Below are 54,870 nucleotides of genomic sequence, written 5' to 3' on the forward strand. Positions count from 1 at the left end.
CTGAGCGACGGCGCCTCGCCGCCCACGTAGCGGCTCAGCAGGTCGAGCTGGTCGGTGGGCACGAACAACCGGTCGCCCGCGTGGCCGCGCTTCGACGGCGCGTACTCGAGCACGAGGTACTCGCGCACCGCCGTCGGCTGCTGCTGGATGCCCGCGGTGCGGCTCGGCCCCGTCGGCCGGCTGCCGGTGGCGACCTCACGCTGCACCATCTCGACGAAACGGCCGATGCCGTGCGTCTGGTGCACGACGTGGTCGCCCTGTTTCAGCTGCAGCGGGTCGACGACGTTGCGGCGGCGGCTCGCGAGCTTCTTGCCCTGACGGGCGTCGTAGCCGGCGGCGCGGCCGTAGAACTCGGACTCGGCGATGAGCCCCAGTTTCACCTCGGGGACCTCGAACCCTCGAGCCGCGTCGGCCTGCACGAGGTAGGCGACGCCCGGTTCGAGTTCTGCAGGAACCTCGTCGACGAGGCGCGCCGCGAGGCCCGCTTCGGCGAGCACGTCGCGTGCGCGCTCGACGAGTCCGTGACCGGCGGATGCCACGACCAGGCTCCACCCGTCGCGCAGGCGTTCGGCGGCGTGGTCGACGGCGCCGGACACGTTGCCCTGGAAGCTCGGCATGGCGCCTGCCGCGAGCCGCACAGCGGCGCCCGCAGGCGCGGCCTGGTCGGTTGCGCCGACGGGTGTCTCGCCGCCCGCTGCGGTTGCGTCTGCCTCGCCGCCCGCGGCGGCCACGACCGCGGCGGCGTCGCCCATGTCGAACGATGAGAGGTTCCACCACACCCGGCGCGGGTCGGGCTCGCCTGGGGCGCTGAACAACGTGGCATCGCGAAACTCGCGCACGGTGAGGAAGTCTCCGGCGGCCAGGTCGATGGGCGCCTCGGCACCCGCGGTGGCTGCGCTCCACGCAGCACTGAGGAACTCGCGATTCGTCTCGCCGAGGCTCACCGCGCGCCCCGCGACCCGCTCGGGCGCGAGCACCGCGACTGCGGCGCCCTCGGGCAGGTAGTGGCTGAGCGGCACGAGCCGCTCGAGCAGGGCGGGCGCGAGAGACTCCATGCCCTCGACCGGAATGCCCTCGGCGACCTTCTCGAGCAGGCCCGCGAGGCTCGGGAACTCGTGCACCATCTCGCGAGCACGCTGGCGCACTGGCGCAGTGAGCAGCAGTTCGCGACTCGGCGAGAGCGACACCCGCTCGACGGGTTCGGGCAGTGAGCGCTGGTCTGCCACCGAGAACGAACGCAGCTCTTCGACCTCGTCGCCGAAGAACTCGACGCGCACCGGGTGATCGGCCGTGGGTGGGAACACATCGAGGATGCCGCCGCGCACCGCGAACTCACCGCGCCTGGCGACCATGTCGACTCGGGCATATGCGAGGTCGACGAGCTGCATCGCGATGGCCGAGAGGTCGTGCCCACGCGCGCCTGTGACGAGCTCGATGGGCGCGAGCATCGCCAGGTTGTCGGCGAGCGGCTGCAATGCGGCACGAACCGACGCGACGACGACGAGCGGATGCCTCGCACCCGCCTTCGACCATTCGTGCATGCGGCGCAGGGCATGCAGCCTTCGGCCGACGGTCTCTGCGCTCGGCGAGAGTCGCTCGTGCGGCAGGGTCTCCCACGCGGGGAACTCGAGGATCTCGGCGTCGGCCGGGAGATACGGCGCGAGCGAGGCGGCAAGCGACTCGCCCTCACGGCTGGTCGCGGTGATCACGAGCAGCGCGGGCGGAAGCCCCGCCTCGGCTCGCCGGCCGAGCAGCCCCGCGAGCAGCGGCGCGTCGAGCCCCGCCGGTGCCGAGAAGTCGGTGCTGCGAAGGGCCTCGCGAAGCGCGACATCGACCGTGGAGGCGCGCGAAAGCGCCGTGAGCAAGCCCTGGAGGTTCACCCGTCGAGTCTACGCGCGGCCTCGGACAGCCCCGCCCGGCAGGGCGTCGCGACTCCCCACGGCGCCGGCTGCGACATCCGTCGGCGCCTGCCGATACGATGGGCGCCGCACGTCAACCCCAGGAGGCTCCCCGCATGATCATCGCCGCCGCCGACGGTTCGGCCCTCGGCAACCCCGGCCCAGCCGGCTGGGCCTGGTACGTCGACGACGACTGCTGGGACGCCGGCGGGTGGAAGCACGCCACGAACAACCAGGGTGAGCTCAAGGCGGTGCTCGAGCTGCTCCGCGCCACCGCGCACATCGACGACGACCTGCTGGTGCTGTGCGACAGCCAGTACGTGATCAACGCGGTCACCAAGTGGATGCCCGGCTGGAAGCGCAAGGGCTGGCGCAAGGCCGACGGCAAGCCCGTCATGAACCTCGACCTGCTGCAAGAGCTCGACGAGGCGCTCGCCGGCCGCCGGTTCCAGTTCGAGTGGGTGAAGGGGCATGTGGGGCACCCGCTCAACGAGGCCGCCGACGAGCGCGCCCGCGCCGTCGCCGAGGCGTTCCAGCGAGGCGCGGCGGTGCCGTCAGGCCCCGGGTGGACGCGCAACGGCGGCGCGGCGACCGAGTCGGCGAGCTTCGACGCGGCCGATGTCGACGCGATTCTCGACGCCGGGCCCGACGATGCCCTCTTCGCGATCGACGACCTGTCCGCAGCGTGGCACACGCTCACGGTCGAGCTCTCGACCGAAGAGCACAACCGACTCGTGCAGCGCGCCCGCGCCGAAGGGGTCTCGCCCGAGGAGTTCCTTCGCGGGCTCATCTGAGCCGCCCGCACGACCGGCTCAGGCCGGCGAGTGGAAGCGCTGCTGCGCGGCCACGATGCCCTCGCTCGCGACGGCCTCGACGGCGTCGGCGGCATCCGACAGCAGATTCGGCAGGGCGGCACGCTCGGTCGATGAGAAGTCCTTGAGCACGAAATCTGCGGCGTCCTGCCGACCCGGCGGGCGCCCGATGCCGACGCGCACGCGGGTGAACGCCCCGCCGTCGGTCGCCTTCGAGACGTCGCGGATGCCGTTGTGCCCGCCGTGCCCGCCACCCTGTTTCAGCCGCACGGTGTCGAACGGGATGTCGAGTTCGTCGTGGATGACGATGAGCCGCTCGACGGGGATCGAGTAGAACTTCACGAGCGCGGCGACCGGCCCGCCCGACGTGTTCATGTAGCCGTTGGGCTTCGCGATCACGAGCTTGGGCCCGCCGGGGCGCAGGAACCCCTCGGCGACGCGCGAGGGCGTCTTGTGGCTCTTGAAGGTCGCGCCGAGGCGCGCCGCCAGCTCGTCGGCGACCATCTGGCCGACGTTGTGCCGGTTGCCCGCGTACTGCGCACCGGGGTTGCCGAGGCCGACCACGAGCCAGGTGTTGTCGGCCACGGCGTCATCTTTCTGCTGGCGGGGGCGGAGGAAGTCGAAGAGCCCCATGGTCCTCCGTTCTGTGGGCGTCGCGCCGCAGCGCGGTCGGCGGTCGGCGGGCGGTGGGCGACGCGAAAGGGCCTGCGGCCCGCACTCCGAGCGTACCCGGATGCGGCGCCGCAGGCCCCGTCGGTGCAGCTACTCTGCCGACTCGGCTGCCTCTTCGGCGGCCTCGCCCTCGGCGGCCTCGCCCTCGACGGCCTCGCCCTCGGCGGCCTCGGCCTCTTCACCGAGGTCGACCTTCTGCGGCGTGTGCACGTTCACGACGAGGGTGTCGGGCTCGTTGATGAGCGACGCGCCCTTGGGCAGTTCGACGTCGCCCGCGTGGATCTGGGCGCCCTCTTCGAGCCCCTCGACCGAGACGACGACGCGCTCGGGGATGTGGGTGGCCTCGACCTCGAGCAGGAGGGTGTGCGCATCGAGGTCGGCGATGGTGCCGGCGAACGGCTCACCCTCGACGTGCACGGGAACCTCGACCTGGACCTTCTCGCCCTTCTTGATGACGATGAGGTCGAGGTGCTCGATGATCTGGCGCACCGGGTCTTTCTGCACGTCCTTGACGAGGGCGAGCTGGCTCTTGCCGTCGATCTGCAGGTCGAGCAGGGCGTTCGCCTTGCGGATGATCAGGCCGACCTGGTGCGCGGGCAGCGCGACGTGCTTCGGGTCGGTGCCGTGCCCGTAGAGCACGGCGGGGATCTGGCCGGTGGCGCGCAGCTTGCGCGCCGCACCCTTGCCGAACGAGTCGCGTGCGACTGCCTCGACCTTGTTGTCGTCATCCATGGTGGTTCTCCTTGCGGGCTCGCGGCCCAGATCGTCTGTCTGTTGTTTCGACTCGAACGCGCGCACGTCGCGTGCGCAATGCGTGAGGAAAAGCCGTGAAGCCTGCTTCCACCGCGTCGATCACGGATGTCGCGACGCCGGGCGAACCCGGAACCGGCAGCATCCCTCGCCGAAGTCCAATGGACGAGTCTACAACGCTTTGGGCGGGCGCGCTGACATGACGTCTGCACCCTCGCCCGGGGGGCCGTCAGGTGGACTGGCCCGTCGTGAGTCGCGACACGGCATCTGCGAGGATCTCGCCCACTGGCCGGTCGATGTCGACGACGATGCCCGGCTCGTCGGGCTCGAGCTCCTCGAGCGTGGCGAGCTGCGAATCGAGCAGGCTCGTCGGCATGAAATGACCGGTGCGCCCCTCGGTGCGGGCGGCGAGCACCTCGCGGGTTCCGTGCAGGTGCACGAACCGGGTCTGTGGCGCCTGCCCGAGGATCGTCTCGCGATACGCGCGCTTCAGCGCCGAGCAGGCGATGACGAGTCCGGTGCCCGCACGTTCGGCTTCGGCCAGCGTGGCCCCGACGGTCTCGAGCCACGGCCGGCGGTCGTCGTCGTCGAGCGGCACGCCCGATGCCATCTTCTCGATGTTGGCGATCGGGTGCAGGTCGTCGGCGTCGGTGAACGACACCCCGAGGTCGCGCGCCAGGAGGACACCGATCGTGGACTTGCCCGAACCCGAGACGCCCATCACGATCACGACGGGCGCCTCGGGCTGCGAGGGAGCGGTCACCAGTCGTGCACCGTGCCGTCGGCGAGGCGGTTGTACGGCAGGTAGGCCTGCTCATAGGGGTACTTGCCCGCCTCGTCCTGATTCAACTCGACACCGAGCCCGGGCTTGTCGCCCGGGTGGAGCATGCCGTTCTCCCAGGTGAACGACTGCTCGAAGACCTGGTCGGTCTTCTGTCCGTGCTTCATGTACTCCTGGATTCCGAAGTTGTGGATCGAGAGGCCGAGGTGCATCGCCGCCGCCATGCCCACCGGGGAGATGTCGGTCGGTCCGTGCATGCCCGACTTGATCTGGTACTGGGCAGCGTACTCGAGTGTCTTCTTCAGGGGCGAGATGCCGCCCATGTGCGTGACCGCGCCGCGCACGTAGTCGATGAGCTGGTCGCGGATGAGGTCCTTGAAGTCCCACACGGTGTTGAAGATCTCGCCGATGGCGAGCGGGGTCGTGGTGTGCTGGCGCACAAGACGCAGCGCCTCTTGATTCTCGGCCGGGGTGCAGTCCTCGAGCCAGAACAGGTCGTACGGCTCGAGCGACTTGCCGAGCTTGGCGGCCTGGATCGGCGTCATGCGATGGTGCCCGTCGTGCAGCAGCGGCAGGTCGGGCCCGAACTCGTTGCGCACGGCCTCGAAGACGCCCGGCAGGTGCTTCAGGTATGCCCGCGTGTCCCAGTCCTCCTCTGTGGGCTTCGCGCCGCGGCGGGCCGGCTCGTGGTCGTAGCGCAGGTCGGCGTCCCCGGTGTCGGCCGCCTGCGAGGCGATGCCGTAGATGGCCTTCAATCCGGGCACTCCGGTCTGCACGCGAATGGAACGGTAGCCCTGCTCGAGGTGAGCGCGGATGGAGTCGAAGATCTCGGGCAACTCCTTGCCCGAGGCGTGACCGTAGGCCATCAGGCCCGAGCGGCTGGCGCCGCCCAGGAGCTGGTAGACCGGCATGCCCGCCGCCTTGCCCTTGATGTCCCACAGCGACATGTCGACGGCCGCGATCGACGCCATCGTCACCGGCCCGCGGCGCCAGTACGCACTGCGGTAGAGGAACTGCCAGGTGTCTTCGATGCGGCTCGCGTCGCTGCCGATGAGGAGGGGCGCGACGTGGTCCTTGAGGTAGCTCACGACGGCGAGTTCGCGACCGTTGAGCGTGGCGTCGCCGAGGCCGGTGAGGCCGTCCTCGGTCGTCAGCTTCAGTGTCACGAAGTTGCGGTCGGGGCTCGTGACGATGACCTCGGCCTTGGCGATCTTCATGGGTCAGGGCTCCTTGGTGTCGGGGTTGCCGGGGTTGCCGGTGTTGTCGGGGTTGACGGTGGTGTCGGTGATGTCGGTACGGTCGGCCGATGGCGCGTCGTCGGTCGCGAGTACGTCGAGGTCGGGAGCGTGACGGCCGGCGGCGAACGCGGCGGTCGAGAGGCCCGGCTCGACGACGTGCCGGCTGCGACGGCGCTCCTCGATCTCGGCGACGATCTCGCGGTGGCGCTTGTCGGTGAGCGGGTAGAAGAACATGATGAGCACGGCGAGCCCCGCGGCCACGGCCGGCAGCAGGCCCGCGGCCGCGCGGATGCCCCACTCGGCCTCTACCGATTGGGACTCGACACCGGCGACGTAGCCGCCGATCGCGAGGGCGTAGGCGGCGAGGGCGCCGCCGACCGCCTGGCCGGTCTTGCGGGTGAACGAGAAGAGGGCGTAGATGATGCCCTCGGCGCGAACGCCGGTCTTCCATTCGCCGTACTCGACCGTGTCGGCCTCGAGCGCCCACACGAGCATGTTGACGAGGACGAGCCCGACGTAGCAGAGCACGAGACCAGCGAACGCGAGCCACACGGCGCTGGGCGGTGAGAGGAAGACGACGAGTCCGCCGACCACCATGATCAGTCCCCCGCCGATATAGCCGGTGCGCTTGCCGAATCGCCGCACGATCGTCGGGACGACGACCGCAAGACCGAAGGTGAGCGCGATCTGGATGATCGAGAGCACGGCGTACAGCGGCAGGGCGTGCAGCACATCGCGCAGGTAGTACAGCTGCACGGTGCTGAGCGCGAGCATTCCGGTGAGGAACACGAACGAGCTGAGGCAGAGCAGCAGCAACGGGGTGTTGCTCTTCAGGATCGCGAAGCTCTGTTTCATCGACACCCGAGCCACGTCGCGCTTCACGGTCTCTTTCGCGGTGAAGAAGGTGAACATGTAGAGCGCGAAGCCGACGACCACGAACCCGACGGTCATCCAGGTGAACACCGACTGTAGGTCGCGGTCGGGCGTGATCAGTGGGGCGATGAAGATGCCGAGGCCGGCGCCGACGATCATCGCACCGATCGTTCGGGCGCTCGCCAGCTTTGCGCGCTCGCTCGAGTCGCGGGTCATCGCGCCGGCGAGCGAGCCGTAGGGGATGTTGACGAGGCTGTAGGCCAGGCCGAGCGCCGCATACGTGAGGTAGGCGTAGAGCAGCATGCCGCTCTCACCGATCTGCGGGATCGAGAAGGTCGCGACGCTGAGCAGCAGCAGGGGCAGCGAGCCGAAGAGGATGAACGGCCGGAACTTGCCGAGTCGCTTGCTGTAGGTGCGGTCGACGATGCGGCCCGCGAGCACGTCGGCGAACGCGTCGAAGACGCGCACGACGAGCAGCAGCGTGCCGGCCGCCGCCGCCGCGATTCCCGCGACGTCGGTGTAGTAGATGAGCAGGAACATCGTCGCGGTGGTGAAGGCGAGGTTGTTCGCCGCGTCGCCCGCGCCGTAACCGACGATGCTCAGCTTGCTGAGCTTGCTCTCGGTGCCGGTGCCGTTCTCGCTGGTGGCGGTGGTGCTTTGTGACATGATCTGGGCTCCTTTACCCGGTGCCGACTCGCGGCTACTTCTTCAGTCCGGTCCAGCGAGCACGCAGGGCGTGCGCGGCGGCCTTCGGCTTGCGGTCGCGAGTGAACACGCCCTTCTTGTTGCCGTCGACGCGGGCGAATCCGTTCTTCGTTTGGAAGTCGGCGAAGTTCCACACCTGCTCGCCGATCATCGCCTCGACGCGGTCGTGGACGCGGTGGTACATGTCGAGGAAGCTGGTCTGGTACTCCTCGGTGAACGGGGTGTCGTAGATCGAGTGGTAGCCGGCCACCGTGTCGGCGCCGTACTCGGTCATGATCAGCGGGCGGGCGAACTTCTGCTGCCAGCCGAGGAGTTCGGCTTCGAGCTTCTGCTCGGCGGCGGCGAGGTCGCCCGAGTCGACGTACCAGCCGTAGTAGCGGTTCAGGCAGATGACGTCGAACAGGTCGGCGATGAGGTCGTTCTCGTAGGTCGAGAACATGACGTTCACGAAGGTGACCGGCCGGGTCGGGTCGAGTTCGCGCGTCAGGTTCACGAGCGGCTCGAAGTACTCGCGCGCGCCCGGCTCGTTCGAGGCCGGCTCGTTGGTGATCGACCACATGACCACGCTCGCGTGGTTCTTGTCGCGGTCGACGAGCTCGCGGATCGCCTGGGCGTGCGTGGCCTGCGTGTCGTCGTTGATGTTCTCGGGGGCGAACGTCAGCTTGGTCTGCCCACCGAAGATTCCGCCGCCCATCGCGAGATTGAGCCCGACGGCGCCGACCTCGTCGATGACGACGATGCCGTGGCGGTCGGCGAACTCCATGACCTCTTCGGCGTACGGGTAGTGCGACGTGCGGAACGAGTTCGCGCCGATCCAGTCCATGAGCTGGAAGTCATGCACGAGGTAGGCGTTGTCGTGGCCCTTGCCGCGCACGGCACTGTCTTCGTGCTTGCCGAACCCGGTGAAGTAGAACGGCTCGCCGTTGATGAGGAACTGCATGCCGCGAACCTCGATGGTGCGCACGCCCACCGGCAGCGAGTACTCGTCGACGACCTCGCCACCCACGACAGCCTGCGCCGTGAGCGTGTAGAGGTAGGCCGCGCCCGGCTGCCAGAGCTTCACGTCGTCGACGCGCACGACGCCCGCGATGCCCTCGGCCGAGCCGACGACGGTGCCCTCGGCGTCACGCACGGTGACCTGCACGCCGTCGGCGCCGGTGGTCTCGACATCGAAGCCGATGACGCCGGTCGAGCCGTCGACATCGGTCGTGACCGTGAGGTCGGTCACTCGCACGGCCGGTGCGCTGTAGAGCCACACCGACCGGGCGAGGCCGGCGTAGTTGTAGAAGTCGTGCAGGTACTCCTGCTTGCGGCCGCCGCCGTCGGTGACGCTGATGCTGCCCGGCGGGATCGTGATATTGGTGAGTTCGTTGTTGACGCCCACCGTGAGTCGGAATTCCTGGCCGGCGGTCACGAGGCCGGTGATGTCGGCCTCGAACGGGGTGTAGCCGCCGACGTGTTCGGCGACCTCGGTGTCGTCCACGTAGACGATGCCCTCATGAGTGGCCGCGTCGAGACGCACGAACACGCGCTCGCCCGCCCACCCGCGCGGCACCCGCACGTTGCGCTGGTACCAGACCCAGCCGACGTGGTCGCGAATCGCGGCGTCGGCGAAGAGGTCGTTGTAGCTCGCGGGAACGGCGGCCTCGAGCGTCGTGTCGAGCGGTGCCCGCCACAGCGTGTGCGGGGTGCCGGGGTCGACGGCGAACTTCCACAGTCCGTCGAGGTTGACGAGCTCACGGGTGGGGCTGGTCTGGGGCTTCAGCATGATGGCCTTTCTGTCGCGCCGTTGCGAATGTCGCTTCACTGCGCTCTGCATTCGTGCCGATCGACGGATGCGCCGGGGACCGGATATGACACCCAGTGAACCACGTTTCGGCGAATCTGGCAACCGATTGCCAAAATGGGACCGATCTGGTCCAGGGTGACCGCGCGGCGCGGTGTCGAGATCGACGCCCGTCAGACCGAGGCGAACGCGCCGGCCGCGCGCGAGACTGCGGCGACGATGGCCGGATCCTCGAGCAACTCGGGGTCGACGAGGCGCAGCAGGTCGACGACCGATCGCTCCCCCGACGCCGCGGCGGCGGCGGCGAGTGCGTCGCCGGCACGGTCGGCCGGGAGCCGCCCGTCGCGAGCAGCCGCGACCCAGGCGCCGAGCACCCGCACCGACGCCTCGCCGCCGCGGCCGGCCGCACGCTCGGCACGCAGCACCGGGGCGATGCGCACGCGCAGCTTCGTCGTGCCGTCCTGGCCGATCTGACCGAGCAGGTGCTGGATGCGGGCGTTGTCGAAACGCTCGAGCAGTGCCGCGCGGTAGGCGTCGAGATCGAGGCCCTCGGCGGGCAGGTGCCGCACGGCCTCGGCCCAGAACTGCTCGACCCACGAGCGCACCTCGGGGTCGCCGACGGCCTCGGCGACCGTGCGGTGGCCGCGGGCGGCGCCTGCGTAGGCGAGCAGCGTGTGCGATCCGTTGAGCAGCCACAACTTGCGGCGTTCGAAGGGGTCGATGTCGTCGACGAAGCGCGCCCCCGCCTTCTCCCAGGCGGGTCGCCCGGCACCGAACTCACCGCTCAGCACCCAGTCGTGGAACGGCTCGGTGACCACCGGGGAGCGATCGCGCCAGCCGGTCGCCGCGGCCACGGCAGCGACATCCGCCGGCGTGGTCTTCGGCGTGATGCGGTCGATCGAGGTCGACACGAACGTCACGTGCTCGGCGAGGTGCTCACGGGTCGCGGTCGCCCCCGCGAGCTCGGCAAGCTCGAAGATGCCCGCGCGGGTGAGCTCGCCGTTCTCGGGCAGGTTGTCGCACGAGACGATCGCGAGGGCTCCGGCGCCCGAGCGGCGGCGGGCCTCGACTCCGGCGAGGAGCCGGGCGAGCGCGGTGCGCGGCGCACCGGAGAGGTCGAACTCGGCTGCGCCGAGGTTGTGCCGCAGCCACTCGACATCGGCGGCGACCGACGGGTTCGCGAGGTCGGGACGGCCGTCGGCGCCGAGCGCGTACCCGTCCTCGGTGACCGTGAGGGTCACGAGAGCCGTGTCGGGCGCGGCGACATGCTCGACGAGCCGGTCGACGCGAGCGCCGTCGACCGCCTCGGAGATCGAGTCGATCACCGTGATGGAATCGCCGTCGACCGAGCGCTCGATCAGCGAGTAGAGGCCGTCTTGGGCGGCGAGCTCTTCGGCGGCCTGCGGGCTGCGACCGGTGAACGCGGCGATGCCCCACTCGTTCGCCTCGTCGGCGACATCGGTGTACCAGGCCTGGTGCGCGCGATGGAACGCGCCCAGCCCGAGGTGTGCGATGCGCACGGGCGCCGGCTCGGACGCCGCTCCGGTGCGCGCCGAGAGGTTGCGGCGGTTCAGGCCGAGGCCGCCGGCGGGGATCTCGGCGCTCCCGCCCGCGGATTCGGTACCGGTCGCGTCGCTCACAGCTTGAACGTCTTACGGGGAATCGCGTCGACCAGGTCGACCGAGATGCGCTCGGCGGCGGCGAGCGAGACCCGGCCCTCGCGCACGAGCCGCGCGAGGAACGCCGAGTCGACCCGGCGTGCCATGTCGTGGCGCGCAGGAATGGAGAGGAACGCTCGCGTGTCGTCGATGAACCCCGAGCCGCGGTAGAAGCCCGCGGTTTCGGTGACGGCCGCGCGGAACCGCAGGATGGCGTCGGGGGCGTCGATGAACCACCACGGCGCGCCGATGAACACGCTCGGGTAGAACCCCGCGAGCGGCGCGACCTCGCGCGAGTAGATGGTCTCGTCGATGCCGAACAGCACGAGGTGCAGGCGGGGCTCGAGCCCGTGCTTCTCGAGCAGGGGGCGGATGTTCTCGGTGTAGGTCGTCGCGACCGGGATGTCGTGGCCCGTGTCGGGACCGAGCCGGTCGTACGTCGAGCTCGAGTGATTGCGGAAGACGCCGGGATGCACCGTCATGACGAGACCGTCGCGCGCGCTCATGCCGGCCATGCGCAGCAGCATGTTGCCGCTGAACTCGCGGGCGCCTGCCGCGTCGAGGTCGCCGGCGACGGCGCGCCGGAAGAGCACGGATGCCTCGTCGTCGGTCAGGTCGACGGTGTACGGCTCGAGTACCCCGTGGTCGGCCGAGACGGCGCCGTGCGCGATGAAGTGCGCCCGGCGGGCCTCGAGTGCGGCGAGGTAGCCGGCGAAGTCGTCGGGTGCGGTGCCGTTGGACTCGGCCAGCCGTTCGATGCGCTCGGTGAAGCCGGGGGCGGTCGGGTCGAGGTAGCCGTCGGGCCGGAACGTCGGGAGCACGCGGCCCGTGAACGACGCGTCGGCGGCGAGCGCGGCGTGCGCTGCCAGGTCGTCCATGGGGTCGTCGGTGGTGGCGAGCACCGCGATGCCGAACCGTTCGAAGAGCGCTCGCGGGCGGTAGGCCGGATCACCCAGGCGAGCGGCGATCTGGTCGTACACGGCGTCGGCCGTCTCTGCAGAGGGCTCGACCTCGATGTCGAAGAGCGTCGAGAGCTCGTGCGTCAGCCAATAGCCCGATGCGGTGCCGGCGTAGAGATGCCAGTGGCTCGCGAACGTGCGCCAAGCCTCGCGGGGGTCGACTGCCCCGCTGCGGCCGACGCCGAGCGTCGAGAGGTCGACGCCCGCCGCGTGCAGCAGGCGCGTGACGTAGTGGTCGTACGTGATGAACAGGTCGGCCGGATCGGCGAACGGCTCGTCATCGAGCAGCAGCGACGGCGCGACGTGGCCGTGCGGGGAGATGATCGGCAGCTGTGCCACCGTTTCGTAGAGCCCGCGGGCGATGTCGCGGGTGGCCGGATCTGTCGGGAACAGCCGGTCGGGATCGAGAAGCAGCTTCATTGACACAAGCTCCATGATGGTCTGGGGCAGCATCGTTGTCAACCGGTTGCCAAAAGGTGCAGCCGGTGGCTGAGAGCGTGCCGCCGGTGGCTGCGGGCGCTCAATGCGGTGTCAGTTCACCGTGCGAGTGTCAGCGTTCGCCGCCGGCCACATGGTGCCCGGTCGAGCCACGTACAACGAGATCGGTCGGCAGCAGAGACTCGACGTTCACTCGAGCAGCGTCGGCGTGCGGTGAGACCCGACTGAGCAGGTATCGCACCGCCCGCTCGCCCGCCTCGGTGAGCGGCGCGCGCACGGTCGTGAGCGCGGGCGCAGTGAAGTCGCTGCCGAAGATGTCGTCGAACCCGGCGATGCTCAGTTTCGACGGCACGGCGATGCCGCGTTCCTGCGCTGCTCTGAGCAGCCCGATCGCCATGAGGTCGTTGAACGCGACGACGGCGGTCACCCCCGAGGCGACGACGCGAGAGATCGCGGCGGCTCCGCCGTCGAGCGTCGGCACCCCCGGCCCGATCTCGACGATCGTCATGCCGCGCCTCGGCGCGGCGGCGAGCAGGGCCTCCCAGCGCCGCCGGCTGACCCACGACGTCTCGGGACCCGAGACGTACGCGATTGAACGGTGCCCGAGCTCGGCAAGATGGACGACGAGCTGGTCGACACCGCGTTCGACGTCGGGAAGTATGCCGGTCACGCCTTCGAGAGCGCGATTGATCACGACCACCGGCTTGCGCGAGGCGATCTGCCGGATCTGGGCGTCGGCGAGGCGGCTCGTCGCGAGCACGAGGCCGTCGACCGACGGCATCACGCGTTCGATCGCGGTGGCCTCGCGCTCACCCGACTCCTGCGACTCGGCGACGACGAGGGTGTACCCGGCGTCAGCCGCGGCCCGCTCGGCCCCGCGCACGATGCCGAAGATCACCGGGTTGGTGATGTCGGCCACGAAGAGCCCCAGCGTGCTCGTTCGACCCGTCGGGAGAGCCCGGGCGATGGGGTTCACCCGGTAGTTCAGCTCCTTGGCCGCCGCCTGGATGCGCTCCTCTGTCTTCACGTTGATGCGGCCCGGCTGGCTGAGCGCCCGTGACACCGTTGACGGATTGACTCCGGCGAGCTTCGCGATGTCGTAGATCGTGGGCGCCGAGCCGCCGCGGGAGCGCTTGGATTCACGGGCCACCCGCTCGGGCTGTTGGTCACTCATCTCGGCTCACCTCCTCGGCGCTCTCGGTCCGTCAATGGTCTCGGCCGCCGATATCACCGTCCACGCTAGCGTGCACGCGGCTCTGAACAACGGAGTGCCACGATGTTGTCGGAACGGCTCTGCAACCGGTTGGTCCTGCTGGGCCGACTCACGCTGTTCCGGCGACTCTCGCCTCGTCGGCGTCGGAGCCGACGACGGGTTCGACGTGGTCGTGTCGACCGGCGAGAACGTCGGCGAATGCGACCGGGCGACCGAGCGTCTGCGAGAGGTACACGGCCCGTACGAGCGCGAGCGCCTCGGTTGCCTGCGCCGCGGTCACACGGGGCTCGCGGCCGGAGTCGATCGCCTCGATGAGATCCTCGTATTGACGCAGGTGGCCGTTGAAGAAGTCGGTGACCGCCGGGGCGCCCGGCAGGTCGTGCTCGGGGACCTCGCGCGCGGCCTGGTTGCCGAGTCGGCCATACCCGCGCGGCATGCCGGCGGGGTGGGCGTCGTCGGCGTGGAAGTACTCGAGCAGGCCGTTCTGCAGGAACGCGGATCCGGCCGAGCCATGCACCTGCAGCCGGGTGGAGTTCTCGGGGAACGCGTCGGTGGTCGCGAGCAGCGTCGCCACCGCGCCGCTCTCGAAGCGGATGACGGATGCCGCGACATCTTCGACCTCGATGCGCTCGTGCACGAGGGCCGAGGCGTACCCGAACACTTCCACGGGGCGGCCGAGAAGGTGGAGGAGCAGGTCGACGGTGTGCACGCCCTGGTTCATGAGCGCACCGCCGCCGTCGTACGCCCATGTGCCGCGCCAATCGCCGGAGTCGTAGTACTCCTGGCTGCGCCACCAGGCCACCGTGGCGGTGGCAGAGGTGACGCGACCGAAGCGACCCGATTCGATCGCGTGCTTGACCGCGACGACGGCAGGGGCAAACCGGTTCTGGCTGATGACGGTGACGACGATGCCCGACGCGGCAGCACGCTCGGCGAGTGCGACCATACGACGTGCGCGGTGGAGGCTCACGTCGATGGGCTTCTCGATCACGACGTGCTTGCCGGCGTCGACTGCGGCCTCGGCGATCTCGACGTGCGAGCCGCTCGGAGTGGTGATGACGACGACATCGATGGCCGAGTCGACGAGCACCGCGTCGAGCGAGTCGGCGACGGCGGGCGCGTCTCCCTCGAGTTCGACGTGCACGTACCGGGCGAGCGAGCGCGCGGAATCGAGGGTCCGGCTGACGATCGAGACGAGTCGCAGCCCAGGGTGCGCGACGGCGACCCGGGCGTGCGCACGTCCGATGACGCCCGCTCCCACGATGGCGACGCCGAGTCGCGCGGTCAAACCGCGCTCGACTCTCGTTCGTCGAACGCGCCCTCGAGGTGCGGCTCGAGCGCGGCCGAGCGTGAATGATCCGGGGCATCCGGGTGCGATGGCGTCACGGCGGTTCACTCCAGCTTCTCGGGATTCACTTCATCGGGAACCCCGAGTCAGTCGATGAGGGGGACCTCGAGGTCAAGGACACCACAGGTTCACGAATTGTGCAACCGATTGCCAACCTCCAGTCGAGCCTAGGCGGCTTGGAACGGTCGACGGGAAGCGTGGAACGGCAACCGATTGACAAAACCATGGAGAACAGTTGCAATGGAGCACGCACGCACGACTCGCCGCGGCTTGTCGCACGACGACGCACGACGCATGACGGAGTCGGGCGTTTGCTAGCGTGGATCCGGTGGGCGCGCCTCGTCGCCGCCCCTCCGATCGCCCGCTCGCGATGCGTGCACCCCAACGTTCTCGAGAACAACTCATCAGAGGAGCCCCCCATGGCGGATTCACCGCTCGCAGCAGCCAACATCGGCGTCGTCGGACTCGCGGTCATGGGGTCCAACCTCGCCCGCAACCTCGCGAGCCGTGAAGGCAACACCGTCGCCGTGTTCAACCGCTCGGCCGAGCGCACGCGCACCCTGGTCGACGAGCACCCCGAGGCCGGGTTCGTCGCCTCCGAGAGCTACGACGACTTCGTCGCCTCGCTCGCGAAGCCCCGCACCGCGATCATCATGGTGCAGGCCGGCAAGGGCACCGACGCGGTCATCTCCGAGCTGGCGAGCCGCTTCGAGCCGGGCGACATCATCGTCGACGGCGGCAACGCGAACTTCCACGACACCATCCGCCGCGAGAAAGACATCTCGCCCACCGGCATCCACTTCGTGGGCGCCGGCATCTCGGGCGGCGAAGAGGGCGCCCTCAACGGCCCGTCGATCATGCCGGGCGGCTCGAAGCAGTCCTACGAGACCCTCGGCCCCATCCTCTCCTCGATCGCTGCGATCGCCGAGGGCGAGCCGTGCGTCACCCACGTCGGCACCGACGGCGCCGGCCACTTCGTGAAGATGGTGCACAACGGCATCGAGTACGCCGACATGCAGCTCATCGCCGAGGCCTACGACCTCATCCGCCAGGGCACGGGCAAGAGCCCCGCCGAGATCGCCGACATCTTCGCCGAGTGGAACACCGGCGAGCTCGAGAGCTACCTCATCGAGATCACCGCCGAGGTGCTGCGCCAGACAGATGCCGCGACCGGAAAGCCGCTCGTCGACGTCATCCTCGACGAGGCCGGCGCCAAGGGCACCGGCGCGTGGACCGTGCAGAACGCCCTCGACCTCGGCGTTCCGACCTCGGGCATCGCCGAGGCCGTGTTCGCGCGAAGCCTGTCGTCGAAGCGGGCCCAGCGCGAGGCATCGGTCGACCTTCCGGGCCCCTCGACCGCCTGGACCGTCGACGACGCCGACACTGACGCGTTCATCGAAGACGTGCGCCAAGCCCTCTACGCGTCGAAGATCATCGCCTACTCGCAGGGTTTCGACGAGATCATCGCGGGCGCCGAGCAGTTCGGCTGGGATGTCAAGAAGGGCGACATCGCCAAGATCTGGCGGGCCGGTTGTATCATCCGCGCCCGGTTCCTGAATCGCATCGCCGAGGCGTACGCCGACGACCCCGGCCTGGTCGCCCTCGTCGTCGCACCGTACTTCCGCGACGCCGTCGCGGGTGCGCAAGAGAGCTGGCGCCGGGTGGTGGCGGCGTCGGCCGCGTCGGGCATTCCGACGCCGGCGTTCTCGTCGTCGCTCGCATACTACGACGGCCTCCGCGCGCCGCGCCTGCCCGCCGCCCTCGTGCAGGGCCAGCGCGACTTCTTCGGCGCCCACACGTACAAGCGCGTCGACAGGCCGGGTGTCTTCCACACGCTGTGGTCGGGCGACCACAGCGAGATCGAGACCACGCCCTCGTCGCACTGAGCCAGGTCCGCGCGCGTCGCGGTCGTGCGTCGGTCATGATTGAGTCATGAGCGAACCGGCGCGCGGCCTCGACGACGAGCCTCACGACGACCGCCCCGTCTACGGCGAGCGGCGTCGGCGGGCGCTGCGCATCACGGTGCTCGTCGCACTGGGTGCGCTGGTGCTGCCGCTGATGCTCTCGGCATACGGCGTCGCCCGCTCGGCGGCCGATCGCGCCTGCGCGGTCTACGTCGAACGGTTCGACACCGACGCCGCCGCGTTCCGGGTGTCGTTCGAGCTGTTCGGCGAGGGCGGTCCCGGCTGGGAGTGCTCGGCCGTGTCTGCAAGCGGAGTGGCGACTCCGCTCGCCAACCTCGGCGTGCTGCCGTCGGCCCCCCGTCCGATCACCCCAGACGAACGCGGTACCTGAGCGCGGGTCATCCGTCACCGCGTCGCCGGCCGCGCACCAGCGGCGCCACTCACGCCTCGGGCAGGAACACCCGCTTGTACGTGCGCCCGTCGGGCAGCTCGACGGTGCGCGCCTCGAGCAGTCCACGGGTGACGCGCTGGTAGATCGCCTGCGGGGTGACGCCGAGCTGCCGCGCCGCATCGGCGACCGAGAGCCCGGGCAGGTCGGTCGGCACGCTCGACGGCCGTTCGCGCTTGCGCTTGCGACTGGCCTCCTGCCGCGCCGCAATGGTCTCGTCGTCGCCCGACCACCGGTACTTCGCCGCCGACGGGCTGAGCCCGGCGGCGTCGGCGACGTCGTCCCAGCTCGCGCCCGCGTCGAGGGCTTCGCGAACCGCCGCGAGCGACGCCGGGTCGGCTTCGAGGGCGGCGATCAGCGAGCGGATGCCGCGGAGTCGGTCGAGCGCCGTCGTGCCGGTCGGCCCCCGCGTGCCGTCGGCGCCGTGCGCATCGAGCGCGTCGAGCGCCATCAGCTCGGCGAGCGCCCGGGCCGACTCGGTCGAGAGGAAACCCATGCTCAACCGTTCAGCAGGCTGTTGCGCACCTCGCGACGCAGCACCTTGCCGATGAGCGAGCGCGGCAGGTCGTCTGCCTGCACCACGCGCTTGGGCACCTTGTAGGCGGTGAGACTGTCGCGGGCGAACCCGCGGATCGCATCCGCGTCGAACGTCGCGCCGTCGCGCAGCACGACGACGGCGACGACCTGCTCGCCCGAGTGCTCGTCGGGCAGGCCGACCACCGCGCAGTCATCGACGTCGGGGTGGGCGCGAAGCGCCTCTTCGACCTCGCTCGGCGCCACATTGAAACCGCCCGTGATGATGAGCTCTTTGATGCGATCGACGATGCGCACGAAGCCGTCGGCATCGATCGACACGATGTCGCCGGTGCGGAACCACGGCGCGCCGCCGTCGGGGTCGGCGACGAACACCGCTTCGGTCTCTTCGGGCTTCTTCCAGTACCCCGAGAACACCTGCGGGCCGCGCACGACGAGTTCGCCCTCGGCGCCCGGTGCGACGTCGGTCATGGGGTCGTCGGGGTCGACGACGCGCGCCTCGGTAGAGGGCAACGGCATGCCGACGGTGCCGGCCTTGCGGGTCGGCGCCACGGGGTTCGCCATGAGCACGGGCGAGCACTCCGAGAGCCCGTAGCCCTCGACGAGGTACCCGCCGCTCGCGGCCTCCCAGGGCTCGACGACCTCGGCAGAGAGCGGCATCGCTCCCGAGATCGCGATCTGGATGCCGTCGAGCGACACGCCCTCGGCCGCCGCGGCCTTCGTGAGCCGGTCGTAGATCGGCGGCACGGCGGGCAGGAACGTCGCCGGATGCTTCTTCACGACCTTGAGCACGAGGTCGGGGTCGAACTTCGGGAACAGCACGAGCCGCGCTCCCATGCTCATCGCGAACGTGAGGCAGAGCGTGAGCCCGTAGGCGTGGAACATCGGCAGCACCGCGTAGACGACCGATGTGCCGCGCGGCACGTCGGGCACCCACGCGCGCGCCTGGGCGGCGTTCACGAGCAGGTTCGCGTGCGTCAGGGTGGCGCCCTTGGGGCTGCCGGTCGTGCCGCTCGTGTACTGGATGAGGGCGACGTCGTCGACGGCGGGCGCGATGATGTGCGGGTCGATGGCAGCGGATGCCGCGAGCTCATGCCAGGGCATCGTGCCACGCACCTTCGTCGTGAGGGCGGCGCGCGACTCGCGCGCCTTCGCCACGGGCAACCGCAGCATCGCGCGCATCATGAACGGCATCGCACGGGTGACGTCGACCGAGATGATGTGCGGCACCGCGACATCGGGCGGGAATGCCTGGATGGTCTCGACGACCTTGTTCCACGCGATGACGACCGTGGCGCCGTGGTCTTCGAACTGGTGGCGCAGCTCGCGCGGCGTGTAGAGCGGGTTGTGCTCGACGACGATCGCGCCGAGCCGCAGCACGGCGTAGAACGCCACGATGTGCTGCGGGCAGTTCGGCAGCACCAGTGCGACGGGGTCGCCCTTCTGCACCCCGAGCAGGCGCAGCCCCTCGGCGACGCGCTCGATCTCGGCTCCGAGCTCGGCGTAGGTCGTGGTGCGCTCGAAGAACTCGAGCGCGACATTGTCGGGGTACTGCTCGACCGAGGCGCGGATGAGGTCGTACAGCGAGCCCTCGGGCGCGTCGACGTCGTGGGGCACGCCCTCGGCATAGCTCGCGAGCCAGGGCCTGGGGGTCGTGATCGCCATCGCGTTGCCCGCCTACGCCGCGCCGTCGAACATGCTCGTCACCGAGCCGTCTTCGAACACCTCGTGGATGGCTCGCGCGAGCAGCGGCGCGATCGGCAGCACGGTGAGCCGGTCCCAGCGCTTCTCTTCGGGGATGGGCAGCGTGTCGGTGACCACGACGCGGTCGATGAAGTCGGACTGCAGGATCTGCGTCGCGGGGTTCGAGAACACCGCGTGGGTGGCCGCGACGACGACCCCGATCGCGCCGTTGGCCTTGAGCGCCTCGGCTGCCTTGACGATCGTGCGACCGGTGTCGATGAGGTCGTCGACCAGCAGGCAGACGCGGCCTTCGACGGCACCGACGATCTCGTGCACCGACACCTGGTTGGGTACGAGCGGGTCGCGGCGCTTGTGGATGATGGCGAGGGGCACCCCGAGCTTGTCGCTCCAGATGTCGGCGACGCGTACGCGGCCCATGTCGGGCGAGACGACCGTGAGGGTCGAGGGGTCGAGCGAGTTCTTGAACTCCTCGAGCAGCACCGGCATGGCGAAGAGGTGGTCGACCGGGCCGTCGAAGAAGCCCTGGATCTGCGCGGCGTGCAGGTCGACCGACATGATGCGGTCGGCGCCGGCGGTCTTGAACAGGTCGGCGACGAGGCGGGCCGAGATCGGCTCGCGGCCGCGGCCCTTCTTGTCTTGCCTGGCATACGGGTAGAACGGTGCGACCACGGTGATGCGCTTCGCGCTCGCACGCTTGAGCGCGTCGACCATGATCAGCTGCTCCATGAGCCACTCGTTGATCGGCGACGTGTGCGACTGGATCACGAACGCGTCGCAGCCGCGCACGCTCTCGTCGTAGCGCGCGTAGATCTCACCATTGGCGAAGGTGCGCGCATCGGTCGGGACGAGCTCTGAGCCGAGCTCCTCGGCGATCTCGGCGGCGAGCGCGGGGTGTGCGCGGCCGGATACCAGCACGAGGCGCTTCGATCCGGTGGTCTCGATTCCCGACATGGGGTGTGTCCTCTCCACCGGTACGGGCCGGTGCGTCAGTCGGTGGCTGCGTCGTGCGATGCGGGGCCGGATGCCTCGTCGGCGGCCTCGGCCGCCTGAGCGGCCGCGGTGCCGGGCCGGTGCGTCTGGACCCACCCCTCGATGTTGCGTTGCGGGGCCACGTTCACGGCGAGCGCGCCCGCCGGAACGTCTTTTCGGACGACCGTGCCGGCGCCCGTGTAGACCCCGTCGCCAATCCTAACGGGCGCGACGAAGACGCCGTGCGAACCCGTGCGCACGTGCGACCCGATCTCGGAGTGGTGCTTCTTCACGCCGTCGTAGTTGGCGAAGATCGATCCGGCGCCGATGTTCGACTGCTCGCCGATGGTGGCATCGCCGACGTACGAGAGGTGCGGCACCTTGCTGCCCTCGCCGATCTTCGCGTTCTTCGTCTCGACGAACGCGCCGATCTTGCCGTCGGCGCCGAGCACGGTGCCGGGCCGCAGGTACGAGAACGGGCCGACGGATGCCCCGGCACCGACCACGGAGAGGGTGCCGTCAGTGCGCTTCACCTCGGCGTCGCGGCCGATCTCGCAGTCGACGAGTGTCGTGTCGGGGCCCACGATCGCGCCGGTCTCGATGACGGTGGCGCCCTTCAGCTGCGTTCCCGGTCGGATCGTGACGTCGGGCTCGATGCGCACCGTCAGATCGATCCACGTGGTCGCGGGGTCTTCGATCGTCACGCCGCCCAGCTGCCAGCCGCGCACGATGAGCGCGTTGAGACGTGCGGCAGTCTCGCTGAGTTGGGCACGGTCGTTGATGCCCGCGACGAGCCACGGCTCTGAGACGGGCACGGCCTCGACCTCGGAGCCCGCAGCGCGCAGCAGCCCGATGACGTCGGTGAGGTACTTCTCGCCTTGGGCGTTGTCGGTTGTGAGGTTCGCCAGCTGGTCGCGCAGGGCTGCCGCCCCGAAGGCGTAGATGCCCGCGTTGATCTCGGCGATGCGTCGCTCGTCATCGGTCGCGTCCTTCTGCTCGACGATGCGGTCGAACCGGCCGGTGATGTCGCGAACCACACGGCCGTAGCCGGAGGGGTCGTCGTAGATCGCCGAGAGCACCGACGCCTGCGCGGCATCGGTGCGGTGCTGCTCGAGGAACGCGGCGAGGGTGTCGGCGTTGAGCAGCGGCACGTCGCCGTTCAGCACGAGCACCTCGCCGTCGAAGTCGGCCGGAAGCGCGGCGATCGCCTGCTCGACGGCACGGCCGGTGCCGGGGACCTCGTCTTGGTCGACGATGACCGTGCCGGGCAACTCGGCCTCGACGGCGGCCGCGACCAGGTCGCGCTCGTGGCGCACGACGGCGACGACGTGCGCGGCGTCGAGCGTGCGTGCGGTCGCAAGCACATGCGCGACGATGGGCGCACCCGCGAGCGGGTGCAGCAGTTTGGGCGTCGCGGACTTCATGCGGGTGCCCTGCCCGGCGGCGAGCACGATGATGGCGAGGTTCTGGTCCATGCTCCGCCACCAGGATTCGAACCTGGTCCTCACAGCTCCAAAGGCTGTCGTGCTGCCGTTACACCATGGCGGACCACTCGCACCCGTTCGGGAGATTCGAGCGCCCTCCAGTCTGCCAGACGCGGACGGGACATCCGATTCGACGATTCATGGTCGCACCCTTGAAAGGTGACCAAATAGTCACGTATTCTGTCGATGATGGATGATGACGACGCGGTGTTCAAGGCGCTCGCCGACCCGACGCGGCGGCGGCTGCTCGACCACCTGTTCGAGCACGACGGGGCACGCCTTTCCGACCTCGAGGGCCTCGCTGAGATGACGAGGTTCGGCGTGATGAAGCACCTGCGAGTGCTCGAAGACGCCGGGCTCGTGGTCGCACAGCGCTCGGGGCGCGAGAAGCTGCACTACCTGAACGTCGTGCCGATCCGGCTCATCCACGACCGATGGATCGACAAGTACCGGGCCGGGCCGGCCTCGTACCTCGCCGAACTCAAGCGAGAACTGGAGCAGGAGTCATGACCGAGGCAAGGCAGATCTACCACGTGTTCATCCGCGCGACCGCCGAAGACATCTGGCAGGCGATCACGAATCCCGAACGCACGGTGCAGTACTTCTACGAGACCGCGATCGAGGTCACCCCCGAGAGGCGCACGTCGGTGTGGCGCGACGAGGACATGGGCACCGACGCCGTGCTCGAGTTCGACCCGCCCAGGCGTCTCGTGCACGAGTGGCGCTCATCGTACGACCCCGACACCGCCGACGAGCCTGCGAGCCGGGTGACCTGGCAGATCGAGCCGCGCGGCGACAGGCTCTGCCTGCTCACGCTCACGCACGACCGGCTCGAGGCGTCGCCCAAGACCGCCGCCGACGTGAGCGGACCCGGCTGGATGTACGTGCTCAGCTCGATGAAGACGCTGCTCGAGACCGGCGCCGGGTTGCCGCGAGCCGACTGAGCGGGCGGGGCGCGCCCCGTGCCCGGCTGTCGGCGATGGCCGCGATAATGGCTGCATGACCGATGCTGACGAGGTCGACCGCATTGTCGACGACTGGGAGCGCGAGCGACCAGACCTCGACTTCGCGCCGCTGCAGGTGCTGTCGCGCGTGGCGCGGCTCGCGAAGCACCTCGATCGCGCCCGGCGCGAAGCGTTCGCGCGGTCCGAGCTCGAGGCATCCGAGTTCGACGTGCTCTCGGCGCTGCGCCGGGCGGGCTCGCCGTACCGCCTCTCCCCCAAGCAGCTCCTGCAGCAGACGCTCGTGTCGAGCGGCACGATGACCAACCGCATCGACCGGCTCGTCGAGCGCGGACTCGTGTCGCGGCAGACCGATCCCAACGACGGCCGCGGCATCCTCGTCGAGATGAGCCAGGCGGGGTTGACGCGCGTCGACGCGGCCATCACCCGGCTCGTCGACGCCGAGTCGGTGCTGCTGCGCAGCCTGCCCGCGGCCGAGCAGAAGCGGCTCGCCGACCTGCTGCGAAAACTCAGCCTCGGGTTCGACTGAGGCGCTCGCTCCGCCCTCTGGGAGCAACGTTCGCCCGCGAGAGCAACCTTCGTCGGTTGCTCTCGCGGGCGAACTTTGCTCCCGTGCAAGCCGCGCGAACGACGAGTCGCTACCGCCGCAGCACCTTGCGTGCGAGCCAATTGCCGAAGAACTGCACGACCTGCACGAAGATCACGATGAGAATCACCGCTGCCCATGTGATGACGGGCTCGAACTGCCGATAGCCGTACACCAGCGCGAAGTTGCCGAGGCCGCCGCCGCCGATGTAACCGGCGACCGCGGTCATGTCGATGATGGCGACGATCACGAAGGTGTAGCCCAGGATCAGCGGGCCGAGCGCCTCGGGAAGCACGACCGTGCGCATGATGCGCACAGGTCCCGCGCCCATCGCCCTGGCCGCCTCGATCACGCCCGGCGACACCGTGAGCAGGTTCTGCTCGACGATGCGCCCGATCGCGAACGACGCGGCGAGCGAGAGCGCGAAGATGAGCGCGTTGTTGCCGATTCCGGTGCCGACGACGAGCCTCGCGAGCGGCTGCACGGCCGGGATGAAGATGATGAACGGGATCGGCCGGAAGAAGTTGATCACGACGTTGACGACGTTGAACACGACCTTGTTCTCGAGCAGGCTGCCCGGCCTGGTCGTGTAGAGCGCGACGCCGATGAACAGGCCGAGGATGCCGCCGAAGAACAGCGTGAGCGCCACCATGTAGAGCGTCTCGGCGGCGGCGACCCAGAACTCGCTGCCGAGTTCGAACAGGCGATCCATCAGGCAACCTCCGTCACGTCGACGCGTTCGGCGATTCGGGCGAGCGCGGCATCGGTCGCGTCATCCGTGCCCCTGATCGCGAGGGTGAGATGCCCGAACGCGCGCCCCTGGATGTCGTTGATGCCGCCGTAGACGAGCTCGAACTCGAGGCCCGCGGTCGCGAGCTCGAGGAACACGGCCGCCTGCGAGGCATCGCCGTCGCGGAACGAGATCGTGACGATGCGACCCGTGTGCCGTTCACGCAGTACCTCGAGTTCGGCGGGCGACGGAATGCCCTTGACGACCGTCGACACGAACCGTTGCGACGACGGCACCTGCGGGTTCGAGAACACGTCGAACACGTCGCCGTTCTCGACGACGCGGCCGCCGTCCATCACCGCGACCTTGGTCGCGATCGACTGGATGACGTCCATCTCATGTGTGATGACGATCATCGTGATGCCGAACTCCCGGTTCGCGCGCTTCAGCAGCGCGAGCACCTCTTGGGTCGTCTCGGGGTCGAGCGCGCTCGTCGCCTCGTCGGCGAGCAGGATCCGCGGCGAGGTCGCCAGTGCCCGCGCGATGCCGACGCGCTGCTTCTGACCGCCCGAGAGCTGGTCGGGATAGCTGCGCGCCTTGTCGGTGAGACCGACGAACTCGAGCAGCTCGTCGACGCGGGCGGCGATCTCGGCCTTCGGGCGGCCGGCGACGGTGAGCGGGTAGGCGACGTTCTTCCACACCGTCTTCGAGTTGAAGAGGTTGAACTGCTGGAAGATCATGCCGATGCCGAGCCGCATCTCGCGGAGCCGGCGCTCGGGCGTGCTCGTGATGTCGGTGTCGTCGACGACGATGCTGCCCGACGTCGCGGGCTCGAGCGCATTGATGAGTCGCACGAGGGTCGACTTTCCGGCGCCCGAGTAGCCGATGATGCCGTAGACGTCACCGGCCTCGATGTCGAGCGAGACGCCGTCGACGGCGACGATCTGGTCGCCGCCCTTCTCGGGCGAGGGATACGTCTTCGTGACGTCACGGAGTGCGACGAGCGGCATCCTGGATCTCCTTCAGACCTGGCGGTCTCGTGGAACGCGCATCGGGCGGCGCGACCGTTCCGGTCGCCACCGCCCGTGCTGCGTGCTGGTCAGCTGAGCCGATCAGCCGTTGGCTTCGGTGTCGGACTCGACCTTGGCGAGCGACTCCTCAAGGTCGGCGACCGGTGTCTGCAGCGCGACCGCCGTGTTGCCCGAGGACTCGAGCAGGCCTGCCTGCACGTCTTCGTCGGTCTGGAAGATCTCGACGAGCTTCAGGTAGGTCTCGTTGTCGGTGTCTTCGGCGCGCGTGGCGAAGATGTTCACGTAGGGCAGCGCGTTCGGGTCGCTCGGGTCGTCCTGCGCGATGGCGTCTTCGAAGCTGAGGCCCGCATCTTCGACGAAGTCGTTGTTGATGATCGCCGCGGCGAGGTCGGGCAGCGAGGTCGGGGTGAGCGACGCCTCGAGCGCGGTGACCTTGACCTTCGACTTCGCCTCGTCGACGTCGGCGAGGTCCGAGAAGATCGTGCCGCCGCTCTTCAACTCGATGAGGCCGGCCGACTGCAGCACGAGCAGGCCGCGCGCCTGGTTCGACGCGTCGTTCGGCACGGCGACCGTCTCGCCCTCGGGGATGTCCTCGACCGAGTCGTACTTCTGCGAGTAGAGGCCGAGCGGGTAGATCGCGGTCGAGCCGATCGGCGTGAGGTCTTCTGCGGCCGACACGTTGTAGTCGGCGAGGTACACGATGTGCTGGAACTGGTTGAGGTCGAGTTCGCCCTCGGTCGTCGCGGGGTTGGGCTGGGCGTAGTCCGAGAAGTCGACGATCTCGACGGTGATGCCCTCGGCGGCCGCGGCCTCTTCGAAGGCGGGCCACTGCGCATCGCCCGCGCCGACGACGCCGATCTTGACGACCTCGCCCGAGGCGTCGCCCTCGCCGGCGGCAGGCGACGCGCAGGCGGCGAGCCCGAAGAGGAGCGGTGCCGCGACGAGTGCGGCGATGAACGTGGAGCGCTGTGACATGTGAGTGGTTCCCTTTCGCGTTTTGGCGCGCCGCGATCGAGTGCTGGTCAGCAGGTGGGAGGCAGAGCTGCGCCCCTGTTCGTGACAGTGGGAGGGCGACGATGCCGCGAGCGCGGGCGCAACTCCTACGTTAGGCGAAGATTCTTTCCTCACCGCACGCGGCGGTCACAGTGGGTCACAGATTCTGCGACGCTACCCCTCGAGAAGTTCAGATACTTCGAGCCAGCGCGTTTCGAGATCGGCGACGGATGCCTCGAGCCGCGCCAGCTCGTCGCCGAGTGCCCCGAGCCCGACGTAGTCGGACTGGTCGTGACGCGCGAGCTTCTCGTGCTGGGCGGCGATGTCGGCCTGCAGCCGCTCGAGCTTGCGGTCGATCGAGCTGAGCTCCTTCTCGGCGTTGCGCCGGTCAGCGCCCGCGAGTTGTGCCTCCGCCGGTCGAGTAGGCGCGCCCTCGCCGTATCGAGACCCCGTCGCAGCCCGCGCCGCATCGACACCCTTGCGCAGTTCGAGGTACTGGTCGACGCCGCGGGGCAGGTCGCGCAGGTGCCCGTCGATGATCGCGAGCTGCCGGTCGGTGACCCGCTCGATGAGGTAGCGGTCGTGCGAGACGACGAGCAGCGTGCCGGGCCAGGAGTCGAGCAGGTCTTCGATGGCCGCGAGCATGTCGGTGTCGAGGTCGTTGGTCGGTTCGTCGAGGATGAGCACGTTCGGCTCCTGCAGCAGGATCAGCAGCAACTGCAGGCGCCGCTTCTGCCCGCCCGAGAGGTTCTTCACGGGCGTCGACAGCTGCGCGTTCGAGAACCCCAGGCGCTCGAGCAGCTGCCCGGGCGTGAGCTCGACGGCCTTCGACCCCACGCCGACGGCGTAGCTCGTGCGCTGCTCTGCGACGACGGCACTCACGCGTTGGTCGGCCCATTCGGTGAGCTCTGCGAGCTCTTGGCTGAGCGTCGCGATCTTCACGGTCTTGCCGCGCTTCACCCGCCCGGTCGTCGGCTGCACCGCCCCGGTCACGAGCCCGAGCAGCGTCGACTTGCCGGCGCCGTTCACGCCGAGGATGCCGGTGCGCTCCCCCGGTGCGATGCGCCACTCGAGTTCGTGCAGCACGGTCTTGTGGTCGTACACGACCCCCACGTCGATCAGATCGACCACATCTTTGCCGAGCCGTGAGACGGCGAGCCGGTTGAGCTCGACCGGGTTGCGCACCGGCGGCTCGTTCTCGATGAGCTGGTTGGCCGCCTCGATGCGGAACTTCGGTTTCGAGGTGCGCGCGGGGGCGCCGCGCCGCAGCCACGCGAGCTCTTTGCGCATGAGGTTCTGCCGCTTCGCCTCCGATGCCGCGGCCATGCGATCACGTTCGACCCGCTGCAGAACGTACGCGGCGTAGCCGCCGTCGAACGGCTCGACGATGCCGTCGTGCACCTCCCACGTGGCGGTGCAGACCTCGTCGAGGAACCACCGGTCGTGGGTGACGACCACGAGCGCGCCCGCGTTCGCCGCCCACCGCCCTTTCAGGTGCCCCGCGAGCCACGCGATGCCCTCGACGTCGAGGTGGTTGGTGGGCTCGTCGAGGAACACGACGTCCCAGTCGCCGACGAGCAGCGCGGCGAGCCCGACCCGTCGTCGCTGCCCACCCGAGAGGCTCGCGATCTGCGCGTTCCACGGGACATCCGCAAGCAGCCCGGCGATGACGTCGCGCACCTTCGCGTCACCCGCCCACACGTGCTCTTCGATGTCGCCGACGACCGCCTCGGCGACCGTCTTCCCGGGATCGACGACATCGGCCTGGTCGAGCATGCCGATTCGGATGCCGCCACGCAGCGTCACCCGACCGCCGTCGGGCTCGAGGCGACCCGCGAGCAGCTTCAGCAGGGTCGACTTGCCGTCGCCGTTGCGGCCGACGACGCCGATGCGGTCGCCCTCGTCGATGCCGAGGGTGACCTCGTCGAAGACGGTGCGCGTCGGGAACTCGAGGTGCAGGCGCTCGGCGCCGAGGAGGTGTGCCATGTCCTGACGAGCCTAGTCGCCGCGCTGCGCGGCGAACTCAGTTCGGCAGCACTCGCGCCCCGTGCACCGGCCCGTGCACGTGCACCGCCGTGAGCCGCGCGGCAGACAGCGCGACCTGCAACTCGATGGCCGTGTCGGCGTCATCGACCAGGAAGGCCACGGTCGGCCCCGACCCCGAGACGAGCCCGGCGAGCGCGCCGTGCGCCTCGCCGAGTTCGAGTATGCCGCCGAGACCGGGTGCGAGCCCGAGGGCAGCAGCCTGCAGGTCATTGTGCAGTACCTCGGCGAGCAGACGCGCATCGCCGGCCCGCAGGGCCTGCAGCACCGCGGCGTCGACCGTCGGTGCCGCGTCGCGCAGGTCGAGTGGGGGGAACGCCTCGCGCCGCCGATCGAGCTCGCGGTACACCCCGGGCGTCGACAGGCCGAACTCGGCGATCGCGAGCACCCAGTGGAACGACCCCGTGGCGAGCGCCGGGCTCAGCCGGTCTCCGCGCCCGGTGCCGATGGCGGTTCCGCCGGTGAGGGCGAACGGCACGTCGGCGCCGAGCTTCGCGGCGAGCGCGTGCAGCTCTTCTTTGGGCAGCGCCGTGCCCCACAGCGCGTCGCACGCGACGAGTGTCGCCGCAGCATCGGCCGAGCCCCCGCCCATGCCGCCGGCAATCGGCACGTTCTTCTCGATCTCGAGGCGCACGCCGCCGGGAACCCCGACCGTGCGTGCGAGCAGTTTCGCGGCCTTGATCGCCAGGTTGGTGCCGTCGGTGACGAGGCCCGAGGTGTCGATCGAGCCGCCGAAGCTGACGCTGAACTCGTCGTCGTTCCACGCGCGCACGTCTTCGTAGAGCGAGACGGCCTGGTAGGCGGTGGCGACGTCATGGTATCCGTCAGGCTGTGCCGCGCCGACGCGCATGAACAGGTTGATCTTGCCGGGCGCCCGCACGTGCACTGCCTCGTCGGCCCAGGCGATCGTCATGCGTCCACGCTATCCCACGGGCCGGCGCCCGAGCCGGAGGGTCAGCCGACCGAATTCAGCCACTCGCGCATGCGCGACTTGACCTCGGCGAGGCGCGCGTCGTCGGGCATGCGGCCCCAGACGAGCCCGATCGAGGCCTTGCCGCCGGGCCGGTCGCTCGATGAGGCGAGCACGAATTCGCCGTCGTCGATCGGGAACCGCGCGGTCGCGTTCTTGGCCTCGAGATTGAGCGCGAGCGGCTCGACGTCGAGCGCTCCTGAGACCACCTTTGCCAGCGCGCGCAGCGCCTCGGTCTTCTCGAGGGCGACGGTGCGGGTGACGCTCGCCTCGTAGGTTCCGTCTTGTCGCTGGCCAGGGCTGCGGATGCCCCGCGTCTGTTCAAAGGCGACCGTGAGGTTCTGGCTCCACCACGGATCGACGCGATGCTCGCTCACAAGCCAGCCCGCGATGTCGCGGTGCCTCCACCCGGTCGCCCCGGCCGCATCGAGCAGGGCGAACCACTCGTCGCGGCCCCGGCCCGTGGCCTCGCGCACGGCGTCGTCTCCGACGCCGTCGGTGTTGGAACCGACTGTCTGTTCTGCCATGTGTCGACGCTACCGCGCGACCCGCGCGATGCGCAGAAAGTCGGTCACGGTGAGCTGCTCGCCGCGCGTCTCGGGATCGACCTCGGCCTGCGCAAGCAACGCCGACGCCGCCCCAGACGACCCGCCGAGCACGCCCGACAGCGCCTGCCGAAGCATCTTGCGGCGCTGCTGGAACGCGGCGTCGATGAGCGCGAACGTGGCGACGCGTTCGGCCTCGGTTCCGGGGACATCCGCTCGTTCGAAGCCGACGAGCACCGAATCGACGTTCGGAACCGGCCAGAACACCATGCGCGAGACCTGGCCGGCGATGCGCCAGCGGCCGTACCAGGCCGCCTTCGCGCTCGGCGCGCCGTAGACCTTCGAGCCCGGTTCGGCGGCGAGTCGGTGCCCGACCTCGGCCTGCACCATGACGATGCCCGACTGCAGCGACGCGAAGTGCTCGAGCAGATGCAGCAGCACCGGCACCGACACGTTGTACGGCAGGTTCGCGACGAGCCGCACCGGTTCGCCCGGCAGCTCGGTGACCCGCATGGCGTCGTCGTGCACGACCGTGAGCTCGGTGCCGGGCTGCATGAGGCGCACCGTGTGCGGCAACTGCTCGGCAAGGCGACGGTCGATCTCGACGGCGATGACGGATGCCCCGGCCTCGAGCAGTCCGAGCGTGAGCGAGCCGAGCCCGGGGCCGATCTCGAGCACGGTCTCACCGCGCTCGACGCCCGCGGTCTGCACGATGCGCCGCACGGTGTTGGCATCGTGCACGAAGTTCTGCCCGAGCTTCTTCGTGGGCGTGACATCGAGCAGCTGGGCGAGGTCGCGGATCTCGGCTGGGCCGAGCAGGCGCGGGGCGACGGCGGCACCGTTGCCCGGCGCCTCATGCCGGTGTGCGTTCACGCCGCACCCCTGACGCCGGAATCCCGCTGATCAATGCCCCCCACGGGCCTCATCTTGCCATGAGCCGTAGACCGCCACCGTGTTCGACGCGAGTTGCGCGCAGAACTCATCGATGCCGACGCCGCGCACGTCGGCCATGAACCGCGCGGTGTGCGGCACGAGATAGGGGGCATTGGGGCGCCCGCGCAGCGGCGCGGGAGTGAGGTACGGCGCGTCGGTCTCGACGAGGATGCGGTCGGCGGGCAGCACACGCAGCGCCTCGCGCAGGTTCTCGGCGTTCTTGAACGTCACGTTGCCCGCGAACGAGCAGTACCAACCCTCGTCGGCAGCGAGGCGGGCGAGCGCTTCATCACCCGAGAAGCAGTGGAACACCGTGCGCTCGGGAGCCGTGACCCGGCGCAGCGTCGCGACCACGTCGTCGTGCGCGTCGCGATCGTGGATCTGCAGTGCGAGCCCGTGCCGCCTGGCGATGTCGATGTGCGCTTCGAACGACCGGAACTGCGCCGGTCGCCCGGCCTCGTCGGTGCGGTAGAAGTCGAGCCCGGTCTCGCCGATCGCGCGCACACGCGGCTGCGCCGCGAGTTCGTCGATGACCGCCAGGGCGTCGTCGAGGGCGCCGGATGCCTCGAGCTCGGGCGCCTCGTTGGGGTGCAGCGCCACCGCGGCGAGCAACCGTGGTTCGCGCGCCGCCACCTCGGCCGACCAGCGGCTCGTGGCCACATCGGTGCCGACCTGCACGGCACCCGCCACGCCGACCGACGCCGCGCGCTCGAGGTGCTCGTGCACATCGAGCGGCAAGGCGCCGTCGGCGATCTCGAGGTGCGTGTGGTTGTCGTACACGGCCACCGCGAGGGGTTCGGGCGCGGGCGGGTACTCGGCCGCCCGCCCGCCGTCGGCGCGTGTGCGCAGGTGGTCGGTCACGCTCTGTCGCCTGACGAGTGGCGCCCGACGGCGTGGGACGCGTATCGACCGCCGGTCGAGTAGCGCCCGACGGAGTCGGACGCGTATCGAGACCCTCGCGACCGGGTCTCGATACGGCTGCTCCTTCGTCGCGGCCTACTCGACCGACGGGTGCTCACTCGGCGACCTCGACGCGCGGGAACAGCGCCTCGAGGGGCGCGACCTGCGTGCCGACCGTCCACTCGTTGGCGCGGTCGATGCGCTGCTGCTGCACGGTGCCCGGTGCGCCGAGCGCGGTCCAGAGCTTCGCGGTGGCCACGGGCAGCACCGGCGAGAGCAGCACGGCGAGCGTGCCGAGGCCGTGGTACGCGGTGGCGAGCACCGTCTCGAGCCGCTCGCGCTTCGCCGGGTCCTTCGCGAGCGTCCACGGCTCTTCGATGGTGAGGTAGCCGTTCAGCGCGTCGACGAGCTCCCACGCCGCCCCGATCGCGTCGTGGATCGCGATGCGCCCGATGGCCGACCACGAGGCATCCGTCGCCCGCTGCTCGACCGCGGCGATCTCGAGGTCGGCGGCCGACCGCTCGCCACCGGTCGGAACGACACCGTCGCAGTAGCGCGTGATCATCGCGATGACGCGCGAGGCGAGATTGCCGAAACCGTTGGCGAGCTCGGCCTGGTAACGCGCCGCGAGGTCTTCCCATGAGAACGAGCCGTCTTGGCCGAACGCGATCGCCCGCAGGAAGTAGTAGCGGAACGCGTCGGAGCCGAAGGTCTCGGTGATCTGTTCGGGCGCGATGCCGGTGAGCTTCGACTTCGACATCTTCTCGCCGCCGACGAGTAGCCAGCCATGACCGAAGACGCCCTTCGGCACCTCGAGGCCCGCCGCCATGAGCATGGCCGGCCAGATCACCGCGTGGAAGCGCAGGATGTCTTTGCCGATGAGGTGCTGCGCCGGCCAGCGACTGGCGAACAAGTCGTCATCGTCGCCGTAGCCGACCGCCGTGATGTAGTTGAGCAGCGCGTCGAACCACACGTAGACGACGTGCGACTCGTCCCACGGCACCTTGACGCCCCAGTCGAACGTCGACCGCGAGATCGACAGGTCGGCGAGCCCCGACTTCACGAACGAGACCGCCTCTTTGCGCGCCGATTCGGGCTGCACGAAGTCGGGCCGCTCGTCGTAGAGGGCGAGCAGCTTGTCGGCGAATGCCGACATGCGGAAGAAGTAGTTCTTCTCGTGCAGCAGCTCGACGGGCTTCGAGTGGATCGCGCAGACCAGTTGGCCCTCGTACTCGCCTGTTCCCTGCACGAGCTCGGACTGCTGCTTGTACTCTTCACAGCCGACGCAGTAGTAGCCCTCGTACTCGCCCGTGTAGATGTGTCCATCGTCGTAGAGCTTCTGCAGGAACTTCTGCACGTTGCGCTCGTGCCGATCTTCGGTCGTGCGAATGAAGTCGTCGTTCGCGATGTCGACCGTGGCGAGCAGCGGCTTCCACGCCTCGTCGACGAGCTTGTCGGCCCACTGCTTCGGGGTGACGCCGTTCGCCGTCGCCGTGCGCAGGATCTTCTGGCCGTGCTCGTCGGTGCCCGTGAGCATCCACGTGTCTGCCCCCGCCTGGCGGTGCCAGCGCGCGAGCACGTCGGCGGCCACCTCGGTGTAGGCGTGCCCGATGTGGGGCACGTCATTCACGTAGAAGATGGGCGTGGTGACATAGAACGAGGAGCCGTCGGCCATGCGCTCAATCCTATGGGCGAGCGGATGACCCTGCCGCCGCGTTACCGTCGGTCGAGTAGGCGCGCAGCGCCGTATCGAGACCAACGCGCTGCCGCCGCGTTACCGTCGGTCGAGTAGGCGCGCAGCGCCGTATCGAGACCGACGCGCTGCCGCCGCGTTACCGCCGGTCGAGTAGGCGCGCAGCGCCGTATCGAGACCAACGCCCTGCCGCCGCGTTACCGACGGTCGAGTAGGCGCGCAGCGCCGTATCGAGACCGACGCGCTGCCGCCGCGTTACCGTCGGTCGAGTAGGCGCGCAGCGCCGTATCGAGACCAACGCGCCAGAGGATCTCGATACGGGCCTTCGGCCCTACTCATCCGACGACTCCTCAGCGAGGCGCGCGCGTTCGCGCTCCTCACGGTGCCGGCGCCGCACGCTGCCGTCGCCGATTGCCGGCGGTACGGCCTCCTCCACATCGAGATGCGCATGCGGCGTCGGCACGCCCAGCGTGACGTCCTGCTCCTTGATCGCGGGTTCCTTCACCTTCTGCCCGGGATAGTCGACGACCCGCAGCCCGAGCACGATCTTGCCCGGCGCCTCACGACGGTCGAGCGCCCGGTAGGCGTCGGCGATCGAGTCGAGCGGGAATATGTCGGCGATGGGCAGGCGTGCTCGACGCGCGGCCACGAGCGCGGCGACGCGGCCGAGCGCGACGACGTCTCCGGGGTAGAGCTCGACCGCGTCGGACCCTTTCACGGCATCCCAGTCGAGGATCGTGAGGATCCGCGAGCGGGGCACCCCGAGCTTGATCGCCTCGTGCGTCTGCCCGCCGAGGAAGTCGAGGAACGCGCTCACCGGCCGCCCGCCGGCAGGGTGGTTCGGGTCGTCGCCCAGCACGCGCACGCGGTCGGCGAGCCCGGGACCGTACTCCATCGGGATGACGCCGAACTGCCGCAGGAAGTCGAATCGCATCTCGGCGCACGTGCCGATGACGGTGGCGCCCTTCATGCGCGCGAACTGTGCGGCGAGGCATCCGACCCCGCCCGCCGCGGCGGTGATGACGACTTCGTCGCTCGGACCCAGCCCGAGACCCTCGACGGCGGTCCATGCCGTGGTGCCGGCGACGTACAGCGAACCGGCGACCTCCCACGTCAGCGACGGCGGCTTCGGCAGCAGTTGTCGCTCGGGCACGGCGACGTACGTCGCCTGCGCGCCGCGGTCGACGTATCCCATGACCTCGTCGCCGCGCGAGAACTGCTGCGCGCCCGGTCCGACGGCGACGACGACTCCGGCGAGGTCGCGGCCCTGTGGCGACGGAAACTCGACCGGCCACCGCTCGGGGTGGTCGCCGCGCCGGATCGCGCTCTCGACGGGGTTCAACCCTGTGGCGAACACCTCGACGAGCACCTCGCCCTCGCCCGGTTGGGGCGTCGGCACCTCGACGACCTCGAGCACTTCGGGGCCGCCGAACTCGGCGAATCGGACTGCGTGGGTTCGAAGCGTGTGTTCCATGCTCTCCTCCGCGGTCGTAGGTTCAGCACCGTCGCGCGTCACTGCCATTCTCCGCCTGTTCTGACGGAAACGACAGGGTCTTGTGCCTCATACGGGGGATGCGCTAGTTCGCCCGCCGTGCGGCGAGCGCCGCCTCGTACAGGTCGCGCTTACCGAGTCCGGTCTCGCCGGCGACGAGCGCGGCGGCGTCTTTCAATCGGGTTCCGGATGCCGCGAGCTCGAGCACCCGTCCGAGCGCGCCCTCGGGGTCGGCCTCGACGGCGTCGGCCCCGCCGACGACGATCACGATCTCGCCGCGCGCTCCGCCCTCGGCCCACTCGGCCAGTTCACTGAGCGGGCCCCGTCGCACCTCCTCGTGCAGCTTGGTGAGCTCACGGCACACCGCCGCGGGACGCGAGGCGCCGAACCCATCGGCGAGCGCTGCGAGACTTGCCGCGAGCCGCGACGGCCCCTCGAAGAACAGCAGGGTCCGCCGGTCGCCCGCGAGCTCCGCGATGCGGCGAGCGCGATCGCCCGCCTTGCGAGGAAGGAAGCCCTCGAACGCGAACCGGTCGGTCGGCAGGCCCGACACGGCGAGGGCCGTGACGACCGCCGACGGCCCGGGGATCGCAGTGACTTCGACCCCCGCCGCGGCGGCCGCGGCGACGAGCGGGAACCCCGGGTCCGACACGGTCGGCATGCCCGCATCGCTGAGCACGAGCAGGTCGGTCTCGCGGGCGAGCTCGACGAGCTCGCCCGCCTTCTGCCGCTCGTTGTGCTCGTGCAGGGCGATGAGCCGCGGCCGGTTCGCGATGCCAAGTCCGGCGAGCAGGCGCTGCGTGACGCGAGTGTCTTCGGATGCCACGACCGTGGCCGTCTCGAGCGCCTCGCGCAATCGCGCCGACGCGTCGCCGAGGTTGCCGATGGGCGTCGCCGCGAGGATGATCATGCACTCAAGCATGGCACCCGGCGCCGCGCTGATAGCTGTTGCCGATACCGACAACGTGACGCGCCCGCTACCCTGCGCGGCCGATACGGTCCAGCCAGCTGTTGACCTCCGCGACGGCGCTGTCGAGGGAGAACGCGAGGCCCGCGGATCCAGCCGCGGTGGTGAAACTGGTCTCCCAGTGCGGGTGGGCGGTCACACGAGCGGGCCATACACGGGCGAGGCCGCCAGCGGATTGCGCTTCCGTCATGCGGGCGTCGAAGACGTCTTCGACTGCTTTCCGGATCTCGGCGGCGGTCGGTTCGCCGGTGTGGTCGATGAGGTCGCGCAGGAGCAGCAGGTCGATGACGTCACGGGCCCGATCGTTCACAAAGACGGGCGGATCGTGCGGATCGGTGCAGGCGTGGATCTTCTGCGCGATTTGGTAGCTCATCGACAGGCTCGTGAGCTGTCCTGGGGTAGGGAGCCCGAAACCGGCCAGCGAGGGCGGGCGGATCGCCTCCGCCCGGGTGCCGGCAGCGCCTTCGTCGGGGGCGATCTCGACCGGCACTCGCCGCCAGGTGATGCCTTTGAGCTGCACGGTGATGTCGAAGCGTCGAGGCTTCACGAGTCGTTGTGGTACGTCGATCAGTTCGACTTCACCGCGGACGAGGGTCAGTGGTCCCCATGGCTCGCCGAGAGACTCGTCGAGTCTGGCGAGGAAACGGTCGAGGTCACCGCGGACCAGGCCGTCGATGTCCTGCGTAGTCCGAGACATGCCCGGAAGGCGGTACTGGAGCATGGTCCCACCTTTGAGGAGGAACAGCGCCGCACCGGACTCATCGACCGCGCGCTGCAGCGCGGCGGCGACGACGGTCGCAGCCACCAGCCATCCCAGTCGTGGCCCCGAAGCGCCGAGGCGGTCTTGGGCTTGCGCGATCCAGGCGTTGAGCACCCGCGCCGACGCCGGCGACTTGGCTTTGGGCGCCAGTCCGTTCACCGCCGCCGCGAGGTTCATCGGTTCAGGCTCCAAGGTCTCGGGACTCCAGTTCAGCGGTCAATCGTTGCCGCTCGGACGAAGGCAGCAGACTGGTACGGCCAGCGCGCTCGATCGCCTGCCGGATCAGGTACGTCGGCATCCCCGAAGCGATGCACTGTCCGATCGCGGTCGGCACCGTCACGATCGGCACGCCCTGCCACCACGTCAGCTGCGATGAGTCGAGATCCTCGCGATGGACGACGTAGCGCTCGCTGCCAGCTCTGCGCAAGCGCCGACGACGCGCGACTGTCACGTGGATACGGTCGGGGTTCACATCGCTGATCCCCCAGGCCTCCATCGCGGTGTCATGGCTCAGCACTGCCTCGGGCGCGCCCGACCAGAGCACGGCGAGCTGATACTGGTCGACTTCAGACTCGACAACCTGTGGCACCTTGTACACACCATGTGCCACCCGCGCGAGACGACCACGGGACACCATCGTCGACAGGTCCGCGTTCACCACACCGATCCCGGCCGCCTGCTCGGTCGTCACGAAGCCGTGCTGGTCTAGCGCGATCTCGCGCAACCGCTCCAGCTTCGTCACCACCATGTCAAAACCTTATCAAAAAGGTAAGGTAATGACAGGTGCGATGGCGGGGTGAAGCTGCGTGATGCGAGTGTCTTCGGATGCCACGACCGTGAGCGCCTCGCGCAGTCGCGCCGACGCGTCGCCGAGGTTGCCGATGGGCGTCGCTGCGAGGATGAGCATGCACTCAAGCATGGCACCGCACCAGCGCGTGCTCCGTGCCGAGGACTGGGAGGATGAGCGCATGAGCGACAATGACCGCGCGCACCGAGCCCGCAGCGCCGTCGTCGTGGAGTTCCGCACGCTCGACGCCCAACTCGACGTGTACCGCACCCGCCTCGACCCGAGCCGTGCGCTGGGAGTGCCCGCCCATGTGACCCTCCTCTATCCGTTCGTGCCGCCGAACCGCCTCGACGTCGCCGTGTGGGGCGCGCTCGGCGCGGCGATCGCTGGCGTGCCGCCCTTCGACGCCGAGTTCGCGACCGCGTCGTGGTTCGGGCGGGACGTGCTCTGGCTGGCGCCGACGCCGGTCGCGCCGTTCTCACGGCTGATCGAGCGCATCCGATCCGCATTCCCCGAGTGCGAGCCCTACAGCGGCGGCGTCGACGAGCCGGTGCCGCATCTCACGATCGCCGACCGCGCCGATTCCGGCGAGATGGTCGCTGCCGCCGAGGGCGTGTCGGCACTACTGCCGCTCGCCGCGCGGGTGAGCGCGGTCTCGGTGATGGCCGGCTCGGATGCGCCGCAGTCGTGGCGCACCCTGCGGCGATTCGAACTCACGGGTTGAATCGTTAGGGTTGGCCCATGGGATCGGAGTCGGGCACCGCCGGCGTGCGCGATGAGCACGCTGACGCGACATCCGACGATCTCGAACTCGAACGCGACGACGACCGCGAACTCGACGACACCGTCGAAGAACCCGAGCTCGAACACGAACCAGTGCCGCGCGGCTCGCGACTCGACGACTGGTGGGGTCGCATGCTCGCGACGCCGCGGCGACGCGCGCTCTGGTACTGGGGCGGGCCGATCCTCATCACCCTCATCGCCGCGGTGCTGCGGTTCTGGAACCTCGGCCACCCGCAGTCGATCGTCTTCGACGAGACCTACTACGTGAAAGACGCGTGGACGCTGCTGCAGAACGGCTACGAGTCGGCGTGGCCCGAGGGAGCGAACGAGGACTTCGCCGCGGGCGACCCGAACACGTTCAGCGATGACCCCACGTACGTGGTGCATCCGCCGCTCGGCAAGTGGCTGATCTCGCTCGGCATGGCCGCGTTCGGCGCCGGCGACGCGTTCTGGTGGCGCGCGACGACGGCGCTCGCCGGCACCCTCGCGGTGCTGCTCATCACGCTGGTCGCCCGTCGCCTGTTCGCCTCGACGGTTCTCGCGGTCATCGCCGGGCTGCTGTTCGCCATCGACGGCAACGCGATCGTCATGTCGCGCGTGGCCCTGCTCGACACCTGGCTCATGCTGTTCACCCTGCTCGGGTTCTGGTTCGTGCTGCTCGATCGCGACCGCACGCGGCGGGCGCTGGAGGCGCGACTCGACGACGCGCGGGCGGCCGGGCACGAACCGTCGTACGGCCGCGCACTGTGGGGTCGCCCGTGGGTCGTCGCCGCCGGCGTCGCGTTCGGCGCCGGATGCGCGGTGAAGTGGTCGGGCCTGTGGTTCCTCGCCGCCTTCGGCATCTACCTCGTGGCCGTCGACGCGCTGGCACGCCGCCGCGCCGGGGTGCCGTTCTGGCTCACCGGCGCACTGCTGAAACAGGCGCCGATCACCTTCGTGCTGCTGGTGCCGATCGCTGCGGCGGTCTACCTCGCCTCATGGTCGGGTTGGTTCGTCACCGACGGCGGCTACTACCGCCACTGGGCAGAAGAGAACGCCACCGCAGCGACCGGGTGGCTCTCGTGGGTGCCGCTCCCCCTGCAGAACCTGTGGCACTACCACCAGTCGGCCTACGGCTACCACGTCGGCGTGCACTCGCCGCACCCGTGGCAGTCGAACCCGTTGACGTGGCTCGTCATGGGCAGGCCGGTGAACATGTACTTCGCGTCGACCGACGACGGTTCGGGCGGCTGCGGTGAGGCCACGTGCTGGTCATCGATCCTCGAGGTGGGAAACCCGCTCATCTGGTGGGCCGCGGCAGCGGCATCCGTGTATCTCGTCTATCGGCTGGTGCGCTATCGCGAGTGGCAGGTCGGCGCCATACTCATGGGGCTCGCGGCCGGGTACCTGCCGTGGCTCGGGTACCTGAACCGCACGGTGTTCCAGTTCTACTCGATCGCGTTCCAGCCGTACACGCTGCTCGCCCTCGTCTTCGTGATCGGGCTCGTGCTCGGGCGGCGCGACGACGAGCAATGGCGACGTGTGCGCGGGCTCGCGGTCGTAGGCGTCTTCCTCGTGTTCACGGTGCTCGTGTCGGCGTACTTCTACCCCGTGTGGACCGGAGTGCCGCTCACGCCGATGTTCCGGCAACTGCACTTCTGGCTGCCGAGTTGGGGATGATCACGCTCAAGACGATCGCGCCCGGGCTTCTGACGGCGGCCGCGGCAGCCCTGCTCGCGTGGCTCGCGCATCTGGCCCTGCCCGCGGTGCCGCTACTGACGGCCGCGGTCGCGCTCGGCATAGTCGTCGGCCAGGTGCCCGCATTGCGCCAGGCCCTCGGCCGACGGCTCGCGCCCGGCCTCGGCTTCGCCGCCCGAAGCCTGCTTCGCGCGGGCATCGTGCTGCTGGGACTCAAGCTGAGCCTCGTCGACATCGCCGGCCTCGGCTGGGTCACCATCGCGACCACCGTCGCCGTGGTCGTGCTGACGTTCGTCGGCACGATCGGCCTCGGGCGGGCGCTCGGTCTGCCCGGACACCAGCCGGTGCTCGTCGCCAGCGGATTCTCGATCTGCGGTGCCTCGGCCATCGGGGCGATGGGCGCGGCGGTACGGGCGCGTCACGAGGAGCAGGCCGTGCCGGTCGCGCTCGTCACCCTGTGCGGCACCCTCGCGATCGCGGTGCTGCCCGCGTTGTGGCATCCGCTCGGCCTCTCGGCGACGCAGTTCGGTCACTGGGTCGGTGCGGGGGTGCACGATGTCGGGCAGGTCGTCGCGACCGCGCAGATCGCCGGAACGGCGGCGCTCGCGGTCGCCGTGGTCGTCAAGCTCACCCGTGTGCTGATGCTCGCGCCGATGGTTGCGATCACCGCTGCGGTCGAGCGGCGAAGGGCGGCGGATGTCGCAGGCCCGCGCCCGGCGATCGTGCCGTTGTTCGTGGTGGGGTTCCTGGTGGCGGTGCTCGTCAACACGTTCGTGCCGCTGCCCGACTGGGTGCTCACCGGGGCCGACGTGGTGCAGACCGCGCTGCTCGCGATGGCGCTCTTCGCGCTCGGGGCGTCGATTCGGGTGGCCGCGCTCGTGCGCACCGGGTGGCGCGCGCTCGTGGTCGGCCTCACCTCGTGGGTGCTCGTCGCGGTGCTCGCCTACGGCGCGGTGCTGCTCGGGTGAGGTGCTGCTCGGGTGAAGTGATGCTCGCGCGCCCGGGCGGCGCGGGTCATGCGGCGTCGAGCTCGATCGCCCGGGCGTGCAGTGCGTGCCGATCGATCTTGCCGACCTTGTTGCGCGGCAGGTCGGTGACGAACGTCCACCGATCGGGCACCTTGTAGGCCGCCAGCCGCTCGGCCGCGAACGCCTTCAGGTCGGCTTCGGTCGGCGGTGCGGCGAGCCCGTGCTTCAGTTCGACGAACGCGTGCACGAGCGACCCGAGTCGTGCGTCGGGCGTGCCGACGACACCGCTGAGCTCGACGTCGGGATGCGCATCGAGTACGTCCTCAACCTCGCCGGGGGCGATGTTCGAGCCGCCCTTGATGATGATCTCCTTGATGCGCCCCTGGAAGAACAGGTAGCCGTCGTCGTCGCAGCTGCCCAAGTCGCCGGTGCGCAGCCAGCCGTCGACGAACGTCGCCGCGGTGTGCTCGAGGTCGTTCCAGTACCCGGTCATCACGCTGTCGCCGCGGATCCAGATCTCACCCGTCTTGCCCACGGCGACATCCTCGCCGGCGGTGTGCTCGGCCGCCGTGACGATGCGGGCCTCGACACCGACGCGCGGCACGCCGATCGAGCCGCGCTTGATGACGCCGAACGACGGGTTCATGGTGGCCCCCTCGCACTCGGTCAGCCCGTAGAGCTGGTTGAGCTCGAGGTCGGTGACCTTCGCGAACTCGGCATACAGGTCGGGCGAGATCTGGTCGCCGCCGCACTGCACTTCGCGGAGGCATCCGAAGTCGACGACCTTCGCGCGGGGGTCGACGACGGCGTCGAGCAGCTGTGCCGGCAGCAGGATCGTGCGTGTCGGGCGCTGCGTGCGCAGAGCATCGAGGAACAGGCCGGGATCGCTCTCGGCGAGGATCACGACCGTTCCGCCCGCGAGCAGGGTCGGGAACGCGACCCCGACCGAGGCCCCGGCGTGGCAGATCGCGGTGGCCGCGAGCGAGACATCGTCGGCGGTCAGCTGCTGGGTGGCCACGCGTCCCGACGCCGAGGCGAGGATCGAGCGGTGCGTGTGGGTGACGCCCTTCGGCTTGCCGGTGCTGCCCGAGGTGTAGAGGATCATGGCGGGGTCGTCGTCGACGACCGTCGGCCAGTCGGTCACCTCGGGTGCGGCGCCGACGACGTCGGGCCACCGGTTCGCCGTGCCCTCGGGTGCGTCGCCGTACACGTAGACGCCGGTGAGGCTCGGCGACGCCTCGCCCACATGCTCGACGACCGGCAGCAGAGGGCCGTCGACGATGAGCAGCTTCGCCGCACAGTGGTCGATGGCGAAGACGACCTCATCGGTCTGGAACCGATGGTTCAGCGGTACGGCGATCGCGCCGATGCGGAAGCACGCGAGGTAGAGCTCGACGAACTCCCAGCGGTTGCGCATGAAGATCGCCACGCGATCGCCGTGCGCCACGCCCAGCGAAAGCAGGCCCCGCGCCGACCGTTCGATGGTGTCGGCGAGGGCGCGGTACGAGATGAATGCGTCGTCGAAGACGAGCGCGGACTTGTCGGGTGTTGCGGTGAGCGCGTCCTTCAGCAAGAGGTTCAGCGACATACGCGCAACCTAGCAGCGCCGCCGCCCAGCGGCACGTCCCCGATCGTGCGGCGCAGCGACGCAGCGGCTCAGACCGTCAGCACGAGCTTGCCCCGCACGGCGCCCGACTCGAAGTCGGCAAGCGCCCGCGACACCCGCTCGAGCGGGTACGTGCGATCGACCACGGGGTTCACCTCGCCCGCCTCGATCAGGCGCGTGAGTTCGGCGAGGTCGTCGCCGTTGCGGCGTGCCGTGAGCGGGCGCAGCCCCTGCGAGACGAACGGGTTCATGAGCGAGGCACGGATGATGCGACCGAACGGGCCGAACACCCTGCCGCCGGTGCCCGACGAGAGCACGAGCGTGCCGTGCGGAGTGAGGGCACGACGAATGCGGCCGAGCGAACGATCGGCGACCAGGTCGAAGACGGCGTCGTACCGGCCCGTCGCGTCGGTGTAGTCGTCGCGCAGGTAGTCGATCACATGGTCGGCGCCGATCGCCCGCACGTGCTCGGCCTTGGTGCCGCGGCAGACGCCGGTCACCTCGGCGCCCATCGCCTTGGCGAGCTGCACGGCGAATCCGCCGACGCCGCCCGAGGCCCCGGTGACGAGCACATGCCGGCCGGCACCGACGTCGGCGAGGCGCCAGCCCTGAAGTGCGGTCGTCGCCGAGACGGGCACGGCGGCCGCGTGGATCGCGTCGATGTTCGCCGGCCGTCGGGCGACGAACTCCTCGGCGACCGCCACGAGCTCGGCGTATCCGCCCTGGTCGGACTCCGCGTACACCGGGTCGCCGACCGCGAACCTCGTCACCGCCGGTCCGACGGCCTCCACGATGCCCGCGACGTCGCGCCCGATCGTCGGCTGCTTCGGGTGCCGCATGCCGAACGCGAGGCGCACGGCGCGCGGCTCGCCTCGCATGATGTACGCGTCGCCCGCGCTCACGCCGACGGCCTGCACCCGGATGAGCACGTCGCCAGGCGCCACGGTCGGTGCACCGACCTCGGCGAGCGCGAGCACCTCGGGCCCGCCGTAGCGGTGCTGCACGACGGCCCTCATGACGCCGCCCCGGGCGTCGCGCGCGCTTCGCGCAGCACGGGCGCCATCGCGACGACGACGTTGCCGGCCTTGTGCCCGCCGTCGACGCGGCGATGGGCCTCGACGATCTCGTCGAACGGCACGACACGGTCGATGACCGGCACGATCGCTCCCGACGCGGCGAGTTCGCCGATGAGGGCGAGGTCGGCCGACTTCTCGGCGATGCCGTGCAGGCCGGTGAACATGATCCCGGCGCGCCGCCCGGTCGACGACGACCTCGCATGCCTCGCCCGCAGCAGCACCGACAGCGCCGGTACGGTCGTGAGGTAGATGCCGTCGGGCGTGAGCGCCGGCCGGCATTCACGGAACGAGCGCTTGCCGACCGCGTCGAAGATCACGTCGTAGCGGTCGCGTGCCTCGGTGAAGTCGTCGCGGGTGTAGTCGATCACCTCGTCGGCGCCGAGCGCACGCACGAGATCGAGGTGGCCGGTGCCGCACACGCCGACGACGGTCGCGCCGAGGTGCTTCGCGAACTGCACCGCCGACGACCCCACCGTGCCCGACGCGCCGTTGACGAGCACGGTCTGGCCGGGGCCCACCCGCCCGCCGTCGCGCAGGAACGGCATCGCCGTGAAGAACCCGTCGAGCAACGAGACTGCGCTCGCCGCGTCGAGCCCGTCGGGGATTCGGGCGACCAGGCCGTCTTCGGCGATGCGCACGCGTTCGGCGTGGGAGCCCGGCGCGGGAGCGAGCGTGCCGTACACGCGGTCGCCCGGCGCGAACCGGCGAACGGCCGACCCGACTCGTTCGACCACGCCGGCGAAGTCATAGCCGAGCACTGGATGCTTCGGCCGGGTGAGCCCGAAGTCGAGCCGTGCGAACGCCGGCCGCCCGAGCCGATTCGTGCTGTCGGTCGCGCCGACCGTGGCCGCCTCGACCCGCACGACCAGGTCGGGCTCGGTGGCGACGGGTTCGTCGACCTCACCCATGCGCACGACCTCTGGCCCGCCATACCGTTCGACCACTGCTGCCCTCATGATGCCGTCTCCTGGCTCTGTGCTGTCTCGTCGTTGTGGGGGTACTGGAACACCGCGTCGAGCGGCACCCCGAACACCCGCGCGATCTGGAAGGCCATCTCGAGTGACGGCGAGTAGCGCCCCTGTTCGATGGCGATGACGGTCTGCCGGGTCACGCCGAGTCGTTTCGCGAGCTCGGCCTGCGTCATCTCTCCGGCGCGGAACCGCAGCGATCTGATGTCGTTCGTCACTCGCGTCGGCTTCACCATGTCGGCACGCCTTTGCGGTACGCAACGAGCTTGGTGATGCTCGACAGCACGGCCGACAGCACGAAGCAGAGGTAGACCGCGTTCGCGATCCAGAACCAGTGCATCTCGAGCATCGCGAGCACCAGTGCCGCCAGCGCCCCGATGACCACGAACGAGCCGCCGACGCGCTCACCGAGGCGGTCGATCTCGCGATCGCGCACATCGCCCTTGGTGCTCTCGCTCGGGAAGACGATCTCGATGAGAATGCGGGCGACGATCGACGCAACGATCGCACCCCCGATGGTCCAGAGCATGATCGGCACGTAGTCGATGTCGTCGACCGGAGTGCCACCGGCGACTGCTGGGAACACGAAGGCCGAGTACACCGTGACTCCCGCAATCGCGATCACCAGGTAGAGCCAGGTTCCCTTCTCCTCGTACGACATGGCGCCGACCCTTCATGTAAAAAACATTTGACATGCTCAGTGTCAACCAAATTTCACACCATGTCAATGTTTTTTTACACCGATGTGCATGCGAACGGATGCCGCAACGCGGTGCCGCGGCGTCCGCTCGAGGCTAGTGACTGCCGTCGACGAGCTTCAGGCCGACCACGCAGCCCACGAGTCCCGCGATGAGGGCGAGCTTCACCCACGAGACATCCGTATCGCCCGTGATCATCGCCCAGATCACGGTGAGCGCCGCGCCGATGCCGACCCAGACCGCGTAGGCAGTGCCGGTCGAGATGTCACGCATCGCCCACGCGAGCCCGCCCATCGAGAGGGCGAGCGCACCGAAGAAGATCACCGACGGCCAGAGCTTCGTGAAGCCGTCGGACTTGCCGAGCGCGGTGGCCCAGACTGCTTCGAGCACGCCCGAGACGATGAGGATGACCCATGCCATGACTGTTCACTCCCTGAGTGCCAGTCTTGTCGCATTCCGGGTACTGGGTTCCCTCGTCCGGGGCCGCAGTCTGCGACCGACACTCAGACTAGCAATCGCACCTGTTCACGCACTGTGCAGGTCAGGCGCTGTGCAGGTCAGGCGCTGCGCAGGTCAGGCGCTGTGCACGAGGGCGAAGTGCTCGACGACCGGGAACGGTTCGTAGAACCCGTGCAGCAGCGCGCGCCAGCGGTCGTACTCGGGCGATCCGCGGAACCCGACCTCGTGCGCCTCGACGCTCTGCCAGTGCACGAGCAGCAGGTACTCGTTGGGCGTCTCGATCGATCGCGACAGCCGCAGGTCGACGAATCCTGGCATGCCCGCGATGATCGCCTTCGCCTCGGCGAACGCCGCTTCGAAGTCGGCCTCGCGGCCGGGTATGACGGGCAGGATGGCGTGCTCGAGGATCACGCGCCCACCCTACCCGGCAGTTTCGGTGGGTCGCGCTCACCGGCGGCCGCCGTCCACCGATAGCGTTCGGTGATGCGCCCCACCGCACTCCTCCGCTTCCTGCTGCCCGGCCTCGTCGCCGTCGGGGCGTGGTTCGCCTCCGACGCACTCTCGCAGTTCGCGCTGTCGACGACGTCGCCCACGATCTCGAAGGCGCTCCGCCTCGTCGCCCCGGCCACGATTCAGGCCCCGCTCAGCGCCCCCGAACCGTGGGGCGCCTGGGTCGCCGTCGCGAGCGTCCTCGCGGTGGGCGCCGGCTACCTGTTCTTCAGCGCGGTGTTCCGAGCCGGCGGCGGCTCCGCCGGATTCGCGGCCGGCTGGCTGGCTGCCGTGCTCGCCGGCGTCGTCGCGGTGGGCGTGCCGACCGGTGTGCAGATGGCTGCGGCGGTGCTCGATCGGCAGCTCCAGGCGTTCCCGACCCCGGAGGTGGTCGACGCGGCCGCGTTCTGGGGCGTCGTGTGGGGCTGGCTGCCCGCGCTCACGGCGACTCTGCTCGCTCGGGCCGGCGCGTCCGCCGTCGCCGCGGCACCTTCGGCTGACAGGCCGGCACCGGCCGGGCCGGGACGCCGACGCGTCATCCTCGTCGCGTCCTCCGCGGTGGCGGCCGTCCTCGGCCTCGGCGCTCTCGCCATCGTGACCCCGCTCGCCCTCGACGCGCAGCGCGCCGTCGATCAGGCGGTGATCGCCGAGTCCGAACCTGCCGCACCCGAGCCGGTGGGCGTGCCGATCCCCGAAGTCGCGCCGGGCGAGTGGCAGATCGACCCGACGTGGTGCACCGAGAACCAGCTCGCCTTCACCGCGTCGACGCCCGACGGGGCCGCCGGCCACCGCGGCATGCGGATCACCGCGACCAACACCAGCAACGCGCCGTGCGTCGTCGAGGGGTACCCCGACCTCGCCTTCAGCGACCCGGTCACGAACGGCTTCGAGACGAGCATCCTGCACGGCGACGGCATGCTCACCGAGCCCGATGCGGGGCCGGTGCGCCTCGACGTCGCGCCCGGCGCCTCGGTGGAGGCCGACCTCTCGTGGAACACGCTCGCGCACAGCGACCGCGACCCTGCCGGGTTCATGCATATCGCCGCATACCCGGGCGCGGTGCGCCAGTTCGTGCAGGTCGACACCGACATCACCGGCGGCGAGCTCGAGGTCACGGCGTGGCGGGCCGCGGCGCCCGCCGCGGCAGGCTGAAGCACCTGGCCGGCGACTCCGTCACTGATGCCACAGGCGCATCAGTGTCGGAGTCACGCACTGATGCCACAGGCGCATCAGTGTCGGAGTCACGCGGCGTAGCGCATGGCTGGGCGCCGAGCGCGCGAGCCGCGCGCTCAGCGCGTGAGCGAAAGCACACCCACGCCGATCGACATCAGGGCGAGCAGCACCGGCATGCCCGCGTGCCGCACATCGCCGTGTCGAACATGGAATCCGATCGCGACTGCGAAGTATGCGGCGAGGGCCGACGACGTGACGACCGCGAGCGGCGCCCAAGCGAGGCCGGCGAGCAGCGCGGCCGCAGCGGCAATCAGCAGGTAGGCGAGCGGAGTGAGCCAGGACTCCGGCACCCCCGCCCGAGCATAGGCGGCGACCACGGCCGGCGTGTGCGTGAGCTTTCGTGCCGCCGCGTACACGAGCGCTGCGGCGAGCAGCGACGAGACGATGACACTCGAGATGAACATCACGACCCCTATCTGAACATGTGTTTAGATACAAGCATGGCACAACCGAGCAACCGGGCAAAGCTCCTGCAGGCGACCCTGCGATGCTTCGACACGCTCCCCGTCGACAAGATCACGGTGCGAGCGATCGCCGCTGAGGCGGGCGCCAATCCCGCCTCGATCATCTACCACTTCGGCTCTCGCGACGCGTTGCTCTCAGCAGCCGCGGTCGAGGGTCTCGACCGGTGGCTGTCCGAACTCGCCGTCGGGCTCGAGTCGGTGTCCGGCGACGACCCTGGCGGCCGGCTCATCCGGGTCGCTGCGATGGCGGCAGCGACTCGCACCGCGCGGGCGCCGCTCGCCCGCGCCTATCTGACGGCAGTGGCGATGTCGCTTCACGACGAACGCGTGCGGGTCACGCTCGCCGACGGCTTCCGCCGCGCCCGACCGGTGCTCGCAGCCGTGCTCGGCCTGGGTGATGACGCGGGCGGCGGCGATGCGGCCGGGCTGCTGCTCGCGATGTTCCACGGCATGCTCGTGCAGACCCTGCTCGACGACGACCTGGCGATCGACGGCGTGCGCCTCGAATCCGGTCTCGCCCGCGTGCATGCGACCCTGACGGGTTCCAGCTGAATGCGACGTGGGTTGCCTCGCATTACGACACCAGGCGGATGCCTCTCCCCCGACCAGTAGCGTGAACCCATGGCAGATCGCGAATACGGCTTCAAGACCCGCGCCATCCACGCGGGCAACATCCCCGACACCGTGACGGGCGCTCGCGCCCTGCCGATCTACCAGTCGAGCGCCTTCGTCTTCGACGACACGGCCGACGCCGCAGCGCGCTTCGCACTGCAGAAGTACGGCAACATCTACTCGCGCCTCGCCAACCCCACGGTCGCGAGCTTCGAAGAGCGCATCGCGAGCCTTGAGGGCGGCCTCGGCGCCGTCGCCACCGCGAGCGGACTGAGCGCGCAGTACATCACCTTCGCGAGCCTCGCCGGCTCGGGCGACCACATCGTGGCGAGCGCGAACCTCTACGGCGGCTCGATCACGCAGCTCGATGTGACCCTGCGCCGGTTCGGCGTCGAGACCACGTTCGTGCAGTCGGCGAACGCCGACGACTACGCGGCGGCCATCACCGACACGACGAAGGCCGTCTTCGTCGAGACGATCGCGAACCCGTCGGGCGAGATCGCCGACCTCGAGGCGCTCGCCGATGTCGCGCACGCGCACGGCATCCCCTTCATCGTCGACTCGACCATCCCGACCCCGTACCTCAACCGCCCCATCGAGTGGGGCGCCGACATCGTGACGCACTCGGCGACGAAGTTCCTCGGCGGACACGGCACCACCCTCGGCGGTGTCGTCGTCGAGTCCGGCCGCTTCCACTGGCACTCCGACAAGTTCCCCCTGTTCGGCCAGCCGGTGCCGAGCTACGGCGGCCTCGAATGGTCGGGCAACTTCGGCGAGTACGCGTTCCTCACGCGCCTGCGCGCCGAGCAGCTGCGCGACATCGGGCCGGCACTCGCCCCGCACTCGGCGTTCCTGCTCGCCCAGGGCGTCGAAACCCTGCCGTACCGCATCCAGGCCCACCTCGACAACGCCCGCGCCGTCGCCGAGTGGCTCGAGGCCGACTCGCGCATCGAGCGAGTCTGGTGGGCGGGCCTGCCGAACCACCCGCACCACGACCGCGCGAAGAAGTACCTCCCCAAGGGCCCGGGCTCGGTCTTCAGCTTCGAGGTCAAGGGCGGCCGCGCCGTCGGCCAGAAGCTCATCGAGTCGGTGAACCTCGCGAGCCACGTCGCCAACATCGGCGACGCCAAGACGCTCGTCATCCATCCTGCGTCGACCACCCACGCCCAGCTCAGCGAGCAGCAACTCGTCGACGCCGGCGTGCTCCCCGGCGTCGTCAGGATTAGCGTGGGCATCGAAGACGTTGAAGACATCATCGACGATCTCGATCAGGCCCTCGCGGCCGCGACAGGAGCAGCACGATGACGATCACCGATCCCGCGACGACGGCGATCGACGCGACGGCAGAGGCAGGGGCTTCCGACGGCAAGGAAACCGTGCGCCTCGTCAACGGGCTCTCCTGCGAGCTGCCGGCGAACTCGCCGCTCGCGAAGCTGCTGCACTCGCAGCGCACCTGGATCGGGCCCGACGCCAAGGAGCGCCTGAAGATCCTGCGCGAGGCGAAGTCCGTCGCGATCGTCGGCGCCTCGCCGAACCCCGCACGATCGAGCTACTTCGTCAGCACCTACCTGCAGCAGTCGAGCGACTATCGCCTGTACTTCGTGAACCCGAACGCGACCGAGATCCTCGGCCAGCCGGTCTACAAGAGCCTCGCCGACCTGCCCGAGGTGCCCGACATCGTCGACGTCTTCCGCCGCGGCAGCGACATCCCGAGCGTGATCGACGATGTCGTCGCCATCGGCGCGAAGACCATCTGGGTGCAGCTCGGCATCTGGAACGAAGAGGCCGCATACTACGGCGAACAGCAGGGCCTCACGGTGGTCATGGACCGCTGCATCAAGGTCGAGCACGCCCGGTTCAACGGCGGGCTGCACCTGCTCGGCTTCGACACCGGGCAGATCACCTCGCGCAAGACGCTGCGCTGAACACTCAGCCGACCCGCTGAAGCGCGCGCTCACGTCGCTCGGCGACGCGCGAACCGGACTCCTTCCGCGCCATCCGCCGAAGCACTATGGGAGCCAGTACGATCCCGGCGACGACCCACGCCCCGAGCACCATTGCGGTTTCCACGGGGCGCCACGATCCGCCGATCTCGACGGCGGCGGCAGCGTCGGGTAGCAGCGCCGACCGCATGCCGAGGCCGAGCCAGTAGACGGGGAACACCTGGGCGATCCACGCCAGCCACTCGGGCAGCGCCGTGATCGGCGCGAAGATGCCCGAGATCGCGATGAGGCCGAGTATCGGCAGCGAGAGGTAGCCGGCGCCTCGAGAGCTCGAGACGAGCGATCCGAGGGCGGCCCCGATGGTTTGGGTGGCGATGAGGCCGAGCACGACCACCCATGCGAAGGTCAGCCACGAACCGGGCCTGCCGAGGTCGAGCCCGTCGACGAAGACGAGCCCGGGAAGCAGCACGATCGCGAGGTACGCGACGATCGTCGCCGAGATCTGCACGAGCTTGCCGATCAGGTACGCCGGAATGCCCTGGGGCGTGATCTTCGCGCGCAGCAACGATCCGTCTTCACGGTCGGCAGCGAGCTGCTGCACCACGAGGAGCATGCCCAGCGCCACGAACATCCCGAGGGTGCCCGGCAGGATGAAGGTGTCGAGCGTGTAGCCGGCGCCGATCGACACGTCGCGCACGAGGAAGATGGCGACCAGCGTCGCAACGGGCCAGAACACCTGGCCGACCAGTTCGGCGCCGCTGAAGGCCAGCCGCAGTTCGATCAGCCCGCGCCCGAAGCCCGCCCGGGCACCGGTGATGGTGGTGCTCATCGGGGTGTACCTTCCAGTTCGCGCTCGTTCGCCCGCACGTCGGCCGACTCGGCTGCCTGCACGAGCGCCAGATAGGTGTCCTCGAGCGACGCACGCCGGATCTCGAGTTCGCTGATGCCCGTGTGGTGCTGCAGGAGGAGCTCGCGCGCGAACGCGGTCGCGTCGGGCACGTCGCGTGTGAAACGCTCCCCCGAGAACACCCAGCTGACCTGGTCTTCCCCGACGATCTGCCGTGCCAGTTCCGGCGAGGTGCCGTCTGCGATGATCCTGCCCTGCGTCAGGATGACGATGCGGTGTGCGAGTTGCTCGGCCTCGGCGAGATCGTGCGTCGTCATCAGGATCGTCGTGTCGAACTCCTGCGCGATCAGGCGCACGAGCTCGTGGAAGTCTCGACGTGCCCGGGGGTCGAGCCCGGCCGTCGGCTCGTCGAAGAACACCAGCTCGGGACATCCGACGAGCCCGATCGCCACGTCGAGCCGACGTCGCTGGCCGCCAGAGAGCGACTTGAGCATCATGTCGGAGTGCGCGCTGAGCCCGACCGCGGCGAGCAGCGCATCGACGTCCCACGGGCGTGGGCGGTGCTCGGTGGAGTACGGGGCGTACAGCGACCCCTGGTATTCGATGAGTTCGCGGACTCGCCACTTGGCGTGGTCTCGCCACGACTGCAGCACGATCCCCACGCGCGCACGCCACACCTCGTCGGCGTGTGCCGGGTCGACGCCGAGCACCGCGACGCGCCCGGCCGACCGCATGCGCAGGCCCTCGAGAATCTCGATCGTGGTGGTCTTGCCCGCGCCGTTCGGCCCGAGGAGCGCCAGGACCTCGCCCCGGTTCACCTCGAACGACACGTCGCGGAGCACCTCATCGGTGCCGTACTGCATCCGCAGCGCTTCGACCTCGATCACCGGTCGATCGCGCACGCTCATCAGAGTTCCTCGAGTCGGGTGATGAGCGCAGCTCGATCGACACCGGCGTAGGCGAGCGCACGGGGGACGGTGCCGAGATCGGCGCGCAGGACGCCGACGAGCGCGTCGGCGACCGCGAGTCGTTCGCGCTCGGCGCGGGCACGGCCCCGATGCGCTGTGAAGTCGGCGCGCCGCAGCGCTTCGCGCACCGTCGTTCCCCAGATCGGCCGCGACTTGCGCGTGGCGGCGAGTCGCTCGTCGGCGACGGGCTCGATGCCGGCTGCGCGCAACGACCGTTCGCGTTCGCCGCGCAGCGCGGCGTCGACTCCGTCGTGGTCGAGGCCGAATTCGGCGAGTGTGCGGCCGGCGACGTCGCGTCCGGCCGAGATGGCCAGCAGCAGGTGCTCGGCCTCGACGCTGGACGCGCCACGGTCGATCGCCTCGTCGATCGCATTGATGATGACCTGCTTCAGCGTCGGGTCGAGTGCGTCGTCGTCCAGGCGGTCAGGCATTGCGTCTCCTCAGTTCGATGCCGGCGAGTTCGAGCCGTCGGTGATGTTTCTTGTGCACGGCCTGTCGGCTGATGCCGAGTGCCTCGGCGACTTGCGTCCAGCTCCAGCCGGCGCGCATCGCACGCTCGACGGCCGCGTCTTCGAGACGGTCGGCGAGCTCGCGCAGGGCGAGCACTGCGGCGAGGTCGTCGGCTTCGGCTCCGGTGGGGTCCGGACTCTGCTGGTTCGGCGGGGTCATAGAAGCAACTTAGGTTGCTTATTCGGATTTGTCAACCATAGTTGCTTAATGTTGACGCTGCACGGGCCACAGGGGTCGAATTGGCCGTTGCTGCGAACATGACGCTGCGATTTCATCGAAGGATGCACGACGACTTCGAGTTCTCCACCGACCCTGCCCGCCTCGACCTCGATCGAGTCCACACCTGGCTCGCCGACGAATCGTATTGGGCCATGGGTCGCTCGCGTGCCGCACTCGAGGCCGCGGTCGCCGCTTCGCGCAACTACGGCGTCTACGACATCGCCAGCGGTGCGCAGCTCGCCTACGCCCGGGTGATCACCGATGGAGTCACCTTCGCCTGGCTGTGCGACGTGTTCGTCGATGCCGAGGCGAGAGGCCGCGGCATCGGCGTGGCGCTCATCGGGCAGATCATGGCATCGCTCGAGCCCCTCGGGCTTCGACGCATCGGCCTCACGACCGCCGACGCGCACGGACTCTACGAGCGGTTCGGGTTCCGCCCGCTCGACCAGCCGGAGCAATGGATGGCCCGCATGGCCCCGATCACCACGGATTGACCGCGACGACGAGACGGCTCAGGCCGAACCCGACTCGCGCTCGACATCGTCAGCGGTGGATGCCCCCACACCCCTTCCGTAGGCCAACATGAGAAAGCTCGTGCCGTCGGGACGCTCGAACGTGAACTCGCGCTCATGCAACCGCTCGAATCCGAGGCGCTCGTAGAGCCGCTGTGCCGAGAGCATGTCAGGCCCGGTGTTCAGCACGACCCGCTCGATGCCGCGAATGCGTGCGAGCCGGAGCACGTGCGAGACAAGCGCTTCGCCGACGCCCCTGCGACGCGCCTGCGCTGCGACGCCGAGGAACCTGAAGTCGAGCTCGCCCTCGCGTGCGAGCGGCGAGATCGCGCCGGCGGGCCTGGGAGTGGAAACGGTTCCGAGCAGCGCGCCGGTCGCGGCATCCGTCGCCACCCAGACCTGGTGGTCGCGTGCGCGCTCGGCGACCGCGACGATGTCGGCGCGATACGCGTCGCTCAACTCGAAGTCGCTCGCATACGCGGCCTCGACGAGCCCGGTGACCGCCTCGACCTCGTCGGAGCGCATGAGCCGCACGCGGATGTCGGGCGTGGCGGAGTCGGTCGGCAACATCGCCATCCAGCTTACGGCGCGCAACTCGGCGTCGGGCTCGACAGCGCGCCGCCGACCACGACCGAGTCGCCTCGCCGGGCCGGCGCTCGTCGCGCCGGTCGGTGTCGGCGCGCCCGCAATCGGGCCGTGTTGCGCCGACACCGACGATTGTGCGCCGAACCCGCGCCGTGAACGTCGGATGCGCATGATTCTGCGAATTCCCGCCACAACGGTGCGCGGGGCACGGCGTACCCTTGAAGCGTGACAGCGTTCGTCTCTGCCCTCGATCTCTTCTCGATCGGGATCGGCCCGTCGAGTTCGCACACCGTCGGCCCGATGCGGGCCGCGCGAGCGTTCGTGGCGGGTCTCGAAGCCGACGGCACGCTCGAGCGCGTCACGCGCATCACGTGCTCGCTCTACGGGTCGCTGGGCGCCACGGGGCTCGGCCACGGCACACCCGACGCTGTGGTGGCGGGTCTCGCAGGCCTCGAACCGCACGACTGCAACCCCGACGACGTGCGCGGCGCCTGGCTGCGCCTCGGCGACGCGGGCGTCGAACTCCGCGTGCTCGGTCGCCACCCGGTGCGGATGTCCCAGTCCGACGTCTCCCTCGAACCGCGCACGCGCCTGCCGGGGCACCCGAATGCCATGACACTGCAGGCCTGGGGCGACGACGACGCGCTCCCCTTCGCCGAAGAGACGTACTACTCGGTCGGCGGCGGG

General features: G+C 69.7%; 56 protein-coding genes, 1 tRNA gene, 1 pseudogene and 1 riboswitch (2 of these 59 running past the window's edge). Of the genes and pseudogenes, 15 read left to right on the forward strand and 43 right to left on the reverse strand.

What is annotated here, in order from left to right:
- Positions 1–1,880, reverse strand: partial view of a transcription-repair coupling factor gene (gene mfd / locus ABD164_RS17195; protein ID WP_344297781.1) — the 5' portion only. Its footprint begins 1,858 nt before the window's first position; only the first 1,880 of its 3,738 coding nucleotides appear in the window; its start codon is at positions 1,878–1,880; its stop codon lies beyond the left edge, outside the window.
- Between the two features lie 134 nt (positions 1,881–2,014).
- Between mfd and ABD164_RS17200 the strand changes: the two genes are divergently transcribed.
- The gene (locus tag ABD164_RS17200; protein ID WP_344297783.1) at positions 2,015–2,692 is read left to right on the forward strand and encodes an RNase H family protein; all 678 of its coding nucleotides are present in this window, start codon (positions 2,015–2,017) and stop codon (positions 2,690–2,692) included.
- Positions 2,693–2,710: 18 nt separating this feature from the next.
- Here the strand turns inward: ABD164_RS17200 and pth are convergent, their stop codons facing one another.
- The 10 genes from pth to ABD164_RS17250 all read right to left on the reverse strand — a co-directional run bounded on the left by pth (position 2,711) and on the right by ABD164_RS17250 (position 15,071).
- Positions 2,711–3,343, reverse strand: coding sequence for an aminoacyl-tRNA hydrolase (gene pth / locus ABD164_RS17205; protein ID WP_344297785.1), 633 nt, complete (start codon positions 3,341–3,343; stop codon positions 2,711–2,713).
- A gap of 129 nt (positions 3,344–3,472) precedes the next feature.
- Positions 3,473–4,114 carry a 50S ribosomal protein L25/general stress protein Ctc gene (locus ABD164_RS17210; protein ID WP_344297786.1) on the reverse strand — a complete coding sequence of 214 codons (642 nt, stop codon included), beginning with the start codon at positions 4,112–4,114 and terminating at the stop codon, positions 3,473–3,475.
- A 247-nt stretch (positions 4,115–4,361) separates the two neighbouring features.
- A complete protein-coding gene (locus ABD164_RS17215; RefSeq protein WP_344297788.1) occupies positions 4,362–4,895 on the reverse strand; it encodes a gluconokinase in 534 nt (177 codons plus the stop codon).
- Entirely contained in the window at positions 4,892–6,130 is a 1,239-nt protein-coding gene (gene manD / locus ABD164_RS17220) for a D-mannonate dehydratase ManD (protein ID WP_344297790.1), read from the reverse strand. Before manD ends, ABD164_RS17215 begins: the two co-directional genes overlap by 4 nt.
- A 3-nt stretch (positions 6,131–6,133) precedes the next feature.
- Positions 6,134–7,690, reverse strand: coding sequence for a glucuronide transporter (gene uidB, locus ABD164_RS17225; protein WP_344297792.1), 1,557 nt, complete (start codon positions 7,688–7,690; stop codon positions 6,134–6,136).
- 34 nt (positions 7,691–7,724) lie between these two features.
- Complete coding sequence (gene uidA / locus ABD164_RS17230) at positions 7,725–9,497, reverse strand: beta-glucuronidase (protein WP_344297794.1); 1,773 nt, start codon at positions 9,495–9,497, stop codon at positions 7,725–7,727.
- 191 nt (positions 9,498–9,688) lie between these two features.
- Complete coding sequence (locus ABD164_RS17235) at positions 9,689–11,155, reverse strand: mannitol dehydrogenase family protein (RefSeq protein ID WP_344297796.1); 1,467 nt, start codon at positions 11,153–11,155, stop codon at positions 9,689–9,691.
- Positions 11,152–12,552, reverse strand: coding sequence for a glucuronate isomerase (uxaC, locus tag ABD164_RS17240; RefSeq protein ID WP_344297798.1), 1,401 nt, complete (start codon positions 12,550–12,552; stop codon positions 11,152–11,154). Before uxaC ends, ABD164_RS17235 begins: the two co-directional genes overlap by 4 nt.
- Before the next feature lie 130 nt (positions 12,553–12,682).
- Complete coding sequence (locus tag ABD164_RS17245; protein ID WP_344297800.1) at positions 12,683–13,744, reverse strand: LacI family DNA-binding transcriptional regulator; 1,062 nt, start codon at positions 13,742–13,744, stop codon at positions 12,683–12,685.
- Positions 13,745–13,892: 148 nt separating this feature from the next.
- A complete protein-coding gene (locus ABD164_RS17250; RefSeq protein ID WP_344297802.1) occupies positions 13,893–15,071 on the reverse strand; it encodes a Gfo/Idh/MocA family protein in 1,179 nt (392 codons plus the stop codon).
- Positions 15,072–15,550: 479 nt separating this feature from the next.
- On the opposite strand from ABD164_RS17250, the gene gndA reads away from it, so the two are divergent.
- On the forward strand, positions 15,551–17,017 hold the full coding sequence (gene gndA, locus ABD164_RS17255) for an NADP-dependent phosphogluconate dehydrogenase (protein WP_344297804.1): 1,467 nt from the start codon (positions 15,551–15,553) through the stop codon (positions 17,015–17,017).
- 46 nt (positions 17,018–17,063) lie between these two features.
- The gene (locus ABD164_RS17260) at positions 17,064–17,426 is read left to right on the forward strand and encodes a hypothetical protein (protein ID WP_344297806.1); all 363 of its coding nucleotides are present in this window, start codon (positions 17,064–17,066) and stop codon (positions 17,424–17,426) included.
- A 49-nt stretch (positions 17,427–17,475) separates the two neighbouring features.
- On the opposite strand, the gene ABD164_RS17265 is transcribed toward ABD164_RS17260, so the two are convergent.
- The 5 genes from ABD164_RS17265 to ABD164_RS17285 form a co-directional block, all read right to left on the reverse strand.
- Positions 17,476–17,979: a hypothetical protein gene (locus tag ABD164_RS17265; RefSeq protein ID WP_344297808.1), complete on the reverse strand. Its 504-nt coding sequence runs from the start codon at positions 17,977–17,979 to the stop codon at positions 17,476–17,478.
- Positions 17,980–17,981: 2 nt separating this feature from the next.
- A complete protein-coding gene (locus ABD164_RS17270; RefSeq protein WP_344297810.1) occupies positions 17,982–19,682 on the reverse strand; it encodes a long-chain-fatty-acid--CoA ligase in 1,701 nt (566 codons plus the stop codon).
- Positions 19,683–19,694: 12 nt separating this feature from the next.
- Positions 19,695–20,672 (reverse strand): ribose-phosphate diphosphokinase, encoded by a 978-nt coding sequence (locus ABD164_RS17275; RefSeq protein WP_344297812.1) that lies wholly within the window; start codon positions 20,670–20,672, stop codon positions 19,695–19,697.
- Between the two features lie 35 nt (positions 20,673–20,707).
- Positions 20,708–22,165, reverse strand: a complete 1,458-nt coding sequence (glmU, locus tag ABD164_RS17280; protein ID WP_344297814.1) for a bifunctional UDP-N-acetylglucosamine diphosphorylase/glucosamine-1-phosphate N-acetyltransferase GlmU — start codon at positions 22,163–22,165, stop codon at positions 20,708–20,710.
- Between the two features lies 1 nt (position 22,166).
- Positions 22,167–22,238: transfer RNA gene (locus ABD164_RS17285), tRNA-Gln, on the reverse strand.
- A 125-nt stretch (positions 22,239–22,363) separates the two neighbouring features.
- Between ABD164_RS17285 and ABD164_RS17290 the strand changes: the two genes are divergently transcribed.
- The 3 genes from ABD164_RS17290 to ABD164_RS17300 are packed head-to-tail and all read left to right on the forward strand — an operon-like array spanning position 22,364 to position 23,665.
- A complete protein-coding gene (locus ABD164_RS17290; RefSeq protein ID WP_344297816.1) occupies positions 22,364–22,684 on the forward strand; it encodes an ArsR/SmtB family transcription factor in 321 nt (106 codons plus the stop codon).
- Positions 22,681–23,118, forward strand: a complete 438-nt coding sequence (locus ABD164_RS17295; RefSeq protein ID WP_344297818.1) for an SRPBCC domain-containing protein — start codon at positions 22,681–22,683, stop codon at positions 23,116–23,118. Before ABD164_RS17290 ends, ABD164_RS17295 begins: the two co-directional genes overlap by 4 nt.
- 55 nt (positions 23,119–23,173) lie before the next feature.
- Positions 23,174–23,665, forward strand: a complete 492-nt coding sequence (locus ABD164_RS17300) for a MarR family winged helix-turn-helix transcriptional regulator (protein WP_344297820.1) — start codon at positions 23,174–23,176, stop codon at positions 23,663–23,665.
- Positions 23,666–23,774: 109 nt separating this feature from the next.
- Here ABD164_RS17300 and ABD164_RS17305 read toward each other — a convergent pair whose 3' ends face one another.
- From ABD164_RS17305 to ABD164_RS17370, 14 genes and pseudogenes are all read right to left on the reverse strand, one after another.
- A complete protein-coding gene (locus ABD164_RS17305; RefSeq protein ID WP_344297822.1) occupies positions 23,775–24,434 on the reverse strand; it encodes a methionine ABC transporter permease in 660 nt (219 codons plus the stop codon).
- On the reverse strand, positions 24,434–25,462 hold the full coding sequence (locus tag ABD164_RS17310; protein WP_344297824.1) for a methionine ABC transporter ATP-binding protein: 1,029 nt from the start codon (positions 25,460–25,462) through the stop codon (positions 24,434–24,436). The genes ABD164_RS17305 and ABD164_RS17310 overlap by 1 nt, the downstream gene beginning before the upstream one ends.
- A gap of 102 nt (positions 25,463–25,564) precedes the next feature.
- The gene (locus ABD164_RS17315; protein ID WP_344297826.1) at positions 25,565–26,458 is read right to left on the reverse strand and encodes a MetQ/NlpA family ABC transporter substrate-binding protein; all 894 of its coding nucleotides are present in this window, start codon (positions 26,456–26,458) and stop codon (positions 25,565–25,567) included.
- A gap of 192 nt (positions 26,459–26,650) precedes the next feature.
- Positions 26,651–28,462, reverse strand: a complete 1,812-nt coding sequence (locus ABD164_RS17320) for an ABC-F family ATP-binding cassette domain-containing protein (RefSeq protein WP_344297828.1) — start codon at positions 28,460–28,462, stop codon at positions 26,651–26,653.
- Between the two features lie 37 nt (positions 28,463–28,499).
- Positions 28,500–29,432 carry a 4-(cytidine 5'-diphospho)-2-C-methyl-D-erythritol kinase gene (locus ABD164_RS17325; RefSeq protein WP_344297830.1) on the reverse strand — a complete coding sequence of 311 codons (933 nt, stop codon included), beginning with the start codon at positions 29,430–29,432 and terminating at the stop codon, positions 28,500–28,502.
- A 41-nt stretch (positions 29,433–29,473) separates the two neighbouring features.
- On the reverse strand, positions 29,474–30,016 hold the full coding sequence (locus ABD164_RS17330; RefSeq protein WP_344297832.1) for a DUF4287 domain-containing protein: 543 nt from the start codon (positions 30,014–30,016) through the stop codon (positions 29,474–29,476).
- Positions 30,017–30,025: 9 nt separating this feature from the next.
- Positions 30,026–30,907: a 16S rRNA (adenine(1518)-N(6)/adenine(1519)-N(6))-dimethyltransferase RsmA gene (gene rsmA / locus ABD164_RS17335; protein WP_344297833.1), complete on the reverse strand. Its 882-nt coding sequence runs from the start codon at positions 30,905–30,907 to the stop codon at positions 30,026–30,028.
- Between the two features lie 30 nt (positions 30,908–30,937).
- Positions 30,938–31,828, reverse strand: coding sequence for a TatD family hydrolase (locus ABD164_RS17340; RefSeq protein ID WP_344297835.1), 891 nt, complete (start codon positions 31,826–31,828; stop codon positions 30,938–30,940).
- Positions 31,829–31,982: 154 nt separating this feature from the next.
- On the reverse strand, positions 31,983–33,542 hold the full coding sequence (metG, locus tag ABD164_RS17345) for a methionine--tRNA ligase (protein WP_344297837.1): 1,560 nt from the start codon (positions 33,540–33,542) through the stop codon (positions 31,983–31,985).
- Positions 33,543–33,891: 349 nt separating this feature from the next.
- A complete protein-coding gene (locus ABD164_RS17350) occupies positions 33,892–35,034 on the reverse strand; it encodes an NADP-dependent oxidoreductase (RefSeq protein WP_344297839.1) in 1,143 nt (380 codons plus the stop codon).
- Between the two features lie 103 nt (positions 35,035–35,137).
- The gene (gene rsmI, locus ABD164_RS17355; protein WP_344297841.1) at positions 35,138–35,962 is read right to left on the reverse strand and encodes a 16S rRNA (cytidine(1402)-2'-O)-methyltransferase; all 825 of its coding nucleotides are present in this window, start codon (positions 35,960–35,962) and stop codon (positions 35,138–35,140) included.
- Between the two features lie 67 nt (positions 35,963–36,029).
- Positions 36,030–36,956, reverse strand: coding sequence for a nucleotidyl transferase AbiEii/AbiGii toxin family protein (locus tag ABD164_RS17360; RefSeq protein WP_344297843.1), 927 nt, complete (start codon positions 36,954–36,956; stop codon positions 36,030–36,032).
- 4 nt (positions 36,957–36,960) lie between these two features.
- Positions 36,961–37,527, reverse strand: a complete 567-nt coding sequence (locus ABD164_RS17365; protein ID WP_344297845.1) for a type IV toxin-antitoxin system AbiEi family antitoxin domain-containing protein — start codon at positions 37,525–37,527, stop codon at positions 36,961–36,963.
- A 54-nt stretch (positions 37,528–37,581) separates the two neighbouring features.
- A pseudogene (locus ABD164_RS17370) lies at positions 37,582–37,686 on the reverse strand (16S rRNA (cytidine(1402)-2'-O)-methyltransferase); the annotation flags it as partial.
- Positions 37,687–37,747: 61 nt separating this feature from the next.
- Here ABD164_RS17370 and ABD164_RS17375 point away from each other — a divergent pair.
- Genes ABD164_RS17375 through ABD164_RS17385 form a run of 3 tightly spaced genes read left to right on the forward strand, consistent with a single transcriptional unit; the run spans position 37,748 to position 40,994 of the window.
- Positions 37,748–38,290 (forward strand): 2'-5' RNA ligase family protein, encoded by a 543-nt coding sequence (locus ABD164_RS17375; protein ID WP_344297847.1) that lies wholly within the window; start codon positions 37,748–37,750, stop codon positions 38,288–38,290.
- 17 nt (positions 38,291–38,307) lie between these two features.
- Positions 38,308–40,008, forward strand: a complete 1,701-nt coding sequence (locus tag ABD164_RS17380) for a dolichyl-phosphate-mannose--protein mannosyltransferase (protein ID WP_344297849.1) — start codon at positions 38,308–38,310, stop codon at positions 40,006–40,008.
- Positions 40,005–40,994, forward strand: coding sequence for a YeiH family protein (locus ABD164_RS17385; protein ID WP_344297851.1), 990 nt, complete (start codon positions 40,005–40,007; stop codon positions 40,992–40,994). The genes ABD164_RS17380 and ABD164_RS17385 overlap by 4 nt, the downstream gene beginning before the upstream one ends.
- A 46-nt stretch (positions 40,995–41,040) precedes the next feature.
- Here ABD164_RS17385 and ABD164_RS17390 read toward each other — a convergent pair whose 3' ends face one another.
- From ABD164_RS17390 to ABD164_RS17420, 7 genes are all read right to left on the reverse strand, one after another.
- Complete coding sequence (locus ABD164_RS17390; RefSeq protein WP_344297853.1) at positions 41,041–42,582, reverse strand: class I adenylate-forming enzyme family protein; 1,542 nt, start codon at positions 42,580–42,582, stop codon at positions 41,041–41,043.
- Between the two features lie 68 nt (positions 42,583–42,650).
- Positions 42,651–43,616, reverse strand: coding sequence for an NAD(P)-dependent alcohol dehydrogenase (locus tag ABD164_RS17395; RefSeq protein ID WP_344297855.1), 966 nt, complete (start codon positions 43,614–43,616; stop codon positions 42,651–42,653).
- Positions 43,613–44,632, reverse strand: a complete 1,020-nt coding sequence (locus ABD164_RS17400; RefSeq protein ID WP_344297857.1) for an NAD(P)-dependent alcohol dehydrogenase — start codon at positions 44,630–44,632, stop codon at positions 43,613–43,615. Before ABD164_RS17400 ends, ABD164_RS17395 begins: the two co-directional genes overlap by 4 nt.
- A complete protein-coding gene (locus ABD164_RS17405) occupies positions 44,629–44,880 on the reverse strand; it encodes a helix-turn-helix transcriptional regulator (protein WP_344297859.1) in 252 nt (83 codons plus the stop codon). The genes ABD164_RS17400 and ABD164_RS17405 overlap by 4 nt, the downstream gene beginning before the upstream one ends.
- On the reverse strand, positions 44,874–45,305 hold the full coding sequence (locus tag ABD164_RS17410) for a hypothetical protein (RefSeq protein ID WP_344297861.1): 432 nt from the start codon (positions 45,303–45,305) through the stop codon (positions 44,874–44,876). The genes ABD164_RS17405 and ABD164_RS17410 overlap by 7 nt, the downstream gene beginning before the upstream one ends.
- Positions 45,306–45,438: 133 nt before the next feature.
- Positions 45,439–45,762, reverse strand: a complete 324-nt coding sequence (locus tag ABD164_RS17415; protein ID WP_344297863.1) for a DMT family transporter — start codon at positions 45,760–45,762, stop codon at positions 45,439–45,441.
- A 16-nt stretch (positions 45,763–45,778) separates the two neighbouring features.
- A riboswitch (guanidine-III (ykkC-III) riboswitch) is annotated at positions 45,779–45,844 on the reverse strand.
- 71 nt (positions 45,845–45,915) lie between these two features.
- Complete coding sequence (locus tag ABD164_RS17420) at positions 45,916–46,212, reverse strand: antibiotic biosynthesis monooxygenase family protein (protein ID WP_344297865.1); 297 nt, start codon at positions 46,210–46,212, stop codon at positions 45,916–45,918.
- Between the two features lie 72 nt (positions 46,213–46,284).
- Between ABD164_RS17420 and ABD164_RS17425 the strand changes: the two genes are divergently transcribed.
- Positions 46,285–47,442: a DUF4232 domain-containing protein gene (locus ABD164_RS17425; protein ID WP_344297867.1), complete on the forward strand. Its 1,158-nt coding sequence runs from the start codon at positions 46,285–46,287 to the stop codon at positions 47,440–47,442.
- A 137-nt stretch (positions 47,443–47,579) separates the two neighbouring features.
- On the opposite strand, the gene ABD164_RS17430 is transcribed toward ABD164_RS17425, so the two are convergent.
- Positions 47,580–47,927 carry a DoxX family protein gene (locus ABD164_RS17430; RefSeq protein ID WP_344297869.1) on the reverse strand — a complete coding sequence of 116 codons (348 nt, stop codon included), beginning with the start codon at positions 47,925–47,927 and terminating at the stop codon, positions 47,580–47,582.
- A 36-nt stretch (positions 47,928–47,963) separates the two neighbouring features.
- Between ABD164_RS17430 and ABD164_RS17435 the strand changes: the two genes are divergently transcribed.
- The 3 genes from ABD164_RS17435 (at position 47,964) to ABD164_RS17445 (ending at position 50,524) form a co-directional block, all read left to right on the forward strand.
- On the forward strand, positions 47,964–48,539 hold the full coding sequence (locus ABD164_RS17435; RefSeq protein WP_344297871.1) for a TetR/AcrR family transcriptional regulator: 576 nt from the start codon (positions 47,964–47,966) through the stop codon (positions 48,537–48,539).
- A 69-nt stretch (positions 48,540–48,608) separates the two neighbouring features.
- On the forward strand, positions 48,609–49,904 hold the full coding sequence (locus tag ABD164_RS17440) for an O-acetylhomoserine aminocarboxypropyltransferase/cysteine synthase family protein (RefSeq protein WP_344297872.1): 1,296 nt from the start codon (positions 48,609–48,611) through the stop codon (positions 49,902–49,904).
- Entirely contained in the window at positions 49,901–50,524 is a 624-nt protein-coding gene (locus ABD164_RS17445) for a CoA-binding protein (protein ID WP_344297874.1), read from the forward strand. The genes ABD164_RS17440 and ABD164_RS17445 overlap by 4 nt, the downstream gene beginning before the upstream one ends.
- A gap of 4 nt (positions 50,525–50,528) precedes the next feature.
- On the opposite strand, the gene ABD164_RS17450 is transcribed toward ABD164_RS17445, so the two are convergent.
- The 4 genes from ABD164_RS17450 to ABD164_RS17465 are packed head-to-tail and all read right to left on the reverse strand — an operon-like array spanning position 50,529 to position 53,026.
- Positions 50,529–51,371 carry an ABC transporter permease gene (locus tag ABD164_RS17450; protein WP_344297876.1) on the reverse strand — a complete coding sequence of 281 codons (843 nt, stop codon included), beginning with the start codon at positions 51,369–51,371 and terminating at the stop codon, positions 50,529–50,531.
- Positions 51,368–52,297, reverse strand: a complete 930-nt coding sequence (locus ABD164_RS17455; protein WP_344297878.1) for an ABC transporter ATP-binding protein — start codon at positions 52,295–52,297, stop codon at positions 51,368–51,370. The genes ABD164_RS17450 and ABD164_RS17455 overlap by 4 nt, the downstream gene beginning before the upstream one ends.
- Complete coding sequence (locus tag ABD164_RS17460; RefSeq protein ID WP_344297880.1) at positions 52,297–52,788, reverse strand: Clp protease N-terminal domain-containing protein; 492 nt, start codon at positions 52,786–52,788, stop codon at positions 52,297–52,299. The genes ABD164_RS17455 and ABD164_RS17460 overlap by 1 nt, the downstream gene beginning before the upstream one ends.
- Entirely contained in the window at positions 52,781–53,026 is a 246-nt protein-coding gene (locus ABD164_RS17465; RefSeq protein ID WP_344297882.1) for a helix-turn-helix domain-containing protein, read from the reverse strand. The genes ABD164_RS17460 and ABD164_RS17465 overlap by 8 nt, the downstream gene beginning before the upstream one ends.
- 122 nt (positions 53,027–53,148) lie before the next feature.
- Between ABD164_RS17465 and ABD164_RS17470 the strand changes: the two genes are divergently transcribed.
- On the forward strand, positions 53,149–53,580 hold the full coding sequence (locus tag ABD164_RS17470; protein ID WP_344297884.1) for a GNAT family N-acetyltransferase: 432 nt from the start codon (positions 53,149–53,151) through the stop codon (positions 53,578–53,580).
- A gap of 18 nt (positions 53,581–53,598) precedes the next feature.
- Here the strand turns inward: ABD164_RS17470 and ABD164_RS17475 are convergent, their stop codons facing one another.
- A complete protein-coding gene (locus tag ABD164_RS17475) occupies positions 53,599–54,168 on the reverse strand; it encodes a GNAT family N-acetyltransferase (protein WP_344297886.1) in 570 nt (189 codons plus the stop codon).
- A 240-nt stretch (positions 54,169–54,408) separates the two neighbouring features.
- On the opposite strand from ABD164_RS17475, the gene ABD164_RS17480 reads away from it, so the two are divergent.
- Positions 54,409–54,870, forward strand: the beginning of a protein-coding gene (locus tag ABD164_RS17480; RefSeq protein WP_344297888.1) for an L-serine ammonia-lyase. It continues 930 nt past the right edge of the window; 462 of the gene's 1,392 nt are visible here — the first part of the coding sequence; the start codon lies at positions 54,409–54,411; its stop codon lies off the right edge, out of view.

This window comes from Agromyces neolithicus, from assembly GCF_039529735.1.
Classification (GTDB): domain Bacteria; phylum Actinomycetota; class Actinomycetes; order Actinomycetales; family Microbacteriaceae; genus Agromyces; species Agromyces neolithicus.

Coding starts and splice junctions, on each gene's coding strand:
- ABD164_RS17200 (WP_344297783.1), top strand. CDS start 2,015: ATGATCATCGCCGCCGCCGACGGTTCGGCCCTCGGCAACCCCGGCCCA.
- pth (WP_344297785.1), bottom strand. CDS start 3,343: ATGGGGCTCTTCGACTTCCTCCGCCCCCGCCAGCAGAAAGATGACGCC.
- ABD164_RS17210 (WP_344297786.1), bottom strand. CDS start 4,114: ATGGATGACGACAACAAGGTCGAGGCAGTCGCACGCGACTCGTTCGGC.
- manD (WP_344297790.1), bottom strand. CDS start 6,130: ATGAAGATCGCCAAGGCCGAGGTCATCGTCACGAGCCCCGACCGCAAC.
- uidB (WP_344297792.1), bottom strand. CDS start 7,690: ATGTCACAAAGCACCACCGCCACCAGCGAGAACGGCACCGGCACCGAG.
- uidA (WP_344297794.1), bottom strand. CDS start 9,497: ATGCTGAAGCCCCAGACCAGCCCCACCCGTGAGCTCGTCAACCTCGAC.
- uxaC (WP_344297798.1), bottom strand. CDS start 12,552: ATGAAGCTGCTTCTCGATCCCGACCGGCTGTTCCCGACAGATCCGGCC.
- ABD164_RS17245 (WP_344297800.1), bottom strand. CDS start 13,744: ATGAGTGACCAACAGCCCGAGCGGGTGGCCCGTGAATCCAAGCGCTCC.
- gndA (WP_344297804.1), top strand. CDS start 15,551: ATGGCGGATTCACCGCTCGCAGCAGCCAACATCGGCGTCGTCGGACTC.
- ABD164_RS17260 (WP_344297806.1), top strand. CDS start 17,064: ATGAGCGAACCGGCGCGCGGCCTCGACGACGAGCCTCACGACGACCGC.
- ABD164_RS17265 (WP_344297808.1), bottom strand. CDS start 17,979: ATGGGTTTCCTCTCGACCGAGTCGGCCCGGGCGCTCGCCGAGCTGATG.
- ABD164_RS17270 (WP_344297810.1), bottom strand. CDS start 19,682: ATGGCGATCACGACCCCCAGGCCCTGGCTCGCGAGCTATGCCGAGGGC.
- ABD164_RS17275 (WP_344297812.1), bottom strand. CDS start 20,672: ATGTCGGGAATCGAGACCACCGGATCGAAGCGCCTCGTGCTGGTATCC.
- glmU (WP_344297814.1), bottom strand. CDS start 22,165: ATGGACCAGAACCTCGCCATCATCGTGCTCGCCGCCGGGCAGGGCACC.
- ABD164_RS17290 (WP_344297816.1), top strand. CDS start 22,364: ATGGATGATGACGACGCGGTGTTCAAGGCGCTCGCCGACCCGACGCGG.
- ABD164_RS17295 (WP_344297818.1), top strand. CDS start 22,681: ATGACCGAGGCAAGGCAGATCTACCACGTGTTCATCCGCGCGACCGCC.
- ABD164_RS17300 (WP_344297820.1), top strand. CDS start 23,174: ATGACCGATGCTGACGAGGTCGACCGCATTGTCGACGACTGGGAGCGC.
- ABD164_RS17305 (WP_344297822.1), bottom strand. CDS start 24,434: ATGGATCGCCTGTTCGAACTCGGCAGCGAGTTCTGGGTCGCCGCCGCC.
- ABD164_RS17310 (WP_344297824.1), bottom strand. CDS start 25,462: ATGCCGCTCGTCGCACTCCGTGACGTCACGAAGACGTATCCCTCGCCC.
- ABD164_RS17315 (WP_344297826.1), bottom strand. CDS start 26,458: ATGTCACAGCGCTCCACGTTCATCGCCGCACTCGTCGCGGCACCGCTC.
- ABD164_RS17320 (WP_344297828.1), bottom strand. CDS start 28,462: ATGGCACACCTCCTCGGCGCCGAGCGCCTGCACCTCGAGTTCCCGACG.
- ABD164_RS17325 (WP_344297830.1), bottom strand. CDS start 29,432: ATGACGATCGCCTGGGCCGACGAGGCAGTGCACGTGCGGGCGCCCGGC.
- ABD164_RS17330 (WP_344297832.1), bottom strand. CDS start 30,016: ATGGCAGAACAGACAGTCGGTTCCAACACCGACGGCGTCGGAGACGAC.
- metG (WP_344297837.1), bottom strand. CDS start 33,542: ATGGCCGACGGCTCCTCGTTCTATGTCACCACGCCCATCTTCTACGTG.
- ABD164_RS17350 (WP_344297839.1), bottom strand. CDS start 35,034: ATGGAACACACGCTTCGAACCCACGCAGTCCGATTCGCCGAGTTCGGC.
- rsmI (WP_344297841.1), bottom strand. CDS start 35,962: ATGATCATCCTCGCGGCGACGCCCATCGGCAACCTCGGCGACGCGTCG.
- ABD164_RS17360 (WP_344297843.1), bottom strand. CDS start 36,956: ATGAACCTCGCGGCGGCGGTGAACGGACTGGCGCCCAAAGCCAAGTCG.
- ABD164_RS17365 (WP_344297845.1), bottom strand. CDS start 37,527: ATGGTGGTGACGAAGCTGGAGCGGTTGCGCGAGATCGCGCTAGACCAG.
- ABD164_RS17375 (WP_344297847.1), top strand. CDS start 37,748: ATGAGCGACAATGACCGCGCGCACCGAGCCCGCAGCGCCGTCGTCGTG.
- ABD164_RS17380 (WP_344297849.1), top strand. CDS start 38,308: ATGGGATCGGAGTCGGGCACCGCCGGCGTGCGCGATGAGCACGCTGAC.
- ABD164_RS17385 (WP_344297851.1), top strand. CDS start 40,005: ATGATCACGCTCAAGACGATCGCGCCCGGGCTTCTGACGGCGGCCGCG.
- ABD164_RS17390 (WP_344297853.1), bottom strand. CDS start 42,582: ATGTCGCTGAACCTCTTGCTGAAGGACGCGCTCACCGCAACACCCGAC.
- ABD164_RS17395 (WP_344297855.1), bottom strand. CDS start 43,616: ATGAGGGCCGTCGTGCAGCACCGCTACGGCGGGCCCGAGGTGCTCGCG.
- ABD164_RS17400 (WP_344297857.1), bottom strand. CDS start 44,632: ATGAGGGCAGCAGTGGTCGAACGGTATGGCGGGCCAGAGGTCGTGCGC.
- ABD164_RS17405 (WP_344297859.1), bottom strand. CDS start 44,880: ATGGTGAAGCCGACGCGAGTGACGAACGACATCAGATCGCTGCGGTTC.
- ABD164_RS17410 (WP_344297861.1), bottom strand. CDS start 45,305: ATGTCGTACGAGGAGAAGGGAACCTGGCTCTACCTGGTGATCGCGATT.
- ABD164_RS17415 (WP_344297863.1), bottom strand. CDS start 45,762: ATGGCATGGGTCATCCTCATCGTCTCGGGCGTGCTCGAAGCAGTCTGG.
- ABD164_RS17425 (WP_344297867.1), top strand. CDS start 46,285: ATGCGCCCCACCGCACTCCTCCGCTTCCTGCTGCCCGGCCTCGTCGCC.
- ABD164_RS17430 (WP_344297869.1), bottom strand. CDS start 47,927: ATGTTCATCTCGAGTGTCATCGTCTCGTCGCTGCTCGCCGCAGCGCTC.
- ABD164_RS17435 (WP_344297871.1), top strand. CDS start 47,964: ATGGCACAACCGAGCAACCGGGCAAAGCTCCTGCAGGCGACCCTGCGA.
- ABD164_RS17440 (WP_344297872.1), top strand. CDS start 48,609: ATGGCAGATCGCGAATACGGCTTCAAGACCCGCGCCATCCACGCGGGC.
- ABD164_RS17445 (WP_344297874.1), top strand. CDS start 49,901: ATGACGATCACCGATCCCGCGACGACGGCGATCGACGCGACGGCAGAG.
- ABD164_RS17450 (WP_344297876.1), bottom strand. CDS start 51,371: ATGAGCACCACCATCACCGGTGCCCGGGCGGGCTTCGGGCGCGGGCTG.
- ABD164_RS17455 (WP_344297878.1), bottom strand. CDS start 52,297: ATGAGCGTGCGCGATCGACCGGTGATCGAGGTCGAAGCGCTGCGGATG.
- ABD164_RS17460 (WP_344297880.1), bottom strand. CDS start 52,788: ATGCCTGACCGCCTGGACGACGACGCACTCGACCCGACGCTGAAGCAG.
- ABD164_RS17465 (WP_344297882.1), bottom strand. CDS start 53,026: ATGACCCCGCCGAACCAGCAGAGTCCGGACCCCACCGGAGCCGAAGCC.
- ABD164_RS17470 (WP_344297884.1), top strand. CDS start 53,149: ATGCACGACGACTTCGAGTTCTCCACCGACCCTGCCCGCCTCGACCTC.
- ABD164_RS17475 (WP_344297886.1), bottom strand. CDS start 54,168: ATGTTGCCGACCGACTCCGCCACGCCCGACATCCGCGTGCGGCTCATG.